The organism is Roseofilum reptotaenium CS-1145, assembly GCF_028330985.1.
Classification (GTDB): domain Bacteria; phylum Cyanobacteriota; class Cyanobacteriia; order Cyanobacteriales; family Desertifilaceae; genus Roseofilum; species Roseofilum reptotaenium.
Window position 1 is genome coordinate 1 of record NZ_JAQMUE010000064.1, and the last position, 57,671, is coordinate 57,671.

A 57,671-nucleotide genomic window follows, 5' to 3' on the forward strand; every position below is an offset into this window, starting at 1 on the left:
CTCGATCAGCTAGAAGAAGTGTTGTACCAGCGCTGCCAAACCTTATTGAAACAGCCAGAATTAATTGGAGGGTTAACCGATTTTTACGGGTGGAGTGAACTCACTGCTATATCACAACTTATTCAACGGACTTGATATCAAGTGTATGCTCAGAGTGTCCTATTTCGCTAAAATAAGAGAGAATATGGGAGGCCTCAGATGTTAGAGATAATTGCGATCGTCATCTTTTCCGTTGCCACCTTTGCACTAGCCTATCTTCTAGGGTTAATTGGTATGGCCTTAACTGCTCTTTTTTTCATCCTAGAAGATATCCCTGGATGGGTGTGGACAGCCGTTTTATTAGCCTTGACTGTAGCCACGTATCGTGGCTTAAGATACTAAGATAGCGCGGAGCGCTAGGCAATAGGCTTGCTTGTATTACTTAGGGATTCATTGTTAATTGTTCGGTAAACAATTACTAATCGGAATATCTGGGTAAGCCTGGGTTTCTTCAATCTCTAGACTTAGATCCCGTTCATCCATTGATAAATCATAGCGAATTTTTACCACTGCTTTTAACTCTAAATTCTCTACATTCACGTTATCCCCTAATGCTTGCAGTCGCAGGGCTTCTAGGGGAATTGTTTCAGACATTGGGGGCAAACTCCCATTCTGATTATTAATTAATCTTGCTCCAGTATTGGTATACAAGGGAACCCAACGATTCTCCTGCAAAGCATAGATCTGATAAACGGCATTCGCATACCGAGTCAGAGGTTTATTGACAACATTAAGTTGAATCAGTAAGCCACCTTGTCTAGCCGAAGTTAAGCGTGATAAACGCAGTTGAGTTGTCCAATCTTGCTGGGTTTGAACTGGAGAATAAGTCGCCACAAAATTAGAGGGACAACGGAAAGACTTATCGACAATCAGTTGGGCGAGGTAGGGTGGAAATAGTTGATCCGGGTATAAGGTTTCAAAGGTTTGTTTGATCTCAACCAGATTCGGTAAAGGTGTGGAGAACTCTCTCATTAATTCTCCTAACAGAATCTCTTCATAGGTAGTATGGGACAGAGGTTGAACGGGATTAAAACGACCATCCGCCTCAATGATGATTTCTTGCCCTTCCTGCACAGAAACTTCGGCTAAATTTGGTAATTTAGGATTGCTTAATTCAATTTCTCCCTCTAAAACGGCATAATGGGTTTTATTCTCTTCTAATCTCTCGAGTAAATAGGTTGCGTCCCTGACGTTCGACTGAACACTGGAAGTACATCCACTACTGCCTCCATTAACTAACACTTGTCCCTGTTGGAGTTGAAAGCATTGGCTCCCCAGGACAAGAGCTGAATTGCTTCCCAAGCGGGCGATCGCCCCCGTGTTCAATTTCAGTTCGACTCTCGCTCCTGTCGTTTGAATCCGTTCCCCTAACTTCGCTTTCTCGTTTCTCCCCACCAGACGACGATTAATCAACACCTGTTGACCAACAATTTCGGCGATCGTTGCTTCCGTAATCCGAGCACTTTGGGCAAGACTGGGAGATAAGGAAGGTTGGGAAATAATGGCTAAACTCACAGTTGCCAAAAATACCCAGATCCACCGAGATAAGCGCCCAGATTTTCTCAGTTGTCTAACCAACGCAAAAAGTTTACCGATCATATATTTGGGTTAATTGACATCTTGAACATCCTGGGTAATATCAAATCCTTAAATATTTGTATCAATTTACCCTGGATAGGCAATTGGCTCTCAGCCAATTTTTAAATGCATGTTCATAGGGAAATGATATAACAACCTAAAGCAGACGATCAACCCTCATCAAAGTTCCCCAAATACTTATCGATCAACAGTCCTAACTTTTTGCGTGTTGCTTCTGGCATCGCTCCGGGTTGAGTGACAATGGCATATTTTAAGGCAGAATGGGCATCAGAAACGAAAGGATTCTCATGGAGCCTGCGTACAGTTTCTTGAATCACTTTTTGGGCATTTTCCGCGTTATGATGTAAGTTATCCAAAATCATTTCAACGGTCACATGATCGTGATCTGGATGCCAACAATCATAATCAGTGACTAAATTCAGACTAGCATAGGCAATTTCTGCTTCTCTCGCCAGTTTTGCCTCTGGAATGTTGGTCATGCCAATGACTGTTGCGCCCCAACTGCGATAGAGTTCAGATTCGGCTTGAGTGGAAAAAGCCGGCCCTTCCATGCACAGATATGTACCCTTTTCATGTAGGGTAATGTCCGGTAAGTCTAAACTGCCAATCGCTTCTGCTAGAACTTGACTCAATTGGTTACAAACGGGATGGCCAAAGGCTATATGAGCCACAATTCCATCGCCGAAGAAGGTTGAGGTTCGATGTTTGGTGCGGTCAATAAATTGGTGGGAAATCACTAAATCACGGGGTTTTATTTCTGCTTTCAGAGAACCGACGGCTGAGGCGGAAATGAGATATTCAACCCCTAGTTTTTTCATCGCATAAATATTGGCTTCAAAAGGGACTTCGGAGGGCATCAAATGATGACCTCGACTATGACGAGACAGAAACACGACCTGAGCGCCTGAAAGCTGACCAACAATCAGAGCATCCGATGGAGAACCAAAAGGGGTTTCGATTTCGATTTCTTGCACATTTTGCAGAGATTCCATCTGATAGAGTCCACTGCCACCAATAATGCCAATTTTAGCGCGAATTTCTGTTGAGTTAGTCATAGAAAAGAAGAGTCAAAAAAAGGACTTCTGACCTACCTTATCATCAAACTTGGATCATTTATAGTGCTTTACGCTAGGCAATCGCCAATAGAGGAGGAGCGCATTTTATGTTACTCTGTAGTTCAAGTTATGATAAGCGTTCGCCAAGGGCGAAACGGAGTTTTATCGCTGTGACCCTCAATCCTCCTGATACCCTAAAACAAAAACCACAAACTGCCCCCAAAGCCGGTCAACCTGCGACTCGGATTTTCCTATCTACGTTCATTACCATTTTCTTAGCCGAGATTGGGGATAAAACTCAAGTTACAACCCTGCTGATGACCGCAGAATCCCATGCTCCTTGGATTGTTTTCCTGGGTGCGGGTAGTGCTTTAGTTTTAACCAGTTTCCTAGGGGTTTGGTTAGGTCAATGGTTAGCCTCCCATCTGACTCCCCGTTTGCTCGATACCTTGGCTGGAGGGGTTTTGTTGGTTATTTCCGTGGCTTTGTTGTGGGATATGTTACAGATTTAAGCGAAGAGAGAAGGGTTAATAAAAAGAAGGAAGGTAATCGCCGAAATTGACAAGTCAGTCCTTAAGTTTGTATTATAGTGTAGTATGATAAGAGGCTCCTCTATTTGAAGATTCATGACTCCAAAACGTTTAATTAAGATCAGTAAATATCTGAGTAAACATCTGCGTCATCAACCTGAACGGATTGGATTAACCCTAGAATCGGGAGGCTGGGTAGAGGTGAATCAACTGCTCAAAGCTTGTCAAAACAACCAATTTCCCGTCTCTTTTCTAGAATTAGAGGAAGTCGTCAAAACGAATGATAAAAAACGATTTTCTTTTAACGAAACCCAGACCAAAATTCGTGCCAATCAAGGTCATAGCTATCCCATTGACTTACAACTAGAGCCGATAGAACCGCCGGACATCCTCTACCATGGCACTTACCAGAAAGCCATCCGATCGATTCTCAAACAAGGACTACTCAAACAGTCCAGGCATCACGTTCATCTGTCCTCAGAGATAGCAACCGCGATCCAAGTTGGTCAACGGCGAGGTAAACCCATTGTCTTAGAAATTGCAGCCCAAACCCTGCACGATCAAGGCTATTGCTTTTACCAGTCGGAGAATGGGGTGTGGTTAGTAGACAGTGTACCACCAGAGTATCTCAAAATTATCCCCAACCCCAAGAAAGAGAAGCCGAAGCTGATAACCGTGTAACGGTTGATTCTTGAGAAAACGCCTTTTTTACTCGTAAACTATGGACTCTTTTTATTTCGATTATCCTCAAAGCTCTCCGAACTATAACAACCAAGCTCAAAGTCGAGGCTTATTAAGCAGTGGCTGGCGACCCTTAAATCGTCAATTTGATTGGGAGCATTTTTCCTATTTGCTGGCCAATGACTTTTGGGAACTCAACAACAAAACCATGGGCGCTATCAGTGACCTGGCTGATGCTCTAGGTCGCAACCAATATGCTTGGTGGGCTAATGTTTTTAATCTCTTTTCTGAAAACACGCGCTATAACCTAGAAGAATATTGGGACTATATTACCCCCCAACCCCCGTTTCCCGACTATCGCTATAAAGACGTACTCATGACGGAAACCCCTGTAGTACAATCGGTAAGTCGCGATCGCATTCCCATTGATTTTGTCCTCAACCGTCTACAAGAAATCACCGTCTTCAAAATCCTTGCTGTCCTCGACCAACCCAACGTAATTACCCAATACTATCTTGACCGCTATTTCTACTATCCCATCAATCGCTTTAGCCAAAAAACCGGCATCAACTCCTCCTCTAGCCAATCCTCCAAAGACTTTTGGGAGCGTCTAGAAATCCTAGGAACCGTCTATGCATGCTGGGAAAACGCTAAAGTATGGCTACAAATCGAAAACCTGGGACGAGGGAAACGGCGCTATACCCTGATTGCCGACAATATTGCCCCCCTTGTCAATAAAGCCACCTATAACCTTGCCGTGATGCTCAGTGGCTATCAAAGTCGAGTCGGACAAGTGCAAAGTCACTTTCCTATCCGCACCTTTCCCTCTGACATTCAAGGATTTACTGACCGCGTACAACAAAGCATCCTCGACCAAAAACAATTGGCTATCCTTGTCCATGGTGAACCCGGAACCGGGAAAACCGCATGGACACAAGCTGTAGCCAAAGAAATTCTCATGCCCCTAGGATACGTGATTTTCATTCTCGATCATGATGCCGTAGAAAACTTTGTCCCTCCCACCTACCTCGAAAAAATTTGTCTGGTCATTAACGAAGCAGATAACCTTGCTCAAGACCGTGCTGTAACCGCCAAGCAAGACAACACCAAAACCGAACATATCTTGAGTTTATTAGATGGAACCCTCTATCAAAGTGTCATTGATGAAGACGGGATTCAACTACAACAACGCCTCGTGGTAATGATGACCTGCAATACCACAGAACGACTCGATCGCGCTATGCTCCGTAAAGGTCGAATCGATCTGATGCATCACTTTACCCATCATTTTGTCTCCTAGATTTCTTACAGAAGTCAGGCAAAAGGCAAAAGGCAATTGAGTACAGTCTTGAATCCTTCAAAACTTACAGCGCAAAGCGCTGTGATGGGGGGATAGAGGGAGCAAACAAAAGACTCGGTGGAGCTTTTAGCTGTTCTAGCTATCGCTAAAAACAGTCATTAATGTACCTCATAGCAGAGAAAAATGCTGTAAGTAATGAGTAATGAGTAAAATATGACAGAACTTAAAATTTTTTCAAAATCTCCTGATTTGCTAAAGAAAATTATTGAAACGGCTTTATCTGAAAGGTTACGAAGTGTTGAAAAGGGTATTGAGCAAACCCAAGAACGGATTAAAGTGTTTGAAAATCAGTATCAACTTTCAACAGAAGAATTTATCAAACGTTTTAATGATAATGAATTGGCTCATAGCTTTGACTTTGATGAATGGGTGGGAGAATCTCGAATGCTAGAACATTTACAAACTACGAAAGAAATGTTAGAGGACGTTTATTTTGTTAATTGAAGATTATGTTCAGGAGATTCAAGATTTAATCGATCAACTTTGCTCGGTTCTGTCCTGTCACATAGATTGGGACAAAAGGGGAATTTATGAAGGATTTATACGAGGTCAAATTCAATTTACCGATCATTCATTACTCCATTTACGAGAATTTGTTTATGTTGAAACTAGAATTGACAGGAAAATGTATAGCTATCAATATATGAATCCAGCAAAATCAATTATTTTTCGTTATGACAACACTGACCATCATCGACAACTCAATCTTTCTAATTTTCCCCATCATAAACATGATGGTAGTGAAGAGAATGTGGTGAGTTCAAGCGCTCCAACTATAGGAGATGTTTTGAAGGAAATCGAAACACTTTTGATGAGTGATGGGTGTTAGAATAAAGTTTTGTCTTACTCTGAAGACAATCGCTATGGAACTGGGCTTACACAAATGGGGCATAATTTGGGTTTACAGATTCCCCATCAATTGGCAGTGAATTGGGGTTTAGATAAAACTTCGGTGGTAGAAATTCTAGAAATAGAAGAGGGGCTACTCATTCGTAAAAAGTCTTCTCCACCTAGCCTTGATGATCTATTAGCAAGCATTCCGCCAGAGTTTACTTATCCTGATGACGTTGCAGATTTTGTTAGGAATGAAACCAAGGGCAATGAGCTTCTTTAACATCCTCTCAGAACCCCCTAACCCTAGTTTTCAAGGGATTAATACCGAAGGCTTGATATTCGCTTTTCGGCACATACTCCTCTACTTTAACAATAAGAAATAAAGCCGTCCTTCTAGGACGGGGTTTCAGGCCCAAAATTTTCTATGATCCAGAATGAGAACGAAAGAGTGTTACCAGTACGGTTAAACCAGAAATTCAAACCTTAATCCCCATTCCTGACCCTTATCGAATTAAGGGGTCGGTGATTGCGGAACAGTTGCGTATCGTGGATTTAAGTTCGCGGTGGTGGCGGAATACGGGGGAAATACTTTCTGCTGAATTTGTGGAACAGGTGGTTACTGTTCTGAAATTGATTATTGATTAGGGTTTAATGAATATAGGGTATTTCCGGTTTCCGCAAGCGGACAGGAACACGAATCCAATGAAAAAACTATCTCAACGACTCTATGTTTAGTTTAGCCTTCCATACCACTAGCCCCCAACTCGGTTTAGCTCTCCAAGACCAAACCGGAAATACCCGCTTCCAAACCTGGAACCTCGGCCATGAAACCTCTAACCAACTACACCATTTACTCGGAACGTTCATTGAACCCTTAAATTGGCAAGACTTAAGCTGGTTAGCTGTCGCCAAAGGCCCTGGTGGCTTTACCGGGACTCGCCTAGGTATGGTCACGGCTCGTACCCTGGCCCAACAGCTTCATTTACCCTTGTTTGCTATTTCTTCCCTAGCTGCTGTCGCCTGGTTTCACCGAGAGCAACATCCAGTCATAGCTGTAGAAATGCCTGCGCAACGAGGGCAGCGGTTTGGTGCCATTTATCAGGTTAACACCTATCCCATTATCCCCCTCATTCCGGATCAAGTGTTTACCCCTGAAGGATGGGAAAAGACGTTGGAGCAGCATTCATATCCTTTAATTCAAAACCCATCGGATTTGGGTCAAACGGTCATTAGCGTGTTAGAGTTGGCACACTTAGGATGGGAAGAAGGAGAACGGCACAGTTGGGTTGATGCCCTCCCTTTTTACGGACAACATCCAGTGCAGTAATCTAGAGAAATATAGCGGTATTTAAAACATCTGTAGGGGTGAACAGCCGTTCACCCCCATATCTATCTCTGAATCTTTTTAGGGTCTAATTTTTAGATGGGTTTCAGATTAAACCTCTTTCTTGCTTTTACGCAAACCGGTCATCCCTAATGCAGCTAATCCCAAAACGGCGGCAGTGCTGGAAGGTTCAGGAACTGAAACCATTGCTTCTCCAGTAACTCCGCGAACGGCAATCACTACATCATTGAAATCTCGGTCAGAAGAGCCACCCTCATCCTTGTGGACTCCCCAGATATCTTCAAATCCCATGAGTACCCAATTTTCGTTTTCGTTGGTGAGCTGATTAAAATACTCATACTCATAGGCAATCACATGCTGGAGTTCATCACCGTTCAATGCAGCTTGAGCGCCAAAGATGTGACCATTCGGGTTACGTGCGCCATTGGCTCTAATCATGAAATTGAGTGAAGTTTCTCCCTCAAAGGTTCCTAAGCTGACTCCATCCCCTAAACTCATTGCACCGAGTCCATTGTTACCCAGAGTTTTCTCTCTATTTAGAAAGTCAGTTTTCCAGTTAATCGTATTCGTCAAACTGGTTATTTTATCAGCAACATCTTGTTCTGTAGCCGAAGCTAACCAGTTGAGTTCTTCATTGACTTTATCAAGGTCGCGATTATATCGGTTCAAAACCCACCATTGATTAGAGGGGGTATTAGCTTTGTTTTGTTCGAGTTGAGCTTTCTGAGCTTTGAGGGAAGCAACGCGAGTGGCAACACTTTGCTCTAGGTCTGATCTCGTCTTGGTGAGAGAGTCCAGTTCTCTCTGATAGCGATCGAGGTCAGCTTGATCCTCATTCATAATGCTCTCTGTGGAAGCAATATCATCAAAAATCATTTGCGCGTCTTCACCATTGGCAGAGAATAACAATTGATTCCGATACCAAGCGCCTTCATTGATAAAGAAAACATCAACTGAATCTGCTCCTCCTGTCCAACGTAGGGTTTCTGGGTCGAGTTGCAGCATACTTGCAGAAGCATCATCGAGTCGTAAGGATTCCTGCCTGACTCTTGAGTTAAAGGTGTCAAACAAATCTTGGCGATCGGTCTTTAGGTTAAAACCATAGGCAGAGGTGGCAGATAATAAACCGGTAGCGGTTGCAGCAGCGAGGGCGAGAGTGGGGTTGAGTTTCATAAAGTAAGCTCCGTTTCTGTGTGAAGTAAAATTAATTTTGTAGGGAAGAATTTGAATAAGATTTGAAGAACAGTGCAATTGTTGTGTTTCTTCCGCGCAACCCTGAGCAATTTGGCTATTACAATCCAGTTTAGGATCGACTATAAGGGTTTGTCTTCGGGAGCTTAACTGAATTTTGAGCCTCTCAATTATGAAGATTCTATGTGGCTCAGTATTCATGCTTAATGGACGAAAGGTTGCTGCGATCGCGACTTTCAAGGGAATTAGCGCTTCATTAGCATCTGTTTCATCCCTTCAGATTTTGACTGAATTTTGAGCAAAGCTATTTTGAAGATGGGGTAAATCTTGCGGTATTTATGGAGAATTGACATCAATAGAGAGGATGATTATGGGTTATACGTTCAAAAAAGTTTTTTTAGTTCTATTATCTACGGTTCTGGGCACTTATATCTGGAGCGACATTCTAGTCAGTAGCCCTTCCGTAGGTCGGGTTCGTTCTTTTGAGGATTGGTGCAAGGATCGGAGTATTTCTAATGCTCAAAAGTATACAGTTTCGGTGTTATTGAAGATGGCAGAAACTTCGGAATGTGGGGAAGCGCAGCAGGTTTTAGGGGAGTTGGTTAATCTGGATTTAGGAAATCGAGAGATCGAGGATATTGCCCCATTGTCGAGTTTGACGCATTTGAAGGGGCTGAATTTGAGTTTTAATCAGATTCGAGATATTACGCCTTTAGGAAATTTAAGTCAGCTCAGTTTTTTATTATTGTCGGGGAATAAAATTGAGAATATTTCACCTTTAGGGAGTTTAGTGAATCTCAGTTATGTAATTCTCGATCGCAACCAAATCCGCAATCTCCCCCCATCTTTCCCGAATTTACGCCAATTGACGGCCTTAGATCTGCAAAATAACCCGTTGGTGGAGAAAAAGTGCCCGGTTACTCCAGCGACGGTGTGTTTATTCAGTAATGATGCCTTGGATGTTTTTGCTCAAGCGGAACAAGCGTATCAACAGGGGAACTTTGAGGAAGCGTTGGTGACGTTTGCCCAGGCTAGGGAAGTTTATCAAGAGAGTGGCGATCGCCGCAAGGAAGCCGATAGTCTGAATCGTATGGGGGATATCTATAGCCAACTGAGCGAATATGCAAAGTCAATTACCATCCGTCGCCAAGCGTTAACCATTCGTCAGTCTTTGCAAGATTTACCGGGAATTGGAGCATCCCTGACCAGTTTAGCGGATAGTTATGAGAAACTGGGACAATATCCCCAAGCGCGATCGGCTTTGCAAGCAGCGCTGGAGAATATGAAAGAGCAGGAACAAGGAGGTATTCCTCTGGAAGGAGGACTCTATGAGCTGCCCAAGGATCAAGGCGAATTGTATAACGCTTTGGCGCGGGTGCAGAATAAGATGGGAGAGCATCAAGAGGCGCTGAAGTCTGCACAGACGGCCTTAAAATATTACAACTTGCTCCCGGATGGCTATGAAGGGAAAGACTTTGGACTGGGTAATACCTTCGATCAAATTGGCATTACCTATAACTATTTGGGACAGGTGCAAGAGGCTCAATCTTTTCTCAATCAGGCGCTTGAGTTAGGACAACAAAGGGGCGATCGCGCGGTCATAGCCAATAGCTTAACCCATTTGGGTGAAGTTGCTAGCTCTCAAGGAGAAATGCCAACGGCTTTAGATTATTATCGCCAGGCGTTAGAAATACGGAAACAAATTGGCGATCGCGCCGGATCGGGTATAATTCTCAATCAAATTGGCGCACTCTATATCAGTCAAGAGGATTATCGCCGTGCTATTCCCCCACTGCAAGAAGCGATTACCCTTTGGGAATCTCTGCGCCCTGGGTTACGGGATGGGGATAAAGTATCTCTGTTTGAAACCCAAGTAACCACTTACGAACAATTACAACAAGCACTAATTGCTGAAGAGCAAGCTGAAGCTGCTCTAGAAATTGCTGAACGATCCAGAGCCAGGGCATTTGTGGAATTACTCGCCGCTCGATTAAGTGGCAAGCCTTCAGAAATCTTTGATACTCCCGATCCACCCTCATTAGCGAAAATTCGTCGCATTGCTCAGGAACAGCAAGCCACGCTCGTGCAATATTCCATTGTGGGAGACACTCTATATATATGGGTAATTAAGCCCAATGGACTGATTGAGTTGCGATCGCAAAACTTAGAAGACTTAGGGATTACCCTAGAAGATGCCGCCGAACGTACCCGCGTTGCCGCAGTCACCGGCAGAAGTCGCGGCATTCAACGGGGAGTAAATCAGTGGGTACAAGCCACCCGCTCCGGAGTACAAGACAACCAGCTAGAACCGAGTACCCACACCCAGAAACGGCGCGTTAATCGTCGTTTAAAGAAAAGCTACGAACTCCTGATTGAACCCATTGTCGATTTACTGCCCAGCACTCCCCAAGAACCAGTGATTTTCATACCGCACGGCAGTTTATTTTTAGTTCCCTTTCCCGCATTACAAGATGAACAGGGCGTATATCTAATCGAGAAGCATACCTTACTCACTGCTCCTTCCATTCAAGTTTTGGGACTCGCTCGCCAACGGGCTAGGCAGTTATCTTCAGATCTCACCCGTGCATTAGTCGTCGGCAACCCGCAAATGCCCAGCCTAGCCGAGTCTCTAGAAGCCGAACCAGAACCCCTTTCCCCCCTCCCCGGAGCCGAAGCCGAAGCCCTTGTCATCGCCGATTTACTGGGCACTGAAGCCCTCATTGGAACCGAAGCAACCGAGGAGAAGATTACCGAGCAGATGGAAAAAGCCTCTTTAATTCATTTAGCCACCCATGGGTTATTGGATGAACTGGAAGTGTTAGGATTTCGGACTCCTGGAGCCTTAGCCTTTACCTCTACTGGAAACACTCGTGCGACGGATGGATGGCTCACCTCCGAGGAAATCCTGGATCTGAATTTAACCGCTCAGTTGGTCGTTCTCAGTGCTTGTAATACGGGACGAGGAGAGATTACTGGAGATGGGATTATTGGCTTATCGCGCTCTTTAATTGCGGCTGGAACTCCTAGCGTATTGGTCTCCTTGTGGGCAGTTCCCGATGCTCCCACCTCCGAGTTGATGCAAGCTTTTTATCGGGAACTACCGAAAACGAATAATCGAGCGGCAGCTTTGCGTCAAGCCATGTTAACCACCATGGAAACATTTCCTAATCCTAACGCTTGGGCGGCTTTTACCTTAGTGGGAGAAGGAAACGATCCCAATTAAAAATTAAACAATTAAAAATGGGTATGCGCTGCTACCATAATCTTATTATTGATTACCAGCGTGTAGTGCTATATCCATGAAAGTGCCTAAATCTGAGAACCGACAACTATTAGAGCGCTTGATTTTTGACGATCAAATTCCTGAAGATTGGGCGAGGGATGTTTGGGATATGAGTCCCACGTTGGGTGAGACGGCGGCTAAGTTAGTGGATGGGTTTGCTGCCGTGATTGAGTGTTGCTCAGATGAGAAGCTAGATAATTTGGTGCGATCGCTCTATCGTAATCAACTAGAAGAATAATTGCGCTCACCCTACCCTATATGTCACCCCAACAACTCGGATTAATTATTGGTGGACTCGTTCCGGCACTTTTGTATGGTGTTGCCGGGATATTTGCGAAAGTCAGCACTACTGCGGGAATGCCGGTAGGCGCTCATTTGATCTGCATTGGTGTCATGGTGAGTCTGGTGGGAGCCATCATGCAGCAAGTCTTACCTGCCCCCCTACCGTCAACTGGTGCAATGATTTCATCCTCTATGCTTGGCCTACTGTGGGGCTTAGGAACGGGGTTTGTAGCCCTGGGGTTAATCAAATATCAAGCTCCCCTGTCTAAGCTGGTTCCCCTCTACAACATGAATACTTTAATTACGGTAGTGTTAGCTTTAATCATCTTTCTGGAATGGAAAACAGTCGATCCACTTAAACTCAGTGTGGGCGCAATTTTAGTGATTGTCGGTGGACTTTTAGTTTCTAAAGCCTAGGTCAATTAATAATTGATTGAGTAAAACTGGGTTTTCCCTATTCCCTATTCCCTCTCTTCCAAACATGACTGAACTGAAAAACGCAACGATATTACTGACTGGTGCATCGGGAGGATTTGGTCAGGAGTTTATCAAACAACTGGTGAAGGCAGAAAGCCGATTAATTCTAACAGATATCGATCAAAAGGCGATCGCCAAAACACTGGAAACCCTGGATCTTCACTCGAGCGATCGAATTCTTGCTACTCTAGAGACCGATCTTACCTCTAGGGCGGGATGTGAGGATCTTTATCAACAGGTCAAAGCGCTCAATCAGCCGATTGATATTCTGATTAATAATGCGGGTATTGCCCTATTTGGGCGCATTGATGAAATCCCGACCCAAAAATGGGAACAACTGATGGAGTTGAATTTGATTACTCCCATGCGCTTAACGACCCAATTTTTACCGGAAATGATTGAACGCAAAACCGGGCATATTGTCAATATTTCCTCGGTTGCCGGTTGGTGTGCGCCAGGGGGGTTAACCCATTATGCCACCAGTAAATTTGGCTTGCGCGGCTTTAGTGAGGGTCTGCGAGATGAGTTGAAACCCTACAATATCAAGGTTACGGCGGTATATCCCTATTTTAGCCGAACTCCAATTCTGCGATCGCCCCGCTATGGCACTCTAGCGACAACAGTTCCTGGTTTCCCCGAAAGTGAAGCCACGAATCCAGCAATGGTGATTGCCAATGTTCTCGAAGGAATTCTCAAGAATCGAGCCGCAGTTTTTCCCGATCCAACGGCTAAAGCGATTCATGTAATTAAGCGCTATTCACCCGCCCTATTAGAGTGGCTGACTCAGCGATTAACGCAGAAAATTTCTCAAGGTTGAATGAACCCTGAATAAAGCGCTAGAGCAGAGAAAGAGTCGGTTAGGACAGCGTTCCATACTGAAACCTATTCCCCATTCCCTATTCCCTAGCACGCAGCGCTATAACTTCATCAAGCTAAGAATAATTTATAGGCAGGATTATTGTTTTCGTCCCAATAGTGATAGCCTAAAGTTTCTAAAAACGCTTGCCATTCTGCCATTTCTTGGGGCGGGACTTGCATTCCCACGACAATACGCCCATAGTCTGCGCCGTTATTGCGATAGTGGAAGAGGCTAATATTCCAGTTGGGACTCATCGAGGCGACAAATTTCATCAGTGCGCCAGGGCGTTCGGGAAATTCAAAGCGGTATAATAATTCATGTTCCGCTAGGGCAGAGCGCCCACCAACCATATGCCGCAGATGCATTTTTGCCAGTTCATCATCGGTTAATTCTAGGGTTTTAAACCCTCTCTCTTGAAAGGTTTTGGCGATTTTAGCAGCATCTTCACGGTCTTTGATTTGCACGCCGACAAAGATATGGGCAGAAGTGCGATCGGCGATGCGATAGTTAAATTCAGTTAGGTTACGTGTACCTAAACAGTCACAGAAGCGGCGCAAACTTCCGGGTTTTTCGGGAATGGTGACGGCAAAAATGGCTTCTCGGCGTTCTCCAAACTCAGCTCGCTCGGCAACAAACCGCAGGCGATCGAAGTTCATATTGGCACCACAGGCAACAGCAACGAGGGTTTGTCCTTGGATATTTTCGCGTTCTACATAGGCTTTAGCGCCGGCGATCGCCAATGCTCCCGCTGGTTCTACAATAGAGCGGGTATCTTCAAACATATCTTTGATGGCGGCACAAGTATCATCGGTTTCCACCACAATAATTTCATCCACATATTCTTGACAGAGGCGGAAGGTTTCTTCTCCCACTTCCCGCACCGCTACCCCATCGGCAAATAAGCCCACCTGCGGTAATCTCACCCGCTTCCCGGCTTTCAAAGATTGATTCATGGCATCGGAATCCACCGGTTCTACCCCAATAATTTTAGTTTCTGGATGCAGGCGTTTCACGTAAGCGCCAATGCCAGAAATGAGACCACCGCCACCAATCGCTACAAAAATTGCATGAATCGGTTGCTGATATTGGCGTAAAATTTCCATGCCAATGGTTCCTTGTCCAGCAATCACATCCGGATCGTTAAAGGGATGAATAAATGTTAACCCTTTCTGGGCTTCGAGTTCGCGGGCATGACCATAGGCTTCATCGTAGGTTTCACCATATAATACAACTTCTCCACCGTGCGATCGCACTGCGTCCACTTTCACCTGGGGTGTAGTCACCGGCATCACAATTAACGCACGAGTTCCCAAATGTCGTGCAGCCAGGGCAACCCCTTGAGCATGATTCCCCGCAGAAGAAGCAATCACCCCTTGCGCTAACTGCTCTGGAGGCAGTTTTGCCATTCGGTTGTAAGCCCCCCGCAGCTTAAACGAAAATACGGATTGCATATCTTCCCGTTTCAGCAGCAAGCGATTCCCCAATCGCCGAGAAAGGTTTTTCGCCACTTCTAGGGGCGTTTCTTGGGCAACATCATACACGCGAGCGGTGAGAATTTGGACAAGATAATCACAAAACATGGATTTGGGACACGGGCTGGAGGGTAAGGGTAGAATATTTCACTTTATCACGTTCCGATTCTCTGGGCAAAAGTGGCAACAAGGGTTAAGATTTTTAGGATAGCCCACAGTTTCCCTATTGGCCGTTGGTGGAAAAAAAGTATTTAATTATTAACTATTAATTATTAATTATTGAGAGGTTCTCTAAACAATGACATCCAAACCACTTGAGGGGAAAATTGCCCTAGTTACGGGAGCATCTCGTGGATTAGGAAAAGGTATTGCTATCGGATTAGCCGAAGCTGGCGCAACGGTTTATATTACTGGCAGAACTCTGCATACTTCCGAGGAAGGCATGGGGAGTTTAGAAGAAACCCAAAAAGAACTTGAAGCAGCAGGTGGGTTAGGTATTCCCGTACAAGTGGATCATGGTGAAGATGAGCAGGTGCGCCTGTTATTTGAGCGTATCGCTGATGAACAAAATGGACAGTTGGATCTATTGGTGAACAATGCTTATTCTGCTGTCTCTATGCTTAAGGAAACCTATGGTGAACCCTTTTGGGAGTTAGAACCCAATTTGTGGGATCGGGTGAACCAAGTAGGACTGCGGGGACATTATATCGCCAGCGTGTATGCGGCAAGGATGATGGTTCCTCGGAAACAGGGACTCATCTGTACTCTATCCTCTTGGGGGGGATTGTTGCCGATATTTGGGGTGCTGTATGGGGTGGGTAAAATGGCGTGCGATCGCCTGGCGCTAGAATTAGCTTTAGAACTTAAACCCCATAACATTACCTCCCTCTCCATTTGGCCAGGAATTGTAGGTACAGAAAAATTCACCCAATTTGCCCAAGAGCAAGCATCAAGCGAAATACTACCAGAAAGAGGTAATCCGTTTGCCGATGGTTTTAACTGGGAAACTCCCTTATTAACTGGCCGCGTGATTGCCGGTTTAGCTGCTGATTCTCAGATCATAAAACGCACGGGAAAAGTACAAATTGTTGCTGAACAAGCCCGACGCTATGGTGTAGTAGATCGAGAGGGCAATCAACCCGCATCTTTGCGGTCTTTACAGTTTATTTTACCGATGATTCTCCCCCAATTACGCGATTATTCTACTTGGGTTCCCAATATCTATGTTCCCTGGTGGATCTTGATGTCTGGAGTACTCAAATCTCCTCAAGCTTAATTCCCAATTCCTAATAATGTTTGTAATTGGGAATTTACAACACTTTTTGATGTTATGAGGTACAGTAATCGAAATTTTCCTTGAGAGTGCCTTCCCATGAAAAGCCTGAAAAATGGTTTTCCTATTACCGATTACCCATTACCGCGCGAAGTGCTGTATAATTTAGCCATTAATCCTTCTACTCGTTCCTTAATTTCCCCACGCACTCGTCGAAAAGTTTCTAGAGGTTGACCATCGGGATCGTCGAGTTGCCAATCTTCAAAAATCTCTTGCAAAACCCAATCTTGGGGTAAGTTAACTCCACAGCCACAGAGGGAAATGACAGCATCATAATCTTCAGCTTGGAATTCACTAATGGGATTCGAGGTTTGATCGGTAATATCAATGCCTATTTCTTGCATAATTTCAATAGCTGTGGGATGGACTCGAGAAGCTTCTAAACCACAACTGGTCACTTGAATTTTCTCGTTGCCTAGAGTGCGAGCAAATCCTTCTGCCATTTGGGAACGACAGGAGTTTCTTTTACAGACAAACATGACTTTTTTCATGATGAATACAGCGCCTTGCGTTCTGATAGGGGGATAAGGTGATGGGGAGATAGAGAGAGAAAACAATAGACTGGGTCAAGCTTTTCGCTGTTCTAGCTATTGTTAAAAACGGTCATTAATGCACCTTGGAGCAGAGAAAAGTTTGTATCCCTCAGTTAATCATATTTGGGAGAGAGAGTGCGATAGACAATGACCGCAAGTTGGGCCCCAACAATGGGAGCGATCCAGTAGATTCCTTGGTAGTCCCAGAGACCAGAAACAAAAGCGGGGCCGAGAGATCGCGCGGGATTCATGCTTGCACCGGTAATCGGCCCCATAAACGCGGCTTCTAACCCCACGGTTAAGCCGATCGCCACTCCTGCAAACCCCGGATGAGCGCGACGGTCTAAACCGGAACCTAAAATTACGAACATCAAGATAAAGGTGAGAATGGTTTCTAAGACCAGCGATTGCATTGCATTACCGTTTAGGGGCTGGGTGGCTCCCAGATCGGCAACGAGACCGATGGTATAGCGTAATACACAGGATGCGGCGATCGCCCCCAAACATTGACTGATGACATAGGGTAAGACCTTTTTTCCCGGAAACGATCCCATTGTCCAAAAGCCCAAAGTCACCGCTGGATTAATATGGGCCTCACTAATATGGCCCGTGGCATAAATCATTGCCGCAACCACTGCACCGAAGACAAAACTAACCCCTAAATGGGTTAACGTACCCCCAGTTATGTCATTAACCATAACTGCACCTGTGCCAGCAAAAACAAGAATAAATGTGCCTAATCCTTCAGTTAATGATTCCCGCCAATAAGGGGTTATTTTGGTCATCTTCAATTAATACTTAGCTTGCTTACGCATAAGCTCGGAAATAGAGAGGCCAAACTGAGATTGACCTTCAAAAACCGTGCCTACTTCCCCTTGATTATAGGTCACTTCATTAATATGATAAGCTTCTTCTGGTAGAGGCACATAACCCACTTCCTCAGCAATTCCTGGGGCTTGTTCTAAAAAGTAGTATACAAACTCTCTCATGGCTGGGTTGTTTTGAGCTGCCGTCAGATTAATATAGATAAACAAAGGACGAGCTAGAGGCTGATATTCACTTTTCTCCACTGTTTCCCTAGATGGAAAAACTGGGCCCTGACCACTATCGACACTCAGGGCTTTTAACTCATCTTTATTTTGTTCGTAATACGCTAATCCAAAATAGCCCAAACTATTGACATCTGAACTAACTTGTTGCTCAAGCAACCTATCATCTTCACTAGCAATATAATCACTGCGGCTCGATCCAGCACTCCCCGTGACTGCTTCAGTGAAATAATCATAGGTTCCCGAATCTGTCCCCGGCCCATACAATTTCAAAGGAGCATTCGGCCAAGACGATCGAATTTGATTCCACCGAGTAATTTTCTGTTGGGCTTCCGGTTGCCAAATCTTTCGTAATTCATCAATCGTAATGTTTTGAAGCCAATTATTTTGGGGATTAATCACAACAGTAATGGCATCAAAAGCGATAGGAAGCTCAATATAAGAGACTTTTGCCTGTTTGCAAGCTTCCATTTCCGATAAACTAATGGGTCTAGAGGCATTATTAACTTCTGTTTCTCCTGCACAAAATTTCCTAAAGCCTCCCCCTGTCCCCGAAAATCCTACAGTTACCTCTACGGGAACACTCTGGGTTTCGTTAAAGCGATCGGCAGCCGTTTTAGTAATCGGATAAACCGTACTTGAACCATCAATATTAATGGGTTGATAAGATTGAGGGTTAGAGGATTGACACCCATTTAATAAGGAGGTAGCAGCCAGAGCTAATATACAGAACCCTAGGAAGGGTTTAACTGTTTTAATAAAAAATTGCATAATTCCCCCACTCTACCGTTGGATACCCACTTTTCATCATTTCAAAAAATGGTCCAATGTCAAGTTAAGGTATGGTTAATTTGTCGTTAAAAAACAAATGTTAAATTCTGTTTCATGATCCTTATAAATATTAACGTTTCCACATTCTCTGTAACATCAAGTATTCTACTGTCCTAAACCTGAAATGTTCTGGTCGAGAATGGGTCATGGGTAAAGTAAGGAGGAATTGCTGACTCCTTGTTTAAAAACCTCATAGCGTTTCCAAAAATGGAGGAATGGGGCAATCTAAAAGAATGATAATTGTGCGTAACAATTCAGCTTGTTTAAGATTGACTTCGCGATCGTATAAAACGGTATGAGCACAAGCATCTACAATGCGCTGTTTTACTTTTGGTGTTGTGTTCATCAGTCTTTTAAGACTTCTACGAATACTGCTCAGATTCACCGGACTTAGTTGATTAGGAAGCGTTTTGCTAGACGCACCACGGAGTCGCTGCAATCCAGATTGAAATGCCTCAATAGCTTTTTGCTTATCCTTATGTCCCACCTTAGCTAATCCTGACAAAACGACCAGGCAATCGTTCCAAGTTTCATTGGTAGATGGGGGTTTTGAGGGATGGTAAGGATGGAAATGGGGCGCGAGACGATGGAATAAAACGGCTTGTAGAGTGTATTCTGATAAGGATAATTTTCCGCCAGTATTAATCAGGGTTTGCAGTTGTTGACTTAAATGTTGATAATGGTCAGTTGACAGATGTCTGAGTACGGGAATGGTTAAATCAATTAAAGGTAAACGGTAGCGAGGGTTTAAGTGTTCAAAACAGACAACAATCTGCCAAAGACGATTGAGGATTTCTGAAGGTTCGGTGGCTTTTAGGTGGGCAATTTGTTTCTGCCTAATCTCTCTGTTTTGTGAGTTTAAGAATAGTCCATAAATTATTGCCCGACAACCGCGATCGCCTGTGAGTGCTGTTTTGATCCGTTCTGGCAGTTGCCCCAGCAAGGATTGGGCATAGTTGAGATGGGCGCTGTCCGTGTTGCCAATCTCCTCTACAATTGATGCTAGATCGACATGGATGGTTGTCTCTTGCAATCCACTTTGCAATCCACCTTGCAATCCACCTTGCAATCCACTAATTCCTGGAGTCTCTGGTGATTCTAGAGCGGCGGTTCGTTCCTGTGCGGGTGGGGGAACATCCCCTTGTAATGTGCCCGCGGGCAAATTTTCCAAGCGTTCAATCCGCTCTGTCAGGGGGGGATGGGTGGCAAAGAGGCGGCTATCAAAGCTGCTGATGGCTTCTCCAAAAAATAAATGACTGGCTTCTTCGGCTCTGGGAGTTCTGATTTGAGATCCGTCTCTTAAGTCTCCAATTTTACGCAGAGCGTTGGCAAGTCCCTGGGGATTGCGGGTTAATTGGACGGCAGAAGCATCGGCTAAAAATTCTCGCTGACGAGAGATGGCGCTTTTAATCATTCGTCCGCAGATAAAGCCGATATATCCAATAGCTAAAATGGCGATACTGGCAATAATGATGAGACCTTGCTTTTTTCGATTCACTCTAGGGCCATTAGAAATCATGTATAATATTTGTCGCCCTATAATGTGAATCAATAAAATCCCCTGGAGGACTCCTATCAGATATAAATTGAGGCGCATATCGCCATAAATAATATGGCTAAATTCATGGGCAATTACGCCTTGAAGTTCATCCCGCTCCAGTTCTGTTAAGCAGCCTTTGGTTACGCCAATGATGGCATCATTAACGGTAAACCCGGCAGCAAAGGCGTTGATACCGGATTCACGATCCATGATGTAGACGGGAGGAATGGAGTTTCCGGAGGCGATCGCCATTTCTTCAACGACATTGAGTAGTTGTCGCTCCAATTTATCGTGAGTGCCCGGATGAACCAAACGCGCACCCAGACTAGAGGCAACGACTTTACCTCCACCTCGCAACTGAAGGATTTTTGTGCCACTACCCAACCCGACAATGAGCAATACATTGAAGGCAACGATTGATAAGATCTCTGGAGAAAAGAGCCATTGCCCGGTTTGCGATTCTATGTAGATAACGATCGCTACCACAGCATAGATTGCCAAAATCATGCTGATAATGGCGATCGCAAATAGGAAAACCAGATAAACGGTTTTCCGCTGTGCCTGCTCTTGATGCTCAAAAAAGTTCATCGTTTTCTAAAACGAAATAGTTGGCGCATTCTTGACATTGGGATCGGTTTCTTTGAGCAACTGTGCTGCCCGAAAATTAAACAAATTGGCGATCGTATTACTGGGGAATTCCTCACGCTTGGTATTGTAGAGCGTCACCCCATCGTTAAACGCCTGGCGAGCAAAGGCAATTTTATTTTCCGTCGATCGCAATTCTTCCATCAACTGAGCCATATTTTGATCTGCCTTCAGATCTGGGTAGGCTTCGGCTAGGGCAAACAACCGCCCCAACGATCCCGTCAGTGTTGCCTCTGCATTGCCCAACGTCTGCATCGCAGTCGGATCGCCTGGTGCTTGAGAAGCTTGGGATGTGGCACTTACCGCCGCGTTTCTAGCTTGAATCACAGTGTCTAAGGTTTCCCGCTCGTGCTTCATGTACCCCTTCACCGCTTCCACCAAATTGGGAATCAAATCATAACGGCGGCGCAACTGCACATCAATCTGGGCAAAAGCATTCTTATATCGATTGCGTAACTTAACTAAAGAATTATATGAGCCAATGACGATGGACGCGAGAAGTGCCACCAACGTCCCTAGAACCGCTAGGGTTAGGAGTATTCTTACCATAACCTGACAACCCTTTAATATGGCTTAATTATACTACAGATAACATACTCTTTGCCTAGGGTAAATAGCGATCGCGTCAATCTAGTCGAGATCCTCCCATAATTTCCTCTGTTCGTTCTCAAAGTGATATGGCACTTCGCACTCTCGCCATAGCTTACGAAGCAGTCCGTTTAAACAATTTTCTTCAACTCCAATGCCACACCATTCAACTGTTGGATACCCTCACTAATCTGTGTCATAGAATTGGCATTATCCTTTGCCCCAGCATTGATGCTAGTAATCGACTCAATAAGCTGTTCGACCGCAATTAGCTGTTGTTTTAAGTTCAAGGTAATTTGCTGGTTACTATGAACTACATTTGTAACTGAATTGTTCACATGTTCAAACGTCTGGGTTGTGTTCTGAGCAATTCTAAAACAACTTTTCACACTCTCTTTACCTTGTTGAGTAATTTGAGTTGTTCCATGAATAGCTTTTTGAATTTCTATAACCAAATCATTGATGTTGACCGTAGATTCTCGACTTTGATCGGCCAGCTTACGAATTTCGACAGCAATGACGGAAAAGCCCTTCCCACTATCTCCAGCTCTTACCGCTTCCACAGAAGCATTTAACGCCAACATATTCGTTTGATCGGCAATACTGCGAACCACATCCGAAACCTCGCCAATTTGATCGATTTGCTTAGTCAATTCCATGATTTTATTGGCCATTAGTTCCACCTGTTCCTGAACATTTATCACTTCTAGGCGAATGTTCTCCACAGCATTTTTACCTGTTTCTAATATGGTGAGTGTTTCTTGAGCTGACGTATTTGCCAGCTCTGACTGCTCTGCTGACTGAGTGTAAGATACCCCCAATTCATTAGCAGTTGTAGTTGTGTCATTGATAAAAATCGCTCGTTGTTGAGCAATTTTCTCCTGTTCTTCAATACTCCTAGAAATTTGACTTGAAGAATTGGCAATGTTATTCGATATTTTACTGATCGGATCTACTGCAATTTTATTCATCCAAATAATAGTCGCAACCCCCATCAGTAGGACAATAACTAAAGTTCCTACATGGAGTAAATCAATAAGTTGATAAGCAATAGATAACTGTTTTAACCTTTCATCAAGAATTTGATTTTCAATATCGATCATATTCTCTAGATCCGCTCGGATTAAATCCATAATTATTTTGCCTTTTTTTGATTTCACTAAACGCAACAGTTCCTCTTCTTGATCGTCTCTTTTGAGTTGAATGGTTTGCGCTAGTTCATCTAGTTTTTCTTGAGAGATATTTCTGATATTTTGTAGATTAATGACTTGCTCTGAGTTGTCAGAAATCAGATCTTCTAAGATATCAAAGTTTGTACTTAACGTTTGAGTGGCCAGTTTGTAGGGTTCTAAAAAAGTTTCGTCATCAGTATAGATAAATCCCCTTTGACCAGTTTCTGCATCGACGAGACTTTTCTCAATCCCTTTTAGTCGCAGTTGAACATCGTAAGTATGGACGACCCAATCCTCAGTATCCCGTAAAAACCCTTGCATATAAACTGAGACAATAGTGCTAACCCCAACAGTACTGAGAATGATTCCAAAGCCAATAACTAAAACTTGCTTAATATTCATCGAACAAAAACTTTAATGTTTTCGGATTTACCTGCGTAAGCGTATATATTAATCATATATCTGAATAAAAAGATCCAACTCTATTTTACCCGATCGCCATCTGTACCCGTTAAAATCAAAGTATCAATTAAAAAGGATGTGTCATTATACCTAACAGTGATGGATTTAATTTGGAGAATACTCAAATGTTGCCCATACCCAAACCGGCTTGGTTTCTTACCCTCGGCAGTCTAACCTTAAGCAGCCTAATCTTTAACCCTTCAGCCTCAGCGCAAACCCTAGGGTTTTCCTGCCGGGATAACCAAATTTGTCCTGTGTTCAATATCTTGCTGCAAACGACAGAGGTTTTCACCCGGACTTGTCCACCGACTTCTGATAATCCCCAAGACTATGCTAATTATTTAGGCCAATGGATCGATCGGATTCCCCAAATTCAAGCTCAGGTTAATGCTTTAAACAGAAATAATTCGTATACTCCTACATTGCCTTCTTCACCCAATCAAGTGGTGAATTTTCTCAATACTTGGGTGGATATTGCTAGGATTGCTCAAACTCAAGCTAATCGGATTGAGCAAACTCTGGATCATTGCCCTTCTCGTCTCCCTATTCTTCCGGATGGTTCGACGTTGCCTTCTATTTCTATGGAGACTGAATTTCCTAAAGTGTGTCAGTTCGATCCGAATACATTAACTTGGAAGTGTTAATGTTAGGGAATTAGTGCTTCGCTCTATATGCCCCTGTTCCCCATTCCCTATTCCCCAGCGCTTCGCGCGATAAGATGGGGAATTTTGGATCGGGAGCGATAGAGTAAGAGATGGACTGAGGGAATATAGTATAAGGCGAGTAGGGTTGCACCGCCTAATCCCCCGGCGATCGCGATCGCTAAGGGCGGCCAAAATCCAGTAGGATCGAGTAACAGGGGTATGAATCCCACTATGGTCGTTAACGTGGTGGCAATCACATGGCGTGTGGCTTTGAAGACGACTGAAACCGTGGCTTTACGATTACCATAGCGAGCTTCTGGATGTTCTCTCAAGGCGGCTAAAACGACGATGGAATCGTTAATTGCGAGACCAATTAATCCTAATGTACCTAAAATTGCGGTAAATCCGAATAGGGCATTAAATGCCCAGAGTGCAGATAGGGCTAATCCTACCGCAGCGATCGCCACGGTTCCAATGACGAGGGCTAACCGAAAGGAGTTAAAGGATAATATCAGGGTGGCTGACATCAGAATTGCCAAAACGCCTACTGTTGAGAATAAATTGGCGATCGCGGTTCCCCGTGCATCGGCTTCGCCTCCATAGCTGATTCGATACCCAGGAGGAAGTTGAAAGTTAATCTCCTTCAGATGGTTTTCAAATCGCTGTAATACAGTATCAGGTAAGGCTCCAGCCGTAATAAACCCTTGCACTGTGTTAATCCGTTCTCCATTGTAACGGGCAATCGTGGCTACATCCGGCACAAAGTTCACTGTCGCCACACTATCGAGGGGAAGGGTTTCACCCGTTTGAGGAGCCACCAAATTCAACGCCGACACCCGATCTAGATTTCCTCTAGTGCTATTGGATACCCGTACCCGTACCGGAATATCCTCCGTTGCTTCCAGGATCGAACCGCCGACAGAACCCTGCAAACTGCTATCGAGTTGTTGGGCGATCGCCTGATTATCCAAGCCTACCCGACGCGCTTGTACTTCATCAACGGTTAGCGCCAATTTGGGTAAGGCTTCCGTTAAATCTGCACTGGTATGAATTACATCTTCAATTTGGCTTAACTCCGCCCTCAATTGATTCCCCCACCGTCTCAACTCCCCTAAATCTGAGCCATACAAGCGCAACTCGATCGGCGCATCAAAGGGCGGTCCCTGTTCTAATTGTTTTACGAGAACCTGTGCTTCTGGAAACGTGGCATCGAGATCCTGTTGCAACTGTTGAATCGTTTGCCGTAAATTTTCCGTCGAGTTTAACTGTACAATCCCTTGGGCATACTGGGACGCATTTTCCCGATTGGCAACCACATTATAGAAAAAAGTTGGGGCGCTTTTACCGAGAAACCATTGCACCTCATCAATTTGAGGATAGGTCAAAATTAAATCTCGCGCCCTCAGAATTTGCCTCTGGGTTTCGGCGATCGCCGTTTGCGAAGGTAACTCAAACTCAATATGGAACTGATTACGGTTCGTCGGGGGAAAAAATTGCTGCTCTAACGTCGCAAAGTGGGAAAAGCCCCAAATGGGCAAAATCATCGCCAAACCAATCGTCAACCAGGGGAAGCGAAACAGTTGATTTAAAGTTATCGTATAAACCTTATCCAACCATGGATGGCTAAACCCATGTTGCAACCAACCCCAGTTTTGCGGGAGAGGCTGCCAATAGTGCAACCGCCCCACCAGAGTTACGATCGCTGTTAAAGATAAAAAGAGAGAACTAATAATCGCTAAAATTACGGTCATGCCGATTGCCCCAATAAACTCCCCTGTCCCCCCCGGAGAAGTCGCGATGGGTACAAACGCTAACACCGTCGTCAGAGTAGAAGCCAGCAGAGGAATAAACAAATGGTTCACCGTTTCTTGCACAGCTTTACCGGGTGCTTTTCCTTCCTGCAAGCGGATCTGTACCTCATCTACCACCACAATCGCATTATCAATCAGCAACCCCAAGGCAATGATAATCCCGGTTATGGACATCTGATGTAAGGGAATCTCTAAAATCTTCATACACCCAAACACCATTAATGTCGCCAGGGGTAAAGCTGAACCAACAATTAAGGCTGATTTCCAACCCAAGATCGCCAGAGAGACAAGAATAACCAGAGAAGATCCGAGGATCAAGTTACGGATCACACCATCTAAGCGCTGTTGCACGTATTTACTTTGATCCAAAATGGTCACCCAACCGATGCCATCGGATAGGTTATCCTGATAACTTTGCAACCGAGTCAGAGCATCTTCTGTCCAAAGATCGACACGATAATCAGATTCCACTTTTGCCGCCACAGAAACTCCAGGATAACCATTAATGATCGCTAATTCTGTGGGCGGATCTTCTAATCCTTTGGTCACTTGGGCAAGATCTCCAAGTCGGGTAATTTGCCCTTGATTGCCCAATTGAATGGGAATTTGCCGAATCCGTTCTAAGGAGTCTAATTCACTATCGACTTCAAATAATAATTCCGTTTCACTGCTGCGAAATTGTCCGGCTGAAACCTTCGCATCACTGGCTAGAATTTGTTGAGCTAATTCTTGAGGAGTCAAGCCCAATTGTGTCAAGTCTACTGCATTAACATCCACCTGAATTTCTTCTTCGGCCACACCGAAAATATCCACTGTATCCGTTCCCGGAATAGTCCGTAATTCGTCTTCTAGTCCTTCAGCTAGGCGACGTAAAATTGTATAATTCGGTTCGGTCTCAAGTTCCCAGGTTAATCCCAAAATTAAGGCATTAGCAGAAGGATCGGTATCTTGATATTCTGGATCGCTCGCCCCTGCTGGTAACTCCACAGAAACATCTTCTAGTTTACTCCGTACTTTTGACCAAACGGGATCGACATCGATAATGTTTTCTTTGAGGTCAATCTTGATAAAGGATAAACCGGTAGTTGAGGTGGATTCTAAAGTATCAATTTCTTCAATTTCTTGCAGTTCCTGTTCTATTTTTTCAGTGACTAAGGATTCAACTCTTTGGGGTGTAGCTCCGGGCAAGAAAGTGGTCACCGATCCAAACCGTTGAACAAGTTGAGGGTCTTCCATTCGCGGTAAGGTAAAGAACGAAGAAATCCCCCAAACAATGATGAGGATTAAGGAGAGGATGAGGAGTTGTTTATTGCGATAGAAAATCATGGGGAAGTGGGGGAGGGAATGGGGAATGGGGCAGACGCGGGGACACTCCAGACACGGGGATGGGATGTTGAACAACAGAAAGCCTATTGCCTATTGCCTGTTCCCCGAATTCTTAATTGATACTCACTTTTTGTCCGGAGACGATGCGATGGGTTCCACTGGTGATGATTCGATCTCCGCTTTGCAGGGTTCCGCGAACAAGGGTGCGATCGCCTTCGGTATGCAGAACTTCGATATCTCGACGAGCCACCCTGTAAAGATTATTTCCTTGCGATTCACCAAGGACGTAAATTGACCATAATCCGCGATCGCCAGGTAGCAGTGCAGTGGAAGGAACCCAAAAGCCTTGTATGGGTTGGGTTTCATTCCAGAGCAATTGGGCAGTTTCGCCTACTCTAAGGTCAAAATTGGGGGAAAATTCGAGAACCGCAGTAGCTGTGCGACTGGCGCTATCGAGTTCTGGAAGTAGGGTGGTGAGGGTGGCAGGATAGGATTGGTTCGCGACTTGAATGGGATAGTTTGCACCAATTCTGAGTTCATTGGCGGTGTTGCTGGGAACCCCAATGCGCGCTTCTAAGCTACCTTGTTCGATCAGTGCAATAACCGGAGTTCCGGGACTAACTACGCTTCCTTCGTCCATGAAGCGATCGCTCACTCGTCCATCAAAGGGAGCGCGAATCACACTTTTACTCACCTCTACCTCTAAACTTTGCAAACTGGCTTCTAACTGTTGCACTCGCGCCACTTGAGCGGCTATTTGTTCTGTCCGAGTTCCAGCTAACAGAGCATCTAGATCGCTTTGCGCTTGATTGAGGCGATAGCTTAAAGCTGAAGCATTAGACTCTTCTAAATCGAAATCTTCGCGGGAAATTGCCCCTTCTAAATATAGTTCTCTACGTCGTTCGGTTTTACGTTGGGCGAGGAACAGTTGTTGTTCAATTTCAGACAAAGCAGCGCGGGCAGCAGCAATATCTTCCGCTCGCGCACCGTTGCGAAGTTCTTGCAGAGTAGCTCTGGCTTCTGCTTTCTGAGCCAGGAGTTGTTGACGCTCGGCTTCTAGGGTACGGATATCTAACTGGGCTATTTCTTGATCAGTACTGATGCGATCGCCTTCATCAACAAACAGGTTAATTACCGTTCCCGATCGCTCAAAACCCAATTCACTCCGGCGACGGGCGACAATTTCACCGGTATAACTTCGTTTAATAGTATAGCTAGAAATCAGTTCTGCACTTTCGGTTTGTACAGGTAGTGATTGTTTTTCTTCAATGATCGGTTCTGCCTGGCTGACTGGAGAACGATTTAAGAGCGATCGCCCTAAAAACACCCCTAAAGGCAAGAGTAACAAGACGATTAACCATCGCCACCGCTTGGGTGGTGGGCGATCTACTGTGGCGATACCATCCTCAGAATCTTTATTGTGTTCAGCCGTTATTAATACAACTGACTCTGATAAGCTCTTCGATGAATCGGAAAAATCAGCACTCATGTTCGCCTCCCATCCTCTTCTGTACAACAAAGTGATATTCAACTTGTTGCCTATTCTCTTTCAGGTTATACTCAACTTATTGGATATGTCAATGCGAAATTTATGGCCCTTGCTCACACAATTTTGACCGTGCTTGCCCATGCTCCTCAAAGTGGTTACGACATCAGTAAACAATTTGACGAGCAAGTGAGTTGTTTTTGGAAAGCCAGTCAACAGCAAATTTATCGGGAACTGAGCAAAATGGAGGATCAAGGTTGGGTTAATTATGAAACTATTATCCAACCTGGAAAACCGGATAAGAAAGTGTATCACCTCACGGCTGAAGGGAAAGTGCAGTTATTACGCTGGTTTGCAGAACCGACGACTCCGACACCCATTCGAGAAGATTTACTGGTGAAAGTGTTAGCTGGACCTTATGGTAATCGCAAATTACTTATCCGTGAAATAAAGCATCGCAAGGAGATTCACGAGCTTCAATTAAAACATTATTTAGAAAAAGAAATCCTCTATCAAGATTGCCAGAATCCTTCTGTCGGCGATCGCTTCCGCTATCTTACCTTACGCCGAGGTATCCGTTACGAGCGAGAATGGGTGGAATGGTGCGATGAAGTCATGGAGTTTCTGGAACAGATGGTACAAGATTATAATTAATCCGATCTATTCTCTAGAGTGGTATCTGGTAGTTATTGAATGACACCTGCAATACCGGAGTTATCTTGCCCGTGCTGCCTCATAGATACTTAGATGTATAGTATGTATAGCGCTTCGCGCTAGGCAATAGGCTTGCTTTGCAATAGCTTGTATGGCTTAGGTTCTAAGGCTTCAAGCTGTACCTCATAGAAGAGAGAAATGCTGTACAAGATCTTCATAAATGAGCAAGAAATTGGAACTTCCCTTCTTGAATCAGGCGATCCTCCGATGGGTGTTGCATCTGGTCTGATTCGATTGAATAACATTTCCATTCGAGTGCTCGAATCAAGGCTGCTCCAGATAGAATCAACCCAATCAACTGATGGTGTAACAAACTGTCATGAACCTGGGGTGGTTAGGGTAATTCATCCAGACGGTTTTGAATTATCAGGGCAGGGATCGGTGATTGAAAACTGCTTAGAACTTGAAGAGTGCTATGTTACAATCCTCGGAATTCACCATGAAATGTATGAAAAGCTGTTCCTACATCACATTGAAAAATATCGAAATAATTTCAAATACGTACATCGAACTAAGCGATGAATCTTGACAAACCCTTCGGCTTTGCCAGTTATCTGGATCGTTGGATATCAGAAATTATTGAATAAGATTAGGGTAAAGATATTATGGGTAGATATATCAATTGCAAGGTTAATGATGATTATAAAATTGTCTGGAAATATGGATTGGGTACTCAAGCCTCAGAAATGTACAGAATTAGTACTGAGTTGGGAATTGGCGAGTATCATATGATTCGATATGTTGAGAATGAGACAGGAGAAAACTATGAATATATAAATTTCAATATAAGTATAAATAATTCGCCTGGAGATGTGCTTATATTAACTAGAGATGACATTGACAAGATAGATCGTCAAATACAACTCCTAAAAAAATCCGATAAGCATGGCGATAATAAGTGATTTATTGCCATGCTAGAAGCTATTCGAGATTTCATGCTTGAAAATTCAGAGCAGGAAAAATTCATCCCTGAAGGTGAATTTTAGCGTAGATTGGATTTAAGCAAAGCGCTCTAGGGAGCCGCTGGATAGTCAATATAGCCAATTTCAGCCCCATCAACTCCCCGACCATAGAATGTTTTAGGATCGGGTTCATTCAAATCAGCATCATGTTTAAAGCGATAGGGCAAATCAGGATTAGCAATAAATAATTTGCCAAACGAAACTAAGTCCGCCTGGTTAGACTTAATGACCGCATCACCAGACTCTTTAGTATAGCCCCCATTCGTGATTAAATAGCCTTTATACACTGGCCGAAACATAGGTAGAACAGGATTTAAAACCTCGCGAGTTTGCAAATCAATCTCATTTGGCTCCATCAAATGAACATAAGCTAGGGCATAGTCGTTAAGAGCCTCTAAGACATGAGTAAAAGTACGCTTTGGATCGGAATCTAACATTCCATAGAATGTGTTGCTTGGTGAGAGTTTAATCCCTACCTTATTATCTCCCCAGACTTTTGTCGTTGCATCAACTACTTCTAAGAGAAAACGGGCACGATTTTCGATCGATCCCCCATATTGATCACTCCGTTGGTTAGAGCCATCTTGTAAGAATTGATCGATCAAATAACCAAATGCAGCATGAAGTTCAACCCCATCAAATCCCGCTTGTTGAGCGTATTCGGCTCCCTGGCGAAATTGTTCGATAAGGTTAGAAATTTCTTCTGTTTTAAGCGCCCGTGGTTTTTCAAAAGCAACCTTGCCAATGGGGGTATGGAGTGTTCCTCTGGCGGCGATAGCGCTGGGGGCAATCGGTGTTTCTCCGTTTAATAGCGAGGGATGAGCGACTCGTCCACTATGCCATAACTGTAGAAATATTTGACCTCCTTTGGCATGAACAGCTTCTGTAATTTGTTTCCAAGCTTCAACTTGCTGTAAAGAATAGATGCCAGGACAATTGATGTATCCATTGCTCAATGGAGAAACCATCGTGCATTCAGTGACAATTAAACCAGCCGAAGCTCTTTGGGCATAATACTCTGCCATCAAAGGTGTTGGAATTGAGTTGATAGCCCGTAGACGAGTCATGGGAGCCATCACCATTCGATTATTGAGGGTATATTGACCCAGTTGGAACGGGGAGAGCAAATCAATAAACATGATATCAAGGGTCACTTCACAGGTAGACAATTATTGATGGGCATTGATTGAGCATTAAAAACAGCCTCTGAATTTATGGGCTGGTGTTTTATCTATTACATTCTCATTCGGTTCGATCGGATCTTATCTGGCCGTATTCCGTGCTTCATCTAACTGCGATTGCACTAGATCGGCTGTTTTAGAAGTTGTAACAAAGTTATTCCAAGCACCCTGGTAGCTGCCAGTATGTTCCGCCAGTAAATCAGCAATATGAAAACCATTCTTAACGGTGTTATTCGCCAGTTCAGCTAACACCGGAACCCAAGTGGTGACGACTACACCGGCAGCAGACATCCGCATCATCGCCGCCTGTTGATTTAACAGATCAAAGGTTGAAGATGCATCCACTACAGCATAGACATCGTAACCTTGTTGCACACCATAAATGGCTGCAAAAGCAAGACAAGTGGTCGTATCTAGGGCTGCAATAATTAACTTCTGACGATTCATCTTTTCAATGGCAGCAACAGAAGGAGCATGATCCCAAAATTTTACCGTATCGCGATCGATAATTTCCTGATCTGGAAATAGGTCAACCAACTCTGGCATAGTTGGACCGTTAGGGCCTTGAGGCCAACTGGTGGTTAACAAGGTGGGTAAGCTAAAACGCTTGGCAACTTTAGCAAGTGCAATAATATTATTTTTTAGCTTAAGTGGCTCCACCGAAGGCAGAAACTGGAAAAGACCGACTTGATGATCAATCAAGATCATTGCCGCATTATCAGGGGTCAACGGTTCGGCAAAAGCGTTATGGATAGTCATACTTAGGGATCTCTCTAAGAAATGAGTGATATCTATGTCAAATACAAACTTACGATTAAGAAAAATCTTTGTCTTTCAAAAAAGCACGACAATCATAGTGAGTTTTTGTAAATGCCTACCATGTCAGCATCCGACTTGATCTCAATTCAGCAATTTATCCACCAAGTTCCTCACACTCCAGCTCAAAATAGTGAATTAGCAGGTTGGCAAGACATTACTTTGCTCAAATTTTCTTTACCACCCGGAGGAGAAGTCGATGTACCTGGGTTAGCTGAGAATATTCTCTTTATGAGTTTATGTCCCAAGATTCAGTATGAAAGCCGGCAGGACAACTATCCTAAGCAACGGGTTTTATACCAAGGTGATATTGCAATTACGCCCGCAGGTTATTCACGCCATTGGCGATGGCTGAGTCTTTTTTCCGCAGCCAATCTATTTATTCCTCCTTCATTAATCAAGGAATGCAGCCAAGATCTTGTGAAAGGCGATCCAGATTCTGTCTATTTGATTGAACATAAAGTATTGAGTATACCTTTTCTCTCTTCGGTAGTAACAGAATTGTTGGCAGAGTTAGAATCCGGTTCACCCTATGCCAGAACCTATATTGATACCTTAACTCATAGTTTGGCGATGTATTTAGTGATGCATCACTCAAGTGCAAAGCTTAGAGAAACGACAACACTTCTGAAACCTGACAATGCCTATGTTTCTTGTGCGATTGATTTTATTCAAGATAACTTGGGTGAAGACTTGCGTTTAGCGGCGATTGCTTCTGCTTGTAATGTCAGTATTAATCATTTATGTCTGATGTTCAAGCAGTCTGTTGGTCAATCTGTTCATCAGTTTGTCATTGAGCAAAGACTTGAGAGAGCAAAGAGCTTATTGAAAAATTCTAAGAAACCATTAGTCGATATTGCTCAAGAGACGGGTTTTTCTAATCAAGCTCATTTCACAAATAGTTTTCGGAAAACCCATGGGATTCCCCCCGATCAATATCGTAAAAAAATCAACTAATTTCCATCCTAACGATTTCAGAGTATACAGCAGGAGAAGATTTAGGGAGTCTGGCGATGAAGTGCAGGCTCATAGGGAAATGATATGAGCATCAGACTCCCTTTTTTTTCTATACTAAATGGCGCTGTACGGCTTGCACCAAGTTGTCTGTCCAATGGAGGGCTAAATTATCTTGAATCGCTTCCACCATTACCCGAACGACGGGTTCAGTCCCGGAGGCTCGAACCAGGATTCGGCCTTGGTTTCCCAGGGCTTCAGTCGCGTGGGCGATCGCCTCTTGCAGGGGTTGGCACGTGTGCCAATTCAAACGAGTATGGCGGTCTTCCACCCGTACATTTTTAAGCAGTTGGGGATAGGGTTGGAAACTTTGGTTGACCAAGTCAGTGAGGCTCGTTCCCGACTGACGGACAATGGCAGATAGGTGCAGGGCGGTTTGTAGACCATCTCCGGTTAAACTGTAATGGTGGCAAAGAATATGACCGGATTGTTCGCCACCGAGCATGGCCCCACTTTTTACCATTTCTGCATGAACATGCTGATCTCCCACCGCAGTCCGTACGAGTTTACCCCCCAGTTTTGCCCAAGCATTTTCAAAGCCTAAATTCGCCATCACAGTGGAGATAATGGTTTGGTTGGGGAGTTGTTGGGCATGATGCAGAGTACATCCCCAGAGATAGAGAATATAATCGCCGTCTACCGGTCTGCCCTCGGAGTCTACGGCAATCACCCGGTCAGCATCCCCATCAAAGGCAAATCCCAGGTCAGCGTTATGTTCTTGAACCGCTGCTTGCAGGGAAGCCAGATGAGTCGAACCACAGTTAACATTAATGCGATCGCCGTCTGCTCGGTTGTGTAAACAGATCACCTCTGCTCCCAAATCTTCAAATACCCCAGGCGCAACGGGAACCGCAGCCCCCCACGCTAAATCTAAAACGACTCGCATTCCCTGTAAATCCAGGGTGTTGACCAACGGTTGATGTAAAGCAGTTGCGTACTGTTTGAGCAATTCAGGGCGATGATAATGTTGTCCCCAGTGAGGAGTGCTGGTATGGGGGTGTGATTGTCCTCTGAGCGCCGCCTCAATGTGTCCCTGAACCGTTTGAGATAATTTTGTACCATCTGAGCCAAAAAACTTGATACCGTTGTCTTCGGGGGGATTATGGCTGGCTGAGATCATAATACCGGCGATCGCCTCTGTCTCTGCCGTCAGATAGGCAACACAAGGAGTCGGACACAATCCAACATTCCAGACCTCTAGCCCTGCTGCCGTCAATCCGGCGGACAGGGACATGGCCAACATATCACTAGAATTCCGTGAATCTTGGCCTAAAATCACAATGCCAGAACTGATCCCTTGAGGACGCAAAACGTGTCCCGCCCAAAATCCCAACTGAAGTGCAAAGGGAGCATTGAGCAAGTCCCCAGCTTTTCCCCGAATGCCATCCGTCCCAAATAGGCGAGAAGGAGGTAAATTGAGCGGGTTCCAGAGGGGATTGAGGGGTGAAATTTCTGGACTACTGGCGATCGGCGTTTGAGGTTTGGATAAAGATTGAACCATTTTTAAGAACACTCCACACAACACACTATCATTGGAGAATATCATAGGCGCTTTTGCTCTGCTTATGGGTCATGGATAACCCGTAATCTTAAAAGCGCTTTTTCTGCCCGGTTTAGGTTTGCCCTATTCTCTCACGCTCCCTAACCTAGGCCTAGATACTTAGTTTTTTTCTTCACTGGCAGACGGAAAAATCCGGATCGAGCGAGTCCAGAAGCTGATTTTTGTGACTGATTCGGTTCCTGGCAGAAGTCAGTCCATGGGTATGAGTCACCTGCTAAGGGGGTAAGCAAGTTGTGGAGGGCAGACAAAAGTGCGATCGCCAAAATCAATTGGTACATTAGGGATTAACCATCAAAAAAGCCACACTACCCATCCATAGGAGTCATAACCGATGATCCACAAGCTAAGATTCGTACTATTTACCCTAGCGATTTCTGGGTTGGGCATTCCGGTCTTTGCTTTTCCCCTGCTGCGATCCTCAGTGGGAGATGCAGGAATTGAGGCTCAAAACTTGCATGATTTACCATATAACTTAACGGGGAAAAAGATCGCCATTGGTCAAGTGGAAATCGGTCGTCCTGGGATGTTTGGCATCGATAAGAAAATTGACTCGAATCAGCCCATCAGCCCCATGCGGGTGTTTTTTCGAGATGCCTTTGCCGAACACAATAAGCATGTTGACCCCCATGCCCAAAATGTAGCCAGTGTGATGATTAGCTCGAATAAACAGTATCCTGGAGTAGCTCCGGATGCGCGGCTGTATTCCACGGCTGTCGGTTCTTTACGACGCAGCGGCCAAGCAGAGGAATGCCTCGCTTCTCAACATCTGGCGATGCAAAATAGTGGCGATTTGCGGGCAATTAATTTTAGTTTTGGAGAATCTTTGAATCAAGACCCCCGGCCGAATCCTCTACTGGATGGGAATGCACTGTTAACCCAATGTATTGATTGGTCGGCACGCGTGCATAATGTGTTTTATGTGATTGCCGGGAATCAGGGTCGAGGAGGCATTTCCATTCCTACGGATACCTACAATGGGGTGACGGTGGCATTCTCGAAGCTTTACAACGATCGCTATTCTAAAATAGATTTTGCCAATATTGGCGATCCAAGTTTGGGTAATCCCAGTCGGATTATTGGCTACGAAACCAATACGAATAATCGGCGCTCCATTGGTTTGGTTGCTCCAGGTCATCAGGTTCCTTTAATTAATTTAGATGGTACAGTAGGGTATTCGAGTGGCACGAGTTTTGCCGCTCCCCATGCAACAGCAACGGTAGCATTATTACAAGAATATGGCGATCGCCAATTGGCTCAGGTGAAAGCCGATCCCTTAAAATCCGAACTTAGTTCCCCATGGACAATCGACGCTCGTCAGCAAGAGGTCATGAAAGCCGTATTACTCAATAGTGCCGATAAGATTCAAGATTTGGGCAATGGCTTCAATCTGGGCATGTCACGCACCTTGTACAATCAACAGCATCAGTCTTGGCTCACTTCAGAAGCCTATCATGATGCCCGCATTCCCCTGGATATTCAAATGGGTGCAGGTCATTTAAATGCCAGTCGTGCTTATGAACAGTTTAGTGCGGGTCAGTGGACTCCAGAGAATCCAGTTCCGGCAATGGGTTGGAATTATGACCAAATTGAGAACGCTGGCAGCTATCAGGATTATATTTTGCAAGAACCCTTACAACAGGGGAGTATGCTCAGTGTTACCCTCGCTTGGAATCGTTTAGTAGAACTTCAAGACCACAATCAAAATGAGGCGTATGATATTGGAGAAACCTTTGAAGACCGGGGACTGAATAATTTAGATGTATTTCTGATGCCCGCTGAGTCTACGGATGTACGCGATAGTATTTGGTCTTCGATCAGTGAGGTTGATAGTGTAGAACATGTATTTTATCGCATTCCCCACGCAGGCAAGTATAAAATTCGCGTCTACTATCGTCAGCAGGTGAATGAGGCAGCGCAACCCTATGCGATCGCCTGGTGGACCACACCGGCTAACAACTAAGTCAATCATTGTAGGGTGGGCAGGGTAAGGGTTTTAGACGTTGAATAATATGGCTTCTTCTCCTGCCCACCAACGACCCAGACCCTTTTTTAATTTTTAATTGAATTTTTAATTGATATGACTTCCCTGGCTCCCCCTAGAGAATTAATTCACTTGTCCGGTATTAGTTGGCAGACTTACGATCGCTTACTGCAAGAATTGAGCGATCGCCGTTTACGGCTAACATACTATCACGGCAGATTGCAAATCATGGCTCCTTCCCTCGAACATGAACGGTACAAACGAGTTATCGGCAGGTTTGTAGAAACTCTAGCCGAAGAGTTAACCCTGAACATCGAACCCCTGGGTTCAATCACCTTAAAACACCCAGATGTTAGTGGTGCAGAACCAGATGAGTGCTTTTATATCCAAAACTTAAGCACTATCGAGGGGAAAAATCGGATTGATTTGGCGATCGATCCTCCGCCAGATTTAGTCATTGAAATTGACATCACCAGCAGTTCCATGAACCGTCTACCCATTTATGCTCAATTAGGAGTCTCCGAGATTTGGCGTTATGATGGTGAGTCCTTTGAGATTTATGTATTGAGCGATCGCCAGTATCAGTTAACCCAAGAAAGTTTAGCCTTTCCTGGTATTGATATGACTGAAATCAGCCAATTTTTAGCCCAAGTGGGTAACCAAGCATATTTAGACCTCATCCAAGATTTCCGCCGTTGGATTCAACGCCAACTCGGTTAGAATTACAGCACTTTCTTCTGCTATGATGTACCTTTCGATCCCCCTAAATCTCACTTTTTCTGGCTATCGCCAACTCAAAAAAGTGAGGTTGGGAGATCTCTTGTCGCCGAAATTGCTGTCTCTATTGTGCAATTGGGGTAATCAATGAAAATTATACAATCTTTGCATACCGCTATTTTAGTATCTGACTTAGACAAAGCCGAACATTTTTATAGTAGCGTTCTCGGTTTAACCAAAATCGATCGGCAACTGAAATTCCCCGGTATTTGGTATCAGATTGGACACTATCAACTGCACTTAATGATGCACCCTGACGTAGAAATTACCCGATGGAATCCGGAAAAATGGGGGCGCAATGCCCATATTGCCTTTGAAATTGATTCCCTAGAGGAAGTGAAGCAACAATTAATCGCCTATGGGTGTAACTTTAAACTGAGTTCATCCGGACGATCCGCCCTATTTACCCAAGATCCGGATGGCAATATTCTAGAGTTACAACAAATTTCGAGATTGTCCTGGGATGGAGAGATAGAGAGATAAGGAAGATGAAGACGAGATGGGGAAGGAAACAATCCTGCTGTAGCTGAGGGGGTATTCCCCTACTCCTTTACGGGATTCTATTAAGTATAACTTACTTACAGCATAAAGCGCTGTATCTTGAATTCTCTCAGATTCTTCCTCAATATGATGATCGCGCCCCTACCCATGATGCAATCAATTCTTTCCCAATTGCCTTCAGAAGCCCGGCAATGGACTGAAGGCTTGTCTTGGCAACAGAGAAGATATGTATTATCTCTGTGTCATCTATTACTATCTGCCCCATCAGAAGTGCAAGCCGAATTTTTAGATGAATATACGGCTGATGGTATTGTCGCTAAATTAGTTCAAGATCAAAAAACCAAAGAAAAAGTTGAACATTATTTACAGATCTTTCAAATTCCTAGAGTCTTGAATGAAAAACAATTAAGGATTTATATCCGGCAATTTTATATTCATTCTGCTCACGATTTGCGGTGTGAACCGCAAATATTTCTCGAATCTGTATTGCAACTGGTTGTCGATCCACAGGAAAAGAAGAATGTATTCACTTACACTCTTGGATTTGAACTTTTGTTGATGATATTTCGCATGAGTTGGCTACAGCATGAACGACTTTATTTGATGCAAATCAATCAAGAGTGGTTCCTTCAGACGTATATTAAACCAATTCAATATACCCATAAAATCAACCATATTATTACGCCCAAAGATGAGCGTCTATTTTTTGCCAAGCGGAACTTTTTTGTCCAAAAGCCAGAAGTTTCGGATAAGAAAGCATGGGAGTTAGTTATGGCGACATTTAAGACTGAAACAGTCACGAACTTAGGATTTTCTGTCATTCGTCATCACAATGCTTTTATCTTTGACTCCGATTATATTTTCAGTGAAGAAGAAGAGATAGAAACTCCCTTAATGTCGGATTTATCTCTAAGAGAAAGCCGTAGCTTGTAACCCTGACCAAACCTTGCCTTTCGCCACCTTAAATAATTCTGGATGTTGGGATTGACGTTGCAGCCAAATAGGGGAAAAACCCGCTTCAATTGCACCCAGATAATCATCTTCGTAACTATCGCCAATATGCCAAGCTTGGTGCGGTTTATAACCATGTTTAGCGAGGGCAGTATGGAAAATTTTGGAGTTCGGTTTAGCTACACTAACCTCTGTAGAAATGGTAATCGATTGAAAGAAATGCTGTAGACCTAGAGCATTGAGAACCTTATGTAAACGAGAATCAAAGTTAGAAATCACCCCCAATTCAATATTTTGATTTTTCCAGCTTAAGAGGGCAATTTTCACATCCGGATAAACAAACCAGGGATAGAAGGTAGAGAAATAATGATAGAGTTCATTGAAAAACCGATCAAAATCAGTAAACTGATCTATGACCTCAGATTGTTCAAAGGTGGCAAAGGCGATCGCCTTCCACCAGTCGAATTCATGGGACTGTAGCTCTTGACGATCGATGTCTGGAAAGGCGGCTGGTGGAGCCTTTTTAAAACTCTCGAAAAACGTGTGATCGATCAGATCGGCAGAAACTTGAACTCCAAATCCTTGTGCGAATTGGCTATAAATTTCTCCTACACTGCCGCGTACTCCAAAGAGCGTACCCACAGCATCTAAAAAGATAACCTTTGGTTTTGACATAGTGATGCCTTTGATGATCTAATTTAACATTATCTCTTGTAAGGGTTGGGTAAGCCAGTTAAAGGCGACTTTTAATTGATGGTTTAGGGTGGGCAGACGATAGAGATAAACGAGACGACGGGCAACATGGGCCAGGGGGCCATCGAGCTGAAGTCCTAAACCGGTTAAGGTGGCATTATCGATACCAAGAGCCATCATTTCACCGAGGTGAGAATAGCGGACTGGGAGCAGGGGCCGATCGCATAAAGAGGCCCATATATTCCAGGCACAATAATCTGCCTGTTGAATGGCTGCTTGGGCAGTTTTCGGTAAGACTTGACCCTCAGCATCGCAGCAGTCGGAAAGGTCACCCAGAATAAAATAATGGGGATAGTCGATCGCCTGTAGGGTGGCTGTCGTGGTAATCTGGCCGCGAGGATTCTTTTTCAGCTCTAGACCTTGGATACTCGGCGGAATTTGGGTTCCCACTGTCCACAACAACATATTGACGGGAATCGTATCTTCTTGACCTTTATACAATAGGGAAATGGAATCAGGGGCGATCGCTTCAATGGTGGTTTCTAAATCAATCCACACTCCTTTTTGTTTTAGGGCGGCTTCGGCTGCTTTGCGGTTAAACTCTGGAGAGTTGGCTAAAATGCAATCCCCTTTTTCAATTAAACGAATACGTCCGCGCTCACCCAAGCGATCGGCTAATTTACAAGCTAATTCTACGCCACTGTAGCCCCCACCCGCGATCGCCACCCGAATAACCTCTTCTTCCGATGCGATCAAAGTACCCAAACAGGCTTCTAGGCGATAGACATCTTCGAGCGTCCGAAAGGGAATGGCATATTCCTGACATCCAGGAACCCAAGTTAGGGGGGTTTCTCCGCCCAACGCTAACACAATGCGATCGCCGTGCAGAACCTGTCCTGAGTCTAGGGTAACGTCTTGAGTCTCCAAATTAATTTGACTGACCTCTGCTTGGATGAACCTGACTCCAGTGTCTGCCAACAGCTCTGCATAAGGGGGAGCAATTTCCCAAGTCTGCATTTCGCCCGTAATCAATTCATACAATAGGGGCATAAACAAAAATCGGTCTTGGCGATCGATCAAAACGATCTCTGGTTTTTCCTGTCCCTCCCAAGACAACTCACTCAAACGTAGGGCAGTATACAACCCGCCAAAACCACCACCGAGGATACAAATGCGTGTAGATTGTTGTGACATAACAGAAGACTCGGACATCTACAAGAGAACTTCTTACAGGATACAGCGCTTCGCGCTAGAGAATAGAGCAGATAGGTTGCAATACATGGGTGCATGAGCATTAGACTGTATTACAACTGATTTTCTGCCCACTTATGCAAAAGATCTAACCCAATTATAGATAATGCGCATGTTGTAGGGGCTTTCCAGCCAGAAAGTCCCTACAGGAAATTCCGCTTATGCAAGGCTGGCGATCGCTTTGTCTACCTCAGCAACTGCCCGATCTACTTCCTCCGCAGACACAATTAACGGAGGCACAAAGCGCACTACTTTCGGCCCTGCGGGAACCAATAAAACGCCTTGTTCCATAGCTGTTTTGACAATTTCAATCGAGGTTAAAGGACTTTCTGCTTGCAGTTCCATGCCGTTAATTAAGCCCCATCCGCGCACCTCTGCAATGAGTTGGGGATATTTAGCGGCGATCGCCCTTAAGCCTTTCCGCAGTTGCTCGCCCCGCTCTTGCACATTTTGAATTAACCGCTCTTGCTCCAGAGTTTGGCAGACTGTTAGTGCTGCGGCACAAGCAAAGGGGTTACCGCCAAACGTACTGGCATGGTTTCCCGGTTCAAACACATCGCAGAACTGCTTACAGAGCAGAGCACCAATGGGAATACCACCGGCTAACCCCTTGGCTAAGGTAAAGATATCCGGTTCGATACCCAAATTCTCATATCCCCACAGTTTTCCCGTACGTCCCATTCCCACTTGCACCTCATCCAGAATCAGCAAAATTCCGGTCCGATCGCACAACTGGCGCAAGCGCAGGAAATACTCCAATTCTCCAGGACGCACCCCTCCTTCACCTTGCAAAGGTTCCAGTAAAATGGCAGCTACACGCCGTTCTGAGGTATCTAGGGAGGCGATCGCCTCTTTTACGGCTTCAAAATCGTTATAGGGCACATAGGCAAATCCAGGAACCAGGGGACTAAACCCTTTTTGATATTTAGCTTGACCGGTTGCGGTAATAGTGGCTAGGGTACGACCATGAAAACTCGCTTTTGCTGTCAGGATAATCGGATCTTCAATCTGCAATACCGTATGGGCATATTTGCGCGCTAATTTAATCGCACCTTCATTGGCTTCCGCACCAGAATTACAGAAAAAAGCGCGATCGGCACAAGAATGCTCAACTAACCATTGGGCTAATGCCCCTTGTTCAGGAATATAGTACAGATTCGAGACATGGTGCAACTTGCTAATCTGTTGTACTACTGTTTCCACTAAAGCTGGATGAGCATGACCGAGGGTGCAGGTGGCAATTCCCGCCACAAAATCTAAATACTCTCGATCTTGAGTATCCCAAACCAGGCAACCTTTTCCTTGTTTTAGGGCGATCGGAAACCGCCCATAAGTAGACATTACATACTGATTAAACTCTGATGGATCATAAGCCTTTTCTGAAACTGGGGGGGCATCGGTCGGGGTTAAAATTTCTGGACTCACAGTTAGTTCCTCTAGATCAAAAGGACACAGCATTATCAAGGGATTTGCAGTAACTTCAGTGCCCTAAAGCTAATCCCAAATACTCCATGGTAGCCTTGAAATTAAGTAATCTCGAGTTTTTGTCAACACTTCTTGACAATCAATTGTTAATTTTCGTTAAGAAGTGAGGAGAAAGGGCTTCTTATGTTACAGTGTCTCAAGATCCAGAATACAATTGCAACTCAATAGCGAAGCTATCCTATAGTTATCATTGTATTGTTGGCTCTTCTAATGTGGATCGAAAATTAAATCAAAACGTTTTTCCAGTGCATCAGGAATCAGTTGAGTTTATGAAATATTCCATTGAACAGAAGAATGGTGCTGATATTGCAATTATTGGTATGGCTTGTCGGTTTCCTGGAGCTGATGACTACAACCAATATTGGGAAAATTTGGAAAAAGGAGTCAATAGTATAAGTGAAATTCCGCCCCAAAGGTGGGACGTAGAAAAGCATTATTCTCCTATTCCTAATCAACCGAATAAGACAATCAGTAAGTGGGGCGGATTAGTTGAAGGGATAGATGAGTTTGATGCTGAGTTTTTTAGTATTTCTCCCCGAGAAGCAGGAAAAGTAGACCCACAACATAGAATTATGTTGGAATTGACCTGGTCTTGTATCGAAGATGCAGGTTACTCCCTCTCCCAAGTTTCAGGAAAAGATATCGGTGTTTTTATCGGGGCGTGCAACTATGACTCTATTCTGTTGATGAACCAAGATCAACAGAATGTAGAAGGTCATAGTGGAACAGGTACTTGGACTTGTATGATTCCCAACCGCATCTCTTCATTTTTTAACCTACATGGCCCAAGTATTCCGATAGATACAGCCTGTTCAAGCTCACTGGTTGCTCTTCATTACGCCCTGAAATCTCTCAAAGAATCAGAATGTGACATGGCATTGGTCGGTGGACTGAGCGTGTTATTTACTTCAACAACCTACATCCAGATGAGTCAACTGGGCATGTTATCGCCCACAGGACAATGTAGAACATTTAGTAGTGATGCGGATGGTTATGTTAGGGGAGAAGGTGCAGGAGTCGTTTTATTAAAACCTCTCACCAAAGCTATAGAAGATGGCGATCGCATTTATGGTGTCATTCAAGGAAGTGCGATTAATCACGGAGGACAAGCCAGAACGATCACATCCCCCAATGTCTATGCCCAAGCTCAAGTCATTCGTTCAGCCCATAGCAGAGCCAATATTTCTCCCAATACAGTATCTTACATAGAATCTCATGGAACAGGAACACCATTGGGAGATCCGATAGAAATTAATGCCCTGAAAAGAGCCTACAGACAACTTTATCAACAGTATGGAGTTAAAAAAACGGAGAAACCCTACTGTGGGATAGGAGCAGTAAAAAGCAATATTGGGCATTTAGAAGGAGCAGCAGGAATTGCGGGATTAATCAAAGTCCTATTAGCAATGAAGCACAAAAAACTGCCCCGCATAGTGAACTTCAAAGCCTTAAATCCACGCATTAACCTTAAAGATACTCCGTTCTATATGCTAGAGGAAAATCAAGCGTGGAAGCGATTAAAAAATGAATCGGGAGAAGAGATCCCGATACGTGCTGGCTTAAGTTCTTTTGGGATCGGTGGCGTTAATGCTCATGTTGTATTGGAAGAATACCGAGAAGCAGTCAAAGTTGATAGCCATCTCGAACGTCCAAAACAGATTTTGTCCTTATCAGCACAGACAGAGCCAGCCCTGAGAGATCTGGCAACAAAATACCAAACTCATTTAGAATTAAAGCCTGAAGAATCACTACAAAGCATCTGCTTCAGTGCCAATACGGGGCGGACACATTTTGCAGAAAAATTAGCCATAGTAGCAGATTCAAACAGCGATTTACAGGAGAAAATAGCCGATTTCCTTCAGAATCATGAAAGAACTGGTGTGGTAAGAGGAAAGGCAGAAAGCCAGGAGAAAGAGATTGCTTTTCTGTTTACTGGGCAGGGGTCTCAATATGTGGATATGGGACGACAGTTATATGAGACTCAACCCCTATTTCGGGAAAGTTTAGACCAATGCAATGAAATTCTAAAAGAATATCTAGAAATCCCTCTATTAGAAGTTATATATTCTCAGTCAAGCGCTTCTTTATTAGATCAAACGGCTTATACGCAACCCGCTTTATTTTCTCTGGAATACGCCCTAGCTAAGTTATGGGAATCTTGGGGGATTAAACCCAATGCAGTCATGGGACATAGTGTGGGAGAATATGTGGCAGCAACAGTGGCAGGCGTTTTTAGTTTAGAAGAGGGTCTAAAATTAATTGCCATGCGGGGAAGGTTGATGCAACAGTTACCCCGTGGTGGAGAGATGGTGGCAGTGATGGCATCAGAATCTCAAGTTAGGGAGGCGATCGCACAATCGAATTCCCAAGTAACAATAGCAGCCATAAATGGGGCGGAAAGTATAGTGATTTCTGGGGAGAGTGGGGCGATCGCAACCCTCTCTAGTAAATTGAAATCACAAGGCGTTAAAACCAAGCCTTTACAAGTATCCCATGCTTTCCATTCCCCACTAATGGAGCCTATGTTGGCACAGTTTGAAGCAGTCGCTCAGGAAGTCACCTATAGTCAGCCTCGGATACCCGTCATATCAAATGTCACTGGTCAAAAAGTCGATGCAGACATGGCAACTGCTCAATATTGGGTCAATCATGTCCGACAACCTGTGAAATTTGCCCAGAGTATAAAAACTCTCCATGAAGAAGGGTATAAAGTTTTCTTAGAAATTGGTCCCAAACCCATATTGTTAGGAATGGGAAGACAATGTTTACCAGAAGATGTGGGAGTATGGTTGCCCTCGTTACGTCCTGGAGTAGAAGAATGGCAGCAAATGCTATTAAGCTTAGGACAATTGTATGTCAAAGGTTTCAAGGTGGATTGGTCTGGGTTTAATCAAGATTATACGAATCAGAAAGTTGCGTTGCCCACCTACCCATTCCAGCGAGAAAGATATTGGATAGATCCTTCTGAGAATCAAGATCGGAATATGACTGATCAAAGTTCAAATTCACTTCTTGAACTCATTAGTCGAGGGGATTCAGAGGAATTAATTCAAGAGCTGAAGTTATCGGAAGAATTAACAGAAGATGAAGAAAAAGTATTACCTAAGTTGTTAAGTATTTTGAAAGCTAAGTATCAAAAGCACCTGCAAGACCAGGGTGATGTAGTGGGTGACTTTTATGATGAGTTAGCTTCGTTGACAGATGAAGAAGCAATTTTGAACTACATTCCTTTGCCAGGGATTATCAAAGGATTTTCATGGGTTCTATTTTTTGCCAAACTAAAAATACAAGAAAGATATCACAAATTAGCATCAACAGCCCAGCAAGAGATTAGAAATATAGCTTGGCAGAAAGTCGATTTTTCTGCTTGTCGTAAAGTTCTAGATATTGGTTGTGGCCATGGAACTGATTTAATGACTTTAGGTCAGAAGTATAATCACTTAGAGCTTTGTGGCTATACAATATCAGAAGGGCAAGTAGAATTAGGAAACAAAAAAATCCGTGAATTAAACCTAGAAGAACGGGCAAGAATTGTTAATGGAGATAGTTCTCAGGATGAGTTTCCAGATCATTACGATTTGATATATGGATTTGAAGTTATTTGTCACATCAAGAAGAAAAAGGAACTCTTTGTAAATATCAAGAATCACTTAAATGACAAGGGTCATTTCGTAATATCAGACTTTATCTCTAATGCCTCATTTAACATTGATTATGATGCTCATTCATCTTATCTGATCGCTCAACAAGAGTGGCTGTATCTATTATCAGAAAGTCATATTAAAATCATCCGTTATGTAGATATTAGTCATGAGATGGCTAATGGTTTAGACGATCCTAATTTCCCAGAGAATCTCGACTATGTATGTAGAAAAAGTAATTTAAACGAGAATGCCAGAGTCGGGCTGCAATCTTATGACAACCTCTACAAGATGTTGCGTAAGGGGCTAGTCAGCTATGTAGTCATGACAGCCCAAAAGCAAGATTCATTGTCAGTAGACGAAATTTACCAGTGGAACCAAGAAATTCTACAGAACCCCCTACGTTACTCTGATGTTTCATTACAACAATTTTTCTATGGCATAGAATGGCAAAAAGTAGGCGCTCGGCAACAGCAGAAAAAAAGACCGCAGCCAAGAACTTGGATCATCTTCAGCACTTCGGCTTCGCTCAGTGACCACGATAAAGAGGGTGTAGGGGAAAGACTGAAAAATAGCTTGGAAGAAAGAGGCGATCGCTGTTTGACGGTATTTATGGGGGAAACCTATAATCCAAAGGAAACCGGAAGTTGGGAGCTAAACCCATCTAATCCAGCCGATTTTGAGCGTTTTTGCCAAGAGGCAAAGGTTGGGGAAAGTCCGAGAATCATTCACTTGTGGAGTCTGGAAACTACACCTTCTCAACAACTCACGCAGTCAGCTTTAGAGTCAGGACAAAAGAATGGTTGTGGTAGCGTCTTGCATCTGGTGCAAGCTATGGAAAAACACTGGAACTCATCCTCACCTCAACTGTGGTTAATGACTCAAGGTTCCCAGTCAATCCTGCCTTCCGAAGAAGTGGCAATAGCCCAAACCCCACTTTGGGGACTCGGAAAAGTCTTATCTTTGGAACATCCTCAATTATGGGGAGGATTAATAGACTTAGATCGCCAATCTTCCACAAGTGAAGCAGAAATCCTACTACAAGTTCTAGAAGAGGAAGCAGAAGAAGATCAACTGGCGATTCGGAATGGAGAAATCTATGTAGCTCGTTTAGAAAGACAACTTTTAGCAGAGTCTAAACCCGTATCCTTGAGTGAGGAAGGAAGTTATTTAATTACTGGGGGCACAGGCGCATTAGGATTGAGTGTAGGTCAATGGCTGGTAGAGAAGGGATGTCAACATCTAATGTTAATCAGTCGCTCTCAGCCATCAGAGCAAGCACAATTGAGAATTGAGAGTTTACGCAAGCAAGGAGCAGAGGTAGTTGTAACTCAAGCCGATGTATCTGTGCAAAAAGATATGGAGAAGGTATTCAAGCAAGTGAAAGAAACAATGCCACCTCTCAAAGGAGTAATTCATGCAGCAGGACTTGTAGGATTTAACCTGCTTAAGGAGATGGAAATTTCTCAACTTGAAGCCATATTGCGTCCCAAAGTAGTAGGAGGATGGGTACTACATCAATTAACTCAGAAGCTTGAGCTAGACTTTTTTGTGAATTTCTCCTCCATTGCCTCAGTATGGGGTTCTAAAGGCCAAGCTCATTATGCAGCAGCTAACCATTTTCTGGATGGATTAACCGATTATCGCCAATCTCTGGGATTACCAACCTATAGCATCAATTGGGGGCCTTGGTCAGGAGGCGGAATGGCAGCAGGAGAGTCCATGGATTGGTTAAACCAAATGGGCGTAAAACCTCTAGAGCCAGAAAGAGCGATCGCCGCTTTGGAGAAAGTCTTAGCCAGCAATAGTCCTCAAACCGTAGTCGCAGATATCAATTGGGATTTATTTAAGGATCTCTATGAACTCGGAGGTAAACGGTCATTTCTGTCCGAAATTTCCCTGGACTCAGAAGCAACAGATAGAGAACGCTCTTCGGAACAGAAATCCGAAGTGTTACAACAACTTTATGAAGTTCCAGAAAGCGAACGGCTCGAAATACTGATCGAGCATCTGCAAACTGATGTCGCTAAGATTATCGGGTTATCGAAATCCAAACTTCCCGATCCCGAATTAGGATTTTTCCGAATGGGGATGGATTCCTTGATGGCGGTTGAGTTAAGAAATCGGTTGACGGCTACTTTTAGGTTCTCGATCAGCACAGCCACCTTGTTTGAAAAGTCTAATATTAAAGACTTAGCTGAATACTTGATTGAAGAAATTTTCTCTGAAGAGCCAGAGGAAGAAATTGGGGTTGAAGAGATTGACAATATCGCTCCTCCCCAGAAGATAGAAACGGAGTTTGAAGGAGAAATTGATAGTGAGCTTGCTTCAGAGTTAGAAGAAATTCAAGCTTTACTGAAGGAGGAAAGCTAAAATGAGCATATCCAAAGAAGTGCTTCAAACTTTGAAGGAAATGCGGGGTAAGCTTGAAGCGGTCAATAAAGCCAAAACCGAACCGATCGCCATTGTGGGAATGGCCTGCCGATTTCCTGGAGGAGCGACTGACCCCTCAAAATACTGGAGTTTGTTGCATGATGGCATAGATGCCATTACCCCCGTTCCTGGCGATCGCTGGGATGTCAGTGCTTATTACGATCCCGATCCAGAAGTTCTAGGGAAAACTTACACCAAAGAAGGGGGATTTATTGAGCAAGTTGACCAGTTCGATCCCCTATTTTTTGGCATCTCTCCCAGAGAAGCCGCGAGTTTAGACCCTCAGTACAGATTACTTTTAGAAGTCACTTGGGAAGCACTGGAAAATTCTGGGCAAACCTGGACAAACCTGAAGAATAGTCAGACCAGTGTCTTCATGGGGATCTCCACAGATGACTATTCTTCCGTCATTTTCAACGAAGCCAAAAGTTACCCGACTCTGGGAAGTAATAGAAGTATTGGAGTCGGTCGTATTTCTCATCTCTTGGGTTTGCAAGGGTCTAATATACAGGTCGATACCGCTTGTTCGAGTTCTTTAGTGGCGGCCCATTTAGCTTGTCAGAGTTTGCGATCGGGAGAATCCAACTTAGCCTTAGTGGGTGGAGTGAATTTAATCTTATCGCCCTTCAGCACGATTGGTCGTTGCCAACTGAGGGCACTAGCCCCTGATGGTCGTTGCAAGACGTTTGATGCGTCTGCAAATGGTTATGGTCAGGGAGAAGGATGTGGTGTTCTGGTTTTGAAACGCTTGTCTGATGCAGTGAGTGATGGGGATCTAATTTCAGCCGTGATTCGAGGTTCTGCGGTTAATCATGATGGGCCCAGTAGTGGGATGACCGTTCCCAATAGAATGGCTCAGAAAAAGGTGATTCAACAAGCTTTGAGCAATGCCAAGTTAGAACCCGATCAAATTAGCTATTTGGAAGCTCACGGTACAGGAACGTCTTTAGGAGACCCCATTGAGATAGAAGCTCTGGCAGAAGTATATGGCAAAAAACGTCCAGTAGATGACCCTCTAATTGTGGGGTCAGTCAAGACGAATCTTGGGCATTTGGAAGCAGCAGCCGGTGTATCATCGTTGATGAAGGTGATTTTAGCCCTTAAACATCAGGAAATCCCCCCTCATTTGCATTTAAAAGAACCGAATCCCCATGTAGATTGGGATCGATTACCCATCAAAATTCCGACTTCATTAATGCCTTGGTCTGACGAGGGCAAACCCAGAATAGCAGGGGTGAGTTCCTTTGGGATGGGCGGGACTAATGCTCATATCGTTTTAGAAGAAGCACCAAGAGAAGGCAATAGGCACACTTCGACTGCGCTCAGTGACCAAACTTCGACTGCGCTCAGTGACCAAGGCAACAGTGAAGATCAGTTAGAACGTTCGCTGCACATCTTGACTCTCTCAGGTAAAACAGAAAAAGCTTTAGAAGATTTAGTTAGTCGTTATCAAAAGCATTTAGAAACGAATCCCGATGTGGCAATAGCAGAGGTTTGTTATACAGCTAATACGGGAAGGCAACATTTTCAGCATCGACTAGCCGTGATTGCTTCTGACCCAAAGGAATTAGCTGAAAAGCTATTGGGTTGGAAAAGAGGACAGGAAGTCGTTGGCCTCTCTTGTGGACAATTCGATCGGGGTAGCGCAAGCTCTAAAATAGCTTTCCTATTCACCGGGCAAGCTTCCCAGTATGTGGATATGGGTAAGCAATTGTATGAAAGTCAGCCAACTTTTCGCCAAGCTTTAGATCGATGCGACCAAATTTTACAGCCCTATCTAGACTATCCTTTATTAGAAGTTCTCTACCCGAAAGAAGAACAAAAGTCAAGCTCTAGTTTGTTAGACCAAACCGCTTATACCCAACCGGCTTTGTTTGCGGTTGAATACGCTTTGTTCAAGTTATGGGAATCTTGGGGAATTAAACCCAATGTAGTCATGGGTCACAGTGTCGGAGAATATGTAGCAGCAACTGTGGCAGGAGTGTTCAGTTTAGAAGAGGGTCTGAAGTTAGTTGCTGCGCGGGGACGGTTGATGCAACAGTTACCCCCTGGTGGAGAGATGGTGGCAGCGATCGCATCGGAATCGGTGGTGCAAGAGGAGATCGGCGACGATGCTTCAAAAGTTACGATAGCAGCAATTAATGGGCCGGAAAGTACGGTGATTTCTGGGGAGAGTGGGGCGATCGCCAGCATTTGCACTAAATTAGAAGCACAAGGCATTAAAACCAAACCTCTACAGGTATCCCATGCTTTTCATTCCCCACTAATGGAGCCAATGTTAGCCGAATTTGCAGCAGTCGCTCAGGAAGTGACCTATCGTCAACCGAAAATAAAGTTCGTATCCAATGTAACTGGACAAAAAGCGGGAAATGAAGTCACTAAAGCAGAATATTGGGTCAATCATATCCGACAACCCGTACAGTTTTATCAAAGTATAAAAACGTTGCACGAGCAGGGAAATGAACTCTTCTTGGAAATAGGGCCGAAACCCATTTTGCTCGGCATGGGGTCTCGATGTCTACCAGATGTAGGAGTATGGTTGCCATCCTTACGTCCTGGTGTAGCAGAATGGCAACCAATGCTATCAAGTTTAGGACAGTTGTATGTCAAAGGCATAACCGTGAATTGGTCAGGATTTGACCAAGATTATACTCGTCAGAAAGTAGCATTGCCAACCTATCCATTCCAAAGAGAATGCTGCTGGGTAGAAATAAATAAACAGAAGGAACCTCAAACATCCGGGGGAATTACCGAGACTTCAATCGTAAAATTACTCAGTCAAGGAAAAACAGAGGCGATCGCTCAACAACTGGAAAGATCCGTAAACCTTTCACCCGAACAGCGTAAACTTTTACCCGAACTCTTAGAGGCATTAGCTAAACAACATCAGGAACAATTAGCCGCAGCAGCGATCGCAAATTGGTTCTATGAAATTCAATGGAAACCTTTAAATCGATCTGGCTCTCCAAACAATATGCAACCGAGTCATTGGTTGATTTTTGCCGATCGCACAGGCATAGCTGAAAAATTCGCCCAAAAATTACAACAACAGGGCCATCAATACAGCTTAGTTTATCGGGGAAAGAGTTATCAAAAACCAGAAGCAGGAAAATATCAGCTCAATCCTTCCATTCCTGAAGAATTTGATCAACTGTATCAAGAAATTCAAGACGGGAATCAACTGCCCTTGTCAAGGTTAATTCATTTGTGGAGTTTAGACGCTCCAGAATCTAAAGACTTAACCCTTGATGCTTTACAAGAAACCCAATTATGGGGATGTGGCAGCGTGATGCACCTGGTACAAACTTTGCTTAAAAACGCCAGCCTCTCCCCACTGTGGTTAGTAACTCGTGGCTCTCAGTCCGTATTATCTCAAGAGAAAAATATACCAGGATTAGCAGCCTCGACCCTGTGGGGATTAGGTCGAGCCATATCCCTAGAACATCCCCAATTATGGGGAGGATTAGTAGATCTAGACCCACAAGCTTCAGTAGAAGACGAAATAGAAATGCTGTGGCAATTATTAGGGAATGAGCAAGAAGAAGATAATTTAGCCTTACGGGGAGAACAGAGCTATGTCGCTCGTCTAGCAAACCAAGAACCTCCAGAATTTCCTCAATCCCTATCCTTATCATCAGATGGGAGTTACCTAATAACCGGAGGGTTAGGAGCTTTAGGACTACATACCGCAGAATGGTTGGTAGAAAAGGGAGCTAAAAATATTATCTTAACGGGTCGCCGCCCTCCTTCAGAAAAAGTCCAAGAATCCATACAGCAGTTAGAACAAGCAGGATGCCAAGTCAAGGTGTTATTAGGAGATGTTTCTATTGAAGAACAGATCGCCCAAATTCTGGAGCAAATTCAGACCTCAATGCCAGGACTTAAAGGAATTATTCATACAGCAGGAGTGCTGGATGATGGAACCCTACAACAGATGAATTGGGAGCGTTTTTCTCAAGTCATGTCGCCCAAGGTTACAGGAACTTGGAACTTACATCAATTAACTCAAAATCTGCCCTTAGATTTCTTTGTCTGTTTCTCCTCAATAGCTTCCTTAATCGGTTCCCCCGGTCAAGGAAATTATGCGGCGGCCAATGCATTTATGGATGCTTTCGCGGGTTATCGTCGGAGCATAGGATTATCAGGACTAGCGATTAATTGGGGAGCCTGGGCATCTGAGGGAATGGCGGCTCGTTTAGCAGTGGAACATCAAAATCGCATCCAGAGCAGTGGGGTAAGTGAGATTGCCCTCAAAGAAGGAATGTATGCCTTGGAGTTACTGTTAGGAAATCAAATTGCAGATCCCCCTCCAGTCCCCCTTAGAAAGGGGGAAGTTAGAGAATGCTGCGCTGTTCCTGGTCAGGTCGGCGTAATACCCGTAGAGTGGTCGGTATTGGCAGAGCATTGGAGTGGTCTGCAAAAAAGTTCGTTACTACGAGAATTATTAGAGCAGGAGGAATTGGCAGAACGAGATACACTGAAGCAGAAAGTCAAAGCCGAAATTTTAGCAAAATTAGAGGCAGCATCACCAGAGGAACGTCAAGAAATTTTAATTGAACATATTCGAGGGCAAGTCGTTCAGGTGCTAGGTTTAAGTTCATCCCAGTTACCAGAAATGAATGTAGGGTTTATGGAAATGGGCATGGATTCTTTAATGGCAGTGGAATTAAAAAATCGACTGCAAAATCAACTGGGAACTCATTTACCTGAGACCCTAGCGATGGAATATCCCACAATTGCCAAATTGTCCTTATATGTAGAGGAGTTAATGGAATGGAAGACAACCGAAAATGGTACATTCTCTGATAAACTGAGTCCAACTGATGAATCGGAAATAGAGGGCGATATATTGCCAGATATTGAAGATATTTCAGAAGAAGATTTTGAAGCCCTAGCCGCTCAACAACTCGAAAAACTAAAGAATATGCTCTAAAATTAACCCTATAAGTTAAGGCTAAAATTTTATGGAACCGACTACCAAAAAAGAGGATCTCTCATTATCCAAACAGATGTTTTTAGCTTTAAAACAAGCTGAAGCTAAATTGGAGAGGATGGAGCGCTCAAAAAGTGAGGCGATCGCAATTATCGGTATCGGTTGTCGGTTTCCTGGAAATGCCAACACACCAGAGCTATTCTGGGACTTGTTATCAAAGGGTCAAGACGCGGTTAGAGAGATTCCCTTAGAACGTTGGGATATAGAGTCTTACTATGACCCCAACCCTGAGACTCCAGGGAAAATGTATATCCGGCACGCAGCATTAGTGGAGCAGGTCGATCAGTTCGATCCGCAATTTTTTGGTATCTCTGGCAAAGAAGCACACAGCCTTGACCCACAGCAACGTTTTATTTTAGAAGTAACTTGGGAAGCTCTAGAAAGAGCGGGTATTAATCCCCAGGACTTAGAAAACACTCAGACTGGAGTGTTTATGGGGATCGGTCAAAATGATTATGCGAACTTGGGGTTGAGCCAAGTTGAAAAGATTAGCCCTTACGATGCAACCGGAAATGGATTTTGTTTTGCAGCCGGTCGGTTATCTTACTTTTTAGGGTTGCAAGGCCCCTCCATGGCAATAGATACAGCGTGTTCATCCTCTTTGGTCGCTATCCATGAAGCTTGTCAGAGTCTGCGTCAGGGTGAGTCTAATCTAGCTTTAGCTGGAGGGGTTCAACTGATTCTCTCTCCTCAAGTGACCACTGCACTCTCAAAATTAAAGGCTCTATCACCCGATGGCAAGTGCAAAACGTTTGATGCTGCTGCTGATGGTTATGGTCGGGGAGAGGGATGTGGCATCATGGTGCTGAAGCGTTTGTCGGATGCACTCAAGGATGGGGACAATATCCAGGCAGTCATTCGGGGTTCAGCCGTTAATCATGATGGGCCGAGTAGCGGACTGACTGTACCGAATAAACTCGCTCAGGAAAAACTGATTCAGCAAGCTCTGAAAGCAGCTAAATTAGAACCGGATCGCGTGAGCTATGTGGAAGCACATGGTACAGGAACGTCCCTGGGAGACCCGATGGAAGTGAGAGCATTAAGTAGCGTGTTTGGGCCGGGACGAGATCGCCAAAACCCATTGCACATTGCTTCAGTTAAAACCAATATCGGTCATCTAGAAGCTGCTGCTGGAATTGCTGGTGCGATCAAGGTCGTTTTGCAACTACAACATCAAAAAATTACCCCTAATCTGCATTTTACTAATCCTAGTCCCTATATTGATTGGGAGAATATACCTTTAAAAGTTCCAACTCAACTGACCCCTTGGCTCTCATCAGGGGAGAAAAGAGTAGCAGGCGTAAGTTCTTTTGCGATTAGTGGTACCAATGCTCATATTATTTTAGAAGAAGCACCCAAAGAAGACAGGCACACTTCGACTCCGCTCAGTGACCAAGGCAAGAGTGAAGATGACTTGAAAGGTTCGGTTCATCTCTTAACTCTCTCAGCTAAAACAGAACAAGCGTTAGAAGATGTAGTCAGTCGTTATCACAACTATTTAGAAAATCATCCAGAGTTACCCCTAGCAGATATTTGTTATACAGCTAATGCAGGCAGAGCGCATTTTAATCATCGACTCGGTGTTATTGCTTCTGAGCCAAAGGAATTAACAGAAAAACTGGTGGACTGGAAAACGAAGAAAGAAGTCGTAGGGGTATATTCTGGACAACTCGATGGAAGTAGCCAAAGTCCAAAAATAGCGTTCCTCTTCACAGGTCAAGGTTCCCAATATGTGAATATGGGAAGGAAACTGTATGAAACTCAGCCAAGTTTCCGTCAAGCTTTAGACCGATGCGACCAAATTTTACACGCCTATCTAGAAGTCCCTCTATTAGAAATTCTCTACCCTAAAGATGCACAAAACTCAACGGTATTAGACCAAACCGCTTATACTCAACCGGCTTTGTTTTCTATAGAATACGCCCTAGCCAAGTTATGGGAATCTTGGGGAATTAAACCCAATGCGCTCATGGGTCATAGTGTGGGCGAATATGTGGCAGCAACTGTAGCAGGAGTATTCAGTTTAGAAGAGGGTCTCAAATTAATTGCTATGCGGGGAAGGTTGATGCAACAGTTACCTCCGGGTGGTGAAATGGTGTCTTTGTTAGCATCAGAATCTCAAGTCAGAGAAGCTATAGGTGAGGATGTTTCCAAAGTAACAATTGCAGCTATAAATGGGCCGGAGAGTGTCGTAATTTCCGGGGAGAGTGGGGCGATCGCCACCCTTTGCAGTAAATTAGCCTCACAAGGTATTAAAACCAAGCCGTTACAAGTATCCCATGCTTTCCATTCCCCATTGATGGAGCCAATGTTAGCAGAGTTTGAAGCAGTCGCTCAGGAAGTCACCTATAGTCAGCCTCGGATACCCATCATCTCCAATGTCACCGGTCAAAAAGTAGGTTCAGACATGGCTACAGCTCAATATTGGGTCAATCATGTCCGACAACCCGTAAAATTTGCCCAGAGTATGAACACTCTAAAGGAGCAAGGGTATGAATTATTCCTAGAAATTGGTCCTAAACCCATATTACTGGGAATGGGTCGTCAATGTTTACCAGAAGATGTAGGAGTCTGGTTACCTTCTCTACGTCCTGGAGTGGATGAATGGCAACAGCTCCTCTCAAGTTTAGGACAGTTATATGTACGGGGGACTCAAGTAGACTGGTCAGGGTTTAACCCAGATTATCGCTACCAGAAAGTAATCTTGCCCACTTATCCATTTCAGCGGGAAAGGTATTGGGTAGAAACCGGAAGTTCTCAAGCTATCTCTACACCTAAACTTCATCCTCTAATTAATCGGAAATTTCAATCTCCGTTATCAAAAGATATCTTTTTTGAGTCCGAATTTAGCACCTATGCTCTACCCTTTTTAGCCGATCACCGAATCTATGAAAAAGTAGTTGTGCCTGGTGCCAACCACATTTCCCTATTGTTAGGAAGTGCCTCTCTAACCTTTGCTGCAACTAGATGTCAACTGGAGGATATTCTGTTCCCCCAAGCCTTAGCGATTCCCGAAGAAGGAATCCGAACGGTTCAGGTCGCCTTAACTCCACAGGAGAGCGACTATTCATTTCAAGTGATTAGTTTAGATAGCTCTAAGGAGAGTAATTCTTGGGCTGTTCATGCTACCGGGAAAATCCATCCGACCCATATTGAGTCGCAGCAGTCTATAGAAACCATCGCCGAAATTCAAGCTCGTTGTCCTCAAAACATTGAAAGCACAGAAATTTACCAGAATCTATGGGATAGACAGGTTCAATTAAGGGAGCGTTTTAGATGGATCGATCGAGTCTGGTTAGGAGAAGGGGAAATCCTGTGCCAAATGAAAGTACCAGAGACGATCTTAGATGCAAAAGATTATCAAATACATCCCGCATTAATTGACTCCTGCTTTCAGTCAGTGGCTGCACTTAACCTCAGTCTTTCTGAGGATCAAACTGAAACGTTTGTTCCGTTCAATATCAAGAGATTTACGTTTTATCAGCGCCCTGAGAACGGTTCGCTTTGGTGTTATACCCGTGGATTGAAAGAAGGAGAATCAGAGGATAAACTGCTCAAAGCCGAAATACAATTATTTGACCAAACGGGGAAATTAGTAGCTGAAGTCAATGGTTTTGAGGGTAGGAAAGCAACACCGGAAACCTTACTCAAGAGTCTAGATTCCGATTTAAGTGATTGGTATTATGAAATTAGCTGGGAAGCTCAACCTTTAACCGAAACTGCACAATCTAGTGAAAATGCTGGTCAATGGTTAGTCTTTGCATTGACCGATCAATTTACAGAGTCTATAGGGCAGTATTTACAAGCAAGAGGACAGAACTATATCGGGATATCCCCAGGCTCAGATTATCAGCAGCTAGATGCTCAACATTATCAAATTAATCCCACTGTTGCCGAACACTTCCGCAAACTGCTGCAAGAGAATTCTGACATTAAAGGTATTTTGCACTTATGGGGTATCAATGAAACTGAGGATTTACAAATAGCTCAAGAACTCGGTTGTGCAACAGCTCTACATTTAGTGCAAGCTTTAACGGAAGCTGGACTCAGTCATGCCCTACCGATGTGGTTAGTGACTCAAGGGACTCAGAAGATATGGGACGAAGCAGAAGTAGTCCAACCCCAACAAGGAAGTTTATGGGGACTAGGGCGTGTAATTCGTCTAGAACACCCAGAATTAAAATGTTGCCGAATAGATTTAGACCCCAAATCGAGTCTTTCTGAAATGCTCCCTAGTTTAGTCGATGAACTCTTGGCGAAGAGTAATGAAGACCAGATTGCAATTCGTCA

43 protein-coding genes (1 of these 43 running past the window's edge) are annotated in these 57,671 nt (G+C 44.1%); 25 read left to right on the top strand and 18 right to left on the bottom strand.

Annotation, left to right across the window (positions count from 1 at the left end; all coding sequences use genetic code 11):
- The first annotated feature begins 198 nt into the window (after positions 1–198).
- Positions 199–381 carry a hypothetical protein gene (locus PN466_RS10130; protein ID WP_271939309.1) on the top strand — a complete coding sequence of 61 codons (183 nt, stop codon included), beginning with the start codon at positions 199–201 and terminating at the stop codon, positions 379–381.
- A 54-nt stretch (positions 382–435) separates the two neighbouring features.
- Here PN466_RS10130 and PN466_RS10135 read toward each other — a convergent pair whose 3' ends face one another.
- Positions 436–1,638, bottom strand: a complete 1,203-nt coding sequence (locus tag PN466_RS10135) for a hypothetical protein (protein ID WP_271939310.1) — start codon at positions 1,636–1,638, stop codon at positions 436–438.
- 149 nt (positions 1,639–1,787) lie between these two features.
- The gene (locus PN466_RS10140; protein ID WP_271939311.1) at positions 1,788–2,693 is read right to left on the bottom strand and encodes an S-methyl-5'-thioadenosine phosphorylase; all 906 of its coding nucleotides are present in this window, start codon (positions 2,691–2,693) and stop codon (positions 1,788–1,790) included.
- A 107-nt stretch (positions 2,694–2,800) separates the two neighbouring features.
- Here PN466_RS10140 and PN466_RS10145 point away from each other — a divergent pair, with 107 nt between their 5' ends.
- The 7 genes from PN466_RS10145 (at position 2,801) to tsaB (ending at position 7,425) form a co-directional block, all read left to right on the top strand.
- Complete coding sequence (locus PN466_RS10145) at positions 2,801–3,205, top strand: TMEM165/GDT1 family protein (RefSeq protein WP_271939312.1); 405 nt, start codon at positions 2,801–2,803, stop codon at positions 3,203–3,205.
- Positions 3,206–3,319: 114 nt separating this feature from the next.
- Complete coding sequence (locus tag PN466_RS10150) at positions 3,320–3,904, top strand: RNA 2'-phosphotransferase (RefSeq protein ID WP_271939314.1); 585 nt, start codon at positions 3,320–3,322, stop codon at positions 3,902–3,904.
- A gap of 40 nt (positions 3,905–3,944) precedes the next feature.
- Positions 3,945–5,204 carry an AAA family ATPase gene (locus tag PN466_RS10155; protein ID WP_271939317.1) on the top strand — a complete coding sequence of 420 codons (1,260 nt, stop codon included), beginning with the start codon at positions 3,945–3,947 and terminating at the stop codon, positions 5,202–5,204.
- Positions 5,205–5,417: 213 nt separating this feature from the next.
- Positions 5,418–5,708, top strand: coding sequence for a hypothetical protein (locus PN466_RS10160; protein ID WP_271939319.1), 291 nt, complete (start codon positions 5,418–5,420; stop codon positions 5,706–5,708).
- Positions 5,698–6,093, top strand: coding sequence for a toxin-antitoxin system TumE family protein (locus tag PN466_RS10165; RefSeq protein WP_271939321.1), 396 nt, complete (start codon positions 5,698–5,700; stop codon positions 6,091–6,093). Before PN466_RS10160 ends, PN466_RS10165 begins: the two co-directional genes overlap by 11 nt.
- Before the next feature lie 9 nt (positions 6,094–6,102).
- A complete protein-coding gene (locus PN466_RS10170; RefSeq protein ID WP_271939323.1) occupies positions 6,103–6,378 on the top strand; it encodes an AbrB/MazE/SpoVT family DNA-binding domain-containing protein in 276 nt (91 codons plus the stop codon).
- 447 nt (positions 6,379–6,825) lie between these two features.
- Positions 6,826–7,425, top strand: coding sequence for a tRNA (adenosine(37)-N6)-threonylcarbamoyltransferase complex dimerization subunit type 1 TsaB (gene tsaB, locus PN466_RS10175; protein ID WP_271939324.1), 600 nt, complete (start codon positions 6,826–6,828; stop codon positions 7,423–7,425).
- Positions 7,426–7,533: 108 nt separating this feature from the next.
- Here tsaB and PN466_RS10180 read toward each other — a convergent pair whose 3' ends face one another.
- Positions 7,534–8,616: a DUF4114 domain-containing protein gene (locus PN466_RS10180; protein ID WP_271939325.1), complete on the bottom strand. Its 1,083-nt coding sequence runs from the start codon at positions 8,614–8,616 to the stop codon at positions 7,534–7,536.
- A gap of 388 nt (positions 8,617–9,004) precedes the next feature.
- Between PN466_RS10180 and PN466_RS10185 the strand changes: the two genes are divergently transcribed.
- The 4 genes from PN466_RS10185 (at position 9,005) to PN466_RS10200 (ending at position 13,493) form a co-directional block, all read left to right on the top strand.
- On the top strand, positions 9,005–11,857 hold the full coding sequence (locus PN466_RS10185) for a CHAT domain-containing protein (RefSeq protein WP_271939326.1): 2,853 nt from the start codon (positions 9,005–9,007) through the stop codon (positions 11,855–11,857).
- 76 nt (positions 11,858–11,933) lie between these two features.
- A complete protein-coding gene (locus PN466_RS10190; protein WP_271939329.1) occupies positions 11,934–12,155 on the top strand; it encodes a hypothetical protein in 222 nt (73 codons plus the stop codon).
- A gap of 20 nt (positions 12,156–12,175) precedes the next feature.
- On the top strand, positions 12,176–12,616 hold the full coding sequence (locus PN466_RS10195) for a hypothetical protein (protein WP_271939330.1): 441 nt from the start codon (positions 12,176–12,178) through the stop codon (positions 12,614–12,616).
- Between the two features lie 64 nt (positions 12,617–12,680).
- A complete protein-coding gene (locus PN466_RS10200; protein WP_271939331.1) occupies positions 12,681–13,493 on the top strand; it encodes an SDR family NAD(P)-dependent oxidoreductase in 813 nt (270 codons plus the stop codon).
- A 110-nt stretch (positions 13,494–13,603) separates the two neighbouring features.
- On the opposite strand, the gene ilvA is transcribed toward PN466_RS10200, so the two are convergent.
- Complete coding sequence (ilvA, locus tag PN466_RS10205) at positions 13,604–15,115, bottom strand: threonine ammonia-lyase, biosynthetic (RefSeq protein WP_271939333.1); 1,512 nt, start codon at positions 15,113–15,115, stop codon at positions 13,604–13,606.
- Positions 15,116–15,305: 190 nt separating this feature from the next.
- Between ilvA and PN466_RS10210 the strand changes: the two genes are divergently transcribed.
- Positions 15,306–16,283 (top strand): SDR family NAD(P)-dependent oxidoreductase, encoded by a 978-nt coding sequence (locus tag PN466_RS10210; RefSeq protein ID WP_271939335.1) that lies wholly within the window; start codon positions 15,306–15,308, stop codon positions 16,281–16,283.
- A gap of 131 nt (positions 16,284–16,414) precedes the next feature.
- On the opposite strand, the gene arsC is transcribed toward PN466_RS10210, so the two are convergent.
- The 6 genes from arsC to PN466_RS10240 all read right to left on the bottom strand — a co-directional run bounded on the left by arsC (position 16,415) and on the right by PN466_RS10240 (position 23,100).
- Complete coding sequence (gene arsC, locus PN466_RS10215; protein ID WP_271939337.1) at positions 16,415–16,831, bottom strand: arsenate reductase, glutathione/glutaredoxin type; 417 nt, start codon at positions 16,829–16,831, stop codon at positions 16,415–16,417.
- A 155-nt stretch (positions 16,832–16,986) separates the two neighbouring features.
- On the bottom strand, positions 16,987–17,658 hold the full coding sequence (locus PN466_RS10220; RefSeq protein WP_271939339.1) for an MIP/aquaporin family protein: 672 nt from the start codon (positions 17,656–17,658) through the stop codon (positions 16,987–16,989).
- Between the two features lie 6 nt (positions 17,659–17,664).
- On the bottom strand, positions 17,665–18,693 hold the full coding sequence (locus PN466_RS10225) for a PstS family phosphate ABC transporter substrate-binding protein (RefSeq protein ID WP_271939341.1): 1,029 nt from the start codon (positions 18,691–18,693) through the stop codon (positions 17,665–17,667).
- A gap of 250 nt (positions 18,694–18,943) precedes the next feature.
- Positions 18,944–20,881, bottom strand: a complete 1,938-nt coding sequence (locus PN466_RS10230; protein WP_271939342.1) for a M48 family metallopeptidase — start codon at positions 20,879–20,881, stop codon at positions 18,944–18,946.
- Between the two features lie 6 nt (positions 20,882–20,887).
- Positions 20,888–21,487 (bottom strand): LemA family protein, encoded by a 600-nt coding sequence (locus PN466_RS10235; RefSeq protein WP_271939344.1) that lies wholly within the window; start codon positions 21,485–21,487, stop codon positions 20,888–20,890.
- A gap of 170 nt (positions 21,488–21,657) precedes the next feature.
- On the bottom strand, positions 21,658–23,100 hold the full coding sequence (locus PN466_RS10240) for a CHASE3 domain-containing protein (RefSeq protein WP_271939345.1): 1,443 nt from the start codon (positions 23,098–23,100) through the stop codon (positions 21,658–21,660).
- A gap of 185 nt (positions 23,101–23,285) precedes the next feature.
- Here PN466_RS10240 and PN466_RS10245 point away from each other — a divergent pair, with 185 nt between their 5' ends.
- Entirely contained in the window at positions 23,286–23,804 is a 519-nt protein-coding gene (locus tag PN466_RS10245; protein ID WP_271939347.1) for a hypothetical protein, read from the top strand.
- A gap of 47 nt (positions 23,805–23,851) precedes the next feature.
- On the opposite strand, the gene PN466_RS10250 is transcribed toward PN466_RS10245, so the two are convergent.
- A complete protein-coding gene (locus tag PN466_RS10250; protein ID WP_271939348.1) occupies positions 23,852–26,941 on the bottom strand; it encodes an efflux RND transporter permease subunit in 3,090 nt (1,029 codons plus the stop codon).
- A gap of 112 nt (positions 26,942–27,053) precedes the next feature.
- Positions 27,054–28,430, bottom strand: coding sequence for an efflux RND transporter periplasmic adaptor subunit (locus PN466_RS10255; protein ID WP_271939351.1), 1,377 nt, complete (start codon positions 28,428–28,430; stop codon positions 27,054–27,056).
- 102 nt (positions 28,431–28,532) lie between these two features.
- On the opposite strand from PN466_RS10255, the gene PN466_RS10260 reads away from it, so the two are divergent.
- From PN466_RS10260 to PN466_RS10270, 3 genes are all read left to right on the top strand, one after another.
- Positions 28,533–29,081: a PadR family transcriptional regulator gene (locus PN466_RS10260; RefSeq protein WP_271939352.1), complete on the top strand. Its 549-nt coding sequence runs from the start codon at positions 28,533–28,535 to the stop codon at positions 29,079–29,081.
- Between the two features lie 198 nt (positions 29,082–29,279).
- Positions 29,280–29,663 carry a hypothetical protein gene (locus PN466_RS10265; RefSeq protein WP_271939355.1) on the top strand — a complete coding sequence of 128 codons (384 nt, stop codon included), beginning with the start codon at positions 29,280–29,282 and terminating at the stop codon, positions 29,661–29,663.
- Positions 29,664–29,746: 83 nt separating this feature from the next.
- Positions 29,747–30,043, top strand: a complete 297-nt coding sequence (locus PN466_RS10270; protein WP_271939356.1) for a hypothetical protein — start codon at positions 29,747–29,749, stop codon at positions 30,041–30,043.
- Positions 30,044–30,153: 110 nt separating this feature from the next.
- Here PN466_RS10270 and PN466_RS10275 read toward each other — a convergent pair whose 3' ends face one another.
- Together PN466_RS10275 and PN466_RS10280 are read right to left on the bottom strand one after the other, a co-directional pair.
- Positions 30,154–31,242, bottom strand: a complete 1,089-nt coding sequence (locus PN466_RS10275; protein ID WP_271939464.1) for an alkene reductase — start codon at positions 31,240–31,242, stop codon at positions 30,154–30,156.
- A gap of 123 nt (positions 31,243–31,365) precedes the next feature.
- Entirely contained in the window at positions 31,366–32,043 is a 678-nt protein-coding gene (locus tag PN466_RS10280) for an isochorismatase family protein (RefSeq protein ID WP_271939357.1), read from the bottom strand.
- Between the two features lie 120 nt (positions 32,044–32,163).
- Between PN466_RS10280 and PN466_RS10285 the strand changes: the two genes are divergently transcribed.
- Positions 32,164–33,057: a helix-turn-helix domain-containing protein gene (locus PN466_RS10285; RefSeq protein ID WP_271939359.1), complete on the top strand. Its 894-nt coding sequence runs from the start codon at positions 32,164–32,166 to the stop codon at positions 33,055–33,057.
- 109 nt (positions 33,058–33,166) lie between these two features.
- Here the strand turns inward: PN466_RS10285 and glmM are convergent, their stop codons facing one another.
- Positions 33,167–34,615, bottom strand: a complete 1,449-nt coding sequence (gene glmM, locus PN466_RS10290; RefSeq protein ID WP_271939361.1) for a phosphoglucosamine mutase — start codon at positions 34,613–34,615, stop codon at positions 33,167–33,169.
- Between the two features lie 391 nt (positions 34,616–35,006).
- Between glmM and PN466_RS10295 the strand changes: the two genes are divergently transcribed.
- The 4 genes from PN466_RS10295 to PN466_RS10310 all read left to right on the top strand — a co-directional run bounded on the left by PN466_RS10295 (position 35,007) and on the right by PN466_RS10310 (position 38,867).
- A complete protein-coding gene (locus PN466_RS10295) occupies positions 35,007–36,635 on the top strand; it encodes a S8 family serine peptidase (RefSeq protein WP_271939362.1) in 1,629 nt (542 codons plus the stop codon).
- A 117-nt stretch (positions 36,636–36,752) separates the two neighbouring features.
- Positions 36,753–37,376 (top strand): Uma2 family endonuclease, encoded by a 624-nt coding sequence (locus tag PN466_RS10300; RefSeq protein WP_271939364.1) that lies wholly within the window; start codon positions 36,753–36,755, stop codon positions 37,374–37,376.
- Positions 37,377–37,520: 144 nt separating this feature from the next.
- Entirely contained in the window at positions 37,521–37,916 is a 396-nt protein-coding gene (locus tag PN466_RS10305; protein WP_271939365.1) for a VOC family protein, read from the top strand.
- 165 nt (positions 37,917–38,081) lie between these two features.
- Positions 38,082–38,867, top strand: coding sequence for a cobyrinic acid a,c-diamide synthase (locus tag PN466_RS10310; RefSeq protein ID WP_271939366.1), 786 nt, complete (start codon positions 38,082–38,084; stop codon positions 38,865–38,867).
- Here the strand turns inward: PN466_RS10310 and PN466_RS10315 are convergent.
- The 3 genes from PN466_RS10315 to PN466_RS10325 all read right to left on the bottom strand — a co-directional run bounded on the left by PN466_RS10315 (position 38,844) and on the right by PN466_RS10325 (position 42,254).
- Positions 38,844–39,560 carry an HAD-IA family hydrolase gene (locus PN466_RS10315; RefSeq protein ID WP_271939369.1) on the bottom strand — a complete coding sequence of 239 codons (717 nt, stop codon included), beginning with the start codon at positions 39,558–39,560 and terminating at the stop codon, positions 38,844–38,846. The two genes, PN466_RS10310 and PN466_RS10315, sit on opposite strands and share 24 nt — an antisense overlap.
- 18 nt (positions 39,561–39,578) lie before the next feature.
- On the bottom strand, positions 39,579–40,772 hold the full coding sequence (locus tag PN466_RS10320; protein WP_271939370.1) for an NAD(P)/FAD-dependent oxidoreductase: 1,194 nt from the start codon (positions 40,770–40,772) through the stop codon (positions 39,579–39,581).
- A gap of 216 nt (positions 40,773–40,988) precedes the next feature.
- Positions 40,989–42,254, bottom strand: a complete 1,266-nt coding sequence (locus PN466_RS10325; RefSeq protein ID WP_271939371.1) for an aspartate aminotransferase family protein — start codon at positions 42,252–42,254, stop codon at positions 40,989–40,991.
- Between the two features lie 329 nt (positions 42,255–42,583).
- On the opposite strand from PN466_RS10325, the gene PN466_RS10330 reads away from it, so the two are divergent.
- The 3 genes in view from PN466_RS10330 to PN466_RS10340 are tightly spaced (at most 31 nt apart) and all read left to right on the top strand, a layout consistent with a single transcriptional unit that may run on beyond the window.
- Positions 42,584–48,328 carry a type I polyketide synthase gene (locus PN466_RS10330; RefSeq protein ID WP_271939373.1) on the top strand — a complete coding sequence of 1,915 codons (5,745 nt, stop codon included), beginning with the start codon at positions 42,584–42,586 and terminating at the stop codon, positions 48,326–48,328.
- Between the two features lies 1 nt (position 48,329).
- The gene (locus tag PN466_RS10335) at positions 48,330–53,321 is read left to right on the top strand and encodes a type I polyketide synthase (protein ID WP_271939375.1); all 4,992 of its coding nucleotides are present in this window, start codon (positions 48,330–48,332) and stop codon (positions 53,319–53,321) included.
- 31 nt (positions 53,322–53,352) lie between these two features.
- A protein-coding gene (locus PN466_RS10340) for a type I polyketide synthase (protein WP_271939377.1) crosses the window boundary here: on the top strand, positions 53,353–57,671 show its 5' portion. 2,245 nt of this gene lie beyond the right edge of the window; the window shows 4,319 of its 6,564 coding nt (coding positions 1–4,319); it begins with the start codon at positions 53,353–53,355; its stop codon lies off the right edge, out of view.

Excerpts from the sequence above, each read along its gene's own strand:
- PN466_RS10130 (WP_271939309.1), top strand. The coding sequence starts at position 199 with ATGTTAGAGATAATTGCGATCGTCATCTTTTCCGTTGCCACCTTTGCA.
- PN466_RS10135 (WP_271939310.1), bottom strand. The coding sequence starts at position 1,638 with ATGATCGGTAAACTTTTTGCGTTGGTTAGACAACTGAGAAAATCTGGG.
- PN466_RS10140 (WP_271939311.1), bottom strand. The coding sequence starts at position 2,693 with ATGACTAACTCAACAGAAATTCGCGCTAAAATTGGCATTATTGGTGGC.
- PN466_RS10145 (WP_271939312.1), top strand. The coding sequence starts at position 2,801 with ATGTTACTCTGTAGTTCAAGTTATGATAAGCGTTCGCCAAGGGCGAAA.
- PN466_RS10150 (WP_271939314.1), top strand. The coding sequence starts at position 3,320 with ATGACTCCAAAACGTTTAATTAAGATCAGTAAATATCTGAGTAAACAT.
- PN466_RS10155 (WP_271939317.1), top strand. The coding sequence starts at position 3,945 with ATGGACTCTTTTTATTTCGATTATCCTCAAAGCTCTCCGAACTATAAC.
- PN466_RS10160 (WP_271939319.1), top strand. The coding sequence starts at position 5,418 with ATGACAGAACTTAAAATTTTTTCAAAATCTCCTGATTTGCTAAAGAAA.
- tsaB (WP_271939324.1), top strand. The coding sequence starts at position 6,826 with ATGTTTAGTTTAGCCTTCCATACCACTAGCCCCCAACTCGGTTTAGCT.
- PN466_RS10180 (WP_271939325.1), bottom strand. The coding sequence starts at position 8,616 with ATGAAACTCAACCCCACTCTCGCCCTCGCTGCTGCAACCGCTACCGGT.
- PN466_RS10185 (WP_271939326.1), top strand. The coding sequence starts at position 9,005 with ATGGGTTATACGTTCAAAAAAGTTTTTTTAGTTCTATTATCTACGGTT.
- PN466_RS10190 (WP_271939329.1), top strand. The coding sequence starts at position 11,934 with ATGAAAGTGCCTAAATCTGAGAACCGACAACTATTAGAGCGCTTGATT.
- PN466_RS10195 (WP_271939330.1), top strand. The coding sequence starts at position 12,176 with ATGTCACCCCAACAACTCGGATTAATTATTGGTGGACTCGTTCCGGCA.
- PN466_RS10200 (WP_271939331.1), top strand. The coding sequence starts at position 12,681 with ATGACTGAACTGAAAAACGCAACGATATTACTGACTGGTGCATCGGGA.
- ilvA (WP_271939333.1), bottom strand. The coding sequence starts at position 15,115 with ATGTTTTGTGATTATCTTGTCCAAATTCTCACCGCTCGCGTGTATGAT.
- PN466_RS10210 (WP_271939335.1), top strand. The coding sequence starts at position 15,306 with ATGACATCCAAACCACTTGAGGGGAAAATTGCCCTAGTTACGGGAGCA.
- arsC (WP_271939337.1), bottom strand. The coding sequence starts at position 16,831 with ATGAAAAAAGTCATGTTTGTCTGTAAAAGAAACTCCTGTCGTTCCCAA.
- PN466_RS10220 (WP_271939339.1), bottom strand. The coding sequence starts at position 17,658 with ATGACCAAAATAACCCCTTATTGGCGGGAATCATTAACTGAAGGATTA.
- PN466_RS10225 (WP_271939341.1), bottom strand. The coding sequence starts at position 18,693 with ATGCAATTTTTTATTAAAACAGTTAAACCCTTCCTAGGGTTCTGTATA.
- PN466_RS10230 (WP_271939342.1), bottom strand. The coding sequence starts at position 20,881 with ATGAACTTTTTTGAGCATCAAGAGCAGGCACAGCGGAAAACCGTTTAT.
- PN466_RS10235 (WP_271939344.1), bottom strand. The coding sequence starts at position 21,487 with ATGGTAAGAATACTCCTAACCCTAGCGGTTCTAGGGACGTTGGTGGCA.
- PN466_RS10240 (WP_271939345.1), bottom strand. The coding sequence starts at position 23,100 with ATGAATATTAAGCAAGTTTTAGTTATTGGCTTTGGAATCATTCTCAGT.
- PN466_RS10245 (WP_271939347.1), top strand. The coding sequence starts at position 23,286 with ATGTTGCCCATACCCAAACCGGCTTGGTTTCTTACCCTCGGCAGTCTA.
- PN466_RS10250 (WP_271939348.1), bottom strand. The coding sequence starts at position 26,941 with ATGATTTTCTATCGCAATAAACAACTCCTCATCCTCTCCTTAATCCTC.
- PN466_RS10255 (WP_271939351.1), bottom strand. The coding sequence starts at position 28,430 with ATGAGTGCTGATTTTTCCGATTCATCGAAGAGCTTATCAGAGTCAGTT.
- PN466_RS10260 (WP_271939352.1), top strand. The coding sequence starts at position 28,533 with ATGGCCCTTGCTCACACAATTTTGACCGTGCTTGCCCATGCTCCTCAA.
- PN466_RS10265 (WP_271939355.1), top strand. The coding sequence starts at position 29,280 with ATGCTGTACAAGATCTTCATAAATGAGCAAGAAATTGGAACTTCCCTT.
- PN466_RS10270 (WP_271939356.1), top strand. The coding sequence starts at position 29,747 with ATGGGTAGATATATCAATTGCAAGGTTAATGATGATTATAAAATTGTC.
- PN466_RS10275 (WP_271939464.1), bottom strand. The coding sequence starts at position 31,242 with ATGTTTATTGATTTGCTCTCCCCGTTCCAACTGGGTCAATATACCCTC.
- PN466_RS10280 (WP_271939357.1), bottom strand. The coding sequence starts at position 32,043 with ATGACTATCCATAACGCTTTTGCCGAACCGTTGACCCCTGATAATGCG.
- PN466_RS10285 (WP_271939359.1), top strand. The coding sequence starts at position 32,164 with ATGTCAGCATCCGACTTGATCTCAATTCAGCAATTTATCCACCAAGTT.
- glmM (WP_271939361.1), bottom strand. The coding sequence starts at position 34,615 with ATGGTTCAATCTTTATCCAAACCTCAAACGCCGATCGCCAGTAGTCCA.
- PN466_RS10295 (WP_271939362.1), top strand. The coding sequence starts at position 35,007 with ATGATCCACAAGCTAAGATTCGTACTATTTACCCTAGCGATTTCTGGG.
- PN466_RS10300 (WP_271939364.1), top strand. The coding sequence starts at position 36,753 with ATGACTTCCCTGGCTCCCCCTAGAGAATTAATTCACTTGTCCGGTATT.
- PN466_RS10305 (WP_271939365.1), top strand. The coding sequence starts at position 37,521 with ATGAAAATTATACAATCTTTGCATACCGCTATTTTAGTATCTGACTTA.
- PN466_RS10310 (WP_271939366.1), top strand. The coding sequence starts at position 38,082 with ATGATGCAATCAATTCTTTCCCAATTGCCTTCAGAAGCCCGGCAATGG.
- PN466_RS10315 (WP_271939369.1), bottom strand. The coding sequence starts at position 39,560 with ATGTCAAAACCAAAGGTTATCTTTTTAGATGCTGTGGGTACGCTCTTT.
- PN466_RS10320 (WP_271939370.1), bottom strand. The coding sequence starts at position 40,772 with ATGTCACAACAATCTACACGCATTTGTATCCTCGGTGGTGGTTTTGGC.
- PN466_RS10330 (WP_271939373.1), top strand. The coding sequence starts at position 42,584 with ATGAAATATTCCATTGAACAGAAGAATGGTGCTGATATTGCAATTATT.
- PN466_RS10335 (WP_271939375.1), top strand. The coding sequence starts at position 48,330 with ATGAGCATATCCAAAGAAGTGCTTCAAACTTTGAAGGAAATGCGGGGT.